The sequence below is a fragment of the Stenotrophomonas testudinis genome (genome assembly GCF_024499815.1).
Classification (GTDB): Bacteria; Pseudomonadota; Gammaproteobacteria; order Xanthomonadales; family Xanthomonadaceae; genus Stenotrophomonas.
Genome location: NZ_JAMOKY010000005.1, coordinates 55,223 through 112,893, shown reverse-complemented (window position 1 = coordinate 112,893; position 57,671 = coordinate 55,223). Strand labels below are relative to the sequence as shown.

34 protein-coding genes and 1 pseudogene (2 of these 35 running past the window's edge) are annotated in these 57,671 nt (G+C 68.0%); 24 read left to right on the top strand and 11 right to left on the bottom strand.

The genetic code is table 11. The features are described 5' to 3' along the window. The 8 genes from NQ204_RS05180 to NQ204_RS05145 all read left to right on the top strand — a co-directional run. Positions 1-756, top strand: partial view of a M20 family metallopeptidase gene (locus tag NQ204_RS05180; RefSeq protein ID WP_256643271.1) — the 3' portion only. Its footprint begins 564 nt before the window's first position; the window shows 756 of its 1,320 coding nt (coding positions 565-1,320); its start codon lies off the left edge, out of view; the stop codon is at positions 754-756. A 553-nt stretch (positions 757-1,309) separates the two neighbouring features. Further along, complete coding sequence (gene queF / locus NQ204_RS05175) at positions 1,310-2,128, top strand: NADPH-dependent 7-cyano-7-deazaguanine reductase QueF (RefSeq protein WP_256643270.1); 819 nt, start codon at positions 1,310-1,312, stop codon at positions 2,126-2,128. A gap of 170 nt (positions 2,129-2,298) precedes the next feature. Continuing rightward, positions 2,299-2,592: a LysM peptidoglycan-binding domain-containing protein gene (locus NQ204_RS05170; protein WP_164073538.1), complete on the top strand. Its 294-nt coding sequence runs from the start codon at positions 2,299-2,301 to the stop codon at positions 2,590-2,592. A gap of 59 nt (positions 2,593-2,651) precedes the next feature. Then, on the top strand, positions 2,652-3,161 hold the full coding sequence (locus NQ204_RS05165) for a hypothetical protein (protein ID WP_256643269.1): 510 nt from the start codon (positions 2,652-2,654) through the stop codon (positions 3,159-3,161). Between the two features lie 32 nt (positions 3,162-3,193). Further along, entirely contained in the window at positions 3,194-3,355 is a 162-nt protein-coding gene (locus NQ204_RS05160) for a hypothetical protein (RefSeq protein WP_256643268.1), read from the top strand. A 130-nt stretch (positions 3,356-3,485) separates the two neighbouring features. Next, positions 3,486-5,708 (top strand): NADP-dependent isocitrate dehydrogenase, encoded by a 2,223-nt coding sequence (locus NQ204_RS05155; RefSeq protein WP_256643267.1) that lies wholly within the window; start codon positions 3,486-3,488, stop codon positions 5,706-5,708. A gap of 266 nt (positions 5,709-5,974) precedes the next feature. Beyond that, the gene (gene aceK, locus NQ204_RS05150) at positions 5,975-7,705 is read left to right on the top strand and encodes a bifunctional isocitrate dehydrogenase kinase/phosphatase (RefSeq protein ID WP_256643266.1); all 1,731 of its coding nucleotides are present in this window, start codon (positions 5,975-5,977) and stop codon (positions 7,703-7,705) included. 72 nt (positions 7,706-7,777) lie between these two features. Further along, on the top strand, positions 7,778-8,650 hold the full coding sequence (locus tag NQ204_RS05145) for an energy transducer TonB (RefSeq protein ID WP_256643265.1): 873 nt from the start codon (positions 7,778-7,780) through the stop codon (positions 8,648-8,650). Between the two features lie 48 nt (positions 8,651-8,698). Here NQ204_RS05145 and NQ204_RS05140 read toward each other — a convergent pair whose 3' ends face one another. The 5 genes from NQ204_RS05140 to NQ204_RS05120 form a co-directional block, all read right to left on the bottom strand. Continuing rightward, the gene (locus NQ204_RS05140; protein ID WP_116864497.1) at positions 8,699-10,273 is read right to left on the bottom strand and encodes a sensor domain-containing diguanylate cyclase; all 1,575 of its coding nucleotides are present in this window, start codon (positions 10,271-10,273) and stop codon (positions 8,699-8,701) included. A 107-nt stretch (positions 10,274-10,380) separates the two neighbouring features. Continuing rightward, positions 10,381-11,397: a cupin-like domain-containing protein gene (locus tag NQ204_RS05135; protein ID WP_256643264.1), complete on the bottom strand. Its 1,017-nt coding sequence runs from the start codon at positions 11,395-11,397 to the stop codon at positions 10,381-10,383. An 87-nt stretch (positions 11,398-11,484) separates the two neighbouring features. Beyond that, complete coding sequence (locus NQ204_RS05130) at positions 11,485-14,475, bottom strand: TonB-dependent receptor (protein ID WP_116864495.1); 2,991 nt, start codon at positions 14,473-14,475, stop codon at positions 11,485-11,487. Positions 14,476-14,575: 100 nt separating this feature from the next. Beyond that, entirely contained in the window at positions 14,576-14,845 is a 270-nt protein-coding gene (locus NQ204_RS05125) for a hypothetical protein (RefSeq protein ID WP_256643263.1), read from the bottom strand. 194 nt (positions 14,846-15,039) lie between these two features. Beyond that, positions 15,040-16,047: a LacI family DNA-binding transcriptional regulator gene (locus NQ204_RS05120; RefSeq protein ID WP_116864494.1), complete on the bottom strand. Its 1,008-nt coding sequence runs from the start codon at positions 16,045-16,047 to the stop codon at positions 15,040-15,042. 341 nt (positions 16,048-16,388) lie between these two features. On the opposite strand from NQ204_RS05120, the gene NQ204_RS05115 reads away from it, so the two are divergent. After that, on the top strand, positions 16,389-18,920 hold the full coding sequence (locus NQ204_RS05115) for a glycoside hydrolase family 3 protein (protein ID WP_256643262.1): 2,532 nt from the start codon (positions 16,389-16,391) through the stop codon (positions 18,918-18,920). A 149-nt stretch (positions 18,921-19,069) separates the two neighbouring features. Here the strand turns inward: NQ204_RS05115 and rho are convergent, their stop codons facing one another. Further along, on the bottom strand, positions 19,070-20,821 hold the full coding sequence (gene rho / locus NQ204_RS05110; RefSeq protein ID WP_256643261.1) for a transcription termination factor Rho: 1,752 nt from the start codon (positions 20,819-20,821) through the stop codon (positions 19,070-19,072). A 227-nt stretch (positions 20,822-21,048) separates the two neighbouring features. Beyond that, the gene (gene trxA, locus NQ204_RS05105) at positions 21,049-21,378 is read right to left on the bottom strand and encodes a thioredoxin (RefSeq protein ID WP_025878607.1); all 330 of its coding nucleotides are present in this window, start codon (positions 21,376-21,378) and stop codon (positions 21,049-21,051) included. Between the two features lie 523 nt (positions 21,379-21,901). Here trxA and rhlB point away from each other — a divergent pair. The 5 genes from rhlB to ung all read left to right on the top strand — a co-directional run bounded on the left by rhlB (position 21,902) and on the right by ung (position 26,994). Beyond that, positions 21,902-23,629, top strand: a complete 1,728-nt coding sequence (gene rhlB / locus NQ204_RS05100) for an ATP-dependent RNA helicase RhlB (protein ID WP_256643260.1) — start codon at positions 21,902-21,904, stop codon at positions 23,627-23,629. 153 nt (positions 23,630-23,782) lie between these two features. Further along, positions 23,783-24,469, top strand: coding sequence for a cell division ATP-binding protein FtsE (gene ftsE, locus NQ204_RS05095; protein WP_079223801.1), 687 nt, complete (start codon positions 23,783-23,785; stop codon positions 24,467-24,469). 3 nt (positions 24,470-24,472) lie between these two features. After that, positions 24,473-25,420, top strand: a complete 948-nt coding sequence (gene ftsX / locus NQ204_RS05090) for a permease-like cell division protein FtsX (protein ID WP_108770204.1) — start codon at positions 24,473-24,475, stop codon at positions 25,418-25,420. A gap of 7 nt (positions 25,421-25,427) precedes the next feature. Continuing rightward, on the top strand, positions 25,428-26,270 hold the full coding sequence (locus NQ204_RS05085) for a response regulator (RefSeq protein ID WP_108770203.1): 843 nt from the start codon (positions 25,428-25,430) through the stop codon (positions 26,268-26,270). Between the two features lie 10 nt (positions 26,271-26,280). Next, positions 26,281-26,994 carry a uracil-DNA glycosylase gene (gene ung, locus NQ204_RS05080; RefSeq protein ID WP_256643259.1) on the top strand — a complete coding sequence of 238 codons (714 nt, stop codon included), beginning with the start codon at positions 26,281-26,283 and terminating at the stop codon, positions 26,992-26,994. A gap of 18 nt (positions 26,995-27,012) precedes the next feature. On the opposite strand, the gene NQ204_RS05075 is transcribed toward ung, so the two are convergent. Beyond that, a complete protein-coding gene (locus NQ204_RS05075) occupies positions 27,013-27,366 on the bottom strand; it encodes a helix-turn-helix domain-containing protein (RefSeq protein WP_256643258.1) in 354 nt (117 codons plus the stop codon). 323 nt (positions 27,367-27,689) lie between these two features. On the opposite strand from NQ204_RS05075, the gene NQ204_RS05070 reads away from it, so the two are divergent. From NQ204_RS05070 to NQ204_RS05045, 7 genes and pseudogenes are all read left to right on the top strand, one after another. Then, positions 27,690-29,846 carry a hypothetical protein gene (locus tag NQ204_RS05070; RefSeq protein ID WP_256643257.1) on the top strand — a complete coding sequence of 719 codons (2,157 nt, stop codon included), beginning with the start codon at positions 27,690-27,692 and terminating at the stop codon, positions 29,844-29,846. A gap of 109 nt (positions 29,847-29,955) precedes the next feature. Beyond that, positions 29,956-45,012 (top strand): Ig-like domain-containing protein, encoded by a 15,057-nt coding sequence (locus NQ204_RS05065; protein ID WP_256643256.1) that lies wholly within the window; start codon positions 29,956-29,958, stop codon positions 45,010-45,012. 1 nt (position 45,013) lies between these two features. Next, a complete protein-coding gene (locus NQ204_RS05060; protein WP_243402647.1) occupies positions 45,014-48,712 on the top strand; it encodes a TonB-dependent receptor in 3,699 nt (1,232 codons plus the stop codon). Positions 48,713-48,997: 285 nt separating this feature from the next. Further along, positions 48,998-49,873 (top strand): RNA polymerase sigma factor RpoH, encoded by an 876-nt coding sequence (gene rpoH / locus NQ204_RS05055; protein WP_256643255.1) that lies wholly within the window; start codon positions 48,998-49,000, stop codon positions 49,871-49,873. A 166-nt stretch (positions 49,874-50,039) separates the two neighbouring features. After that, positions 50,040-50,126: pseudogene (locus NQ204_RS19620) on the top strand (type II toxin-antitoxin system RelE/ParE family toxin); the annotation flags it as partial. Positions 50,127-50,154: 28 nt separating this feature from the next. Continuing rightward, on the top strand, positions 50,155-50,307 hold the full coding sequence (locus NQ204_RS05050; protein WP_256643298.1) for a hypothetical protein: 153 nt from the start codon (positions 50,155-50,157) through the stop codon (positions 50,305-50,307). Continuing rightward, entirely contained in the window at positions 50,291-50,623 is a 333-nt protein-coding gene (locus tag NQ204_RS05045) for a helix-turn-helix domain-containing protein (RefSeq protein ID WP_116862887.1), read from the top strand. Before NQ204_RS05050 ends, NQ204_RS05045 begins: the two co-directional genes overlap by 17 nt. Before the next feature lie 118 nt (positions 50,624-50,741). Here NQ204_RS05045 and purD read toward each other — a convergent pair whose 3' ends face one another. The 3 genes from purD to purH are packed head-to-tail and all read right to left on the bottom strand — an operon-like array spanning position 50,742 to position 54,550. Further along, positions 50,742-52,025 carry a phosphoribosylamine--glycine ligase gene (gene purD / locus NQ204_RS05040; protein WP_256643254.1) on the bottom strand — a complete coding sequence of 428 codons (1,284 nt, stop codon included), beginning with the start codon at positions 52,023-52,025 and terminating at the stop codon, positions 50,742-50,744. 58 nt (positions 52,026-52,083) lie between these two features. After that, entirely contained in the window at positions 52,084-52,950 is an 867-nt protein-coding gene (locus NQ204_RS05035) for a hypothetical protein (protein WP_256643253.1), read from the bottom strand. 16 nt (positions 52,951-52,966) lie between these two features. Then, positions 52,967-54,550 (bottom strand): bifunctional phosphoribosylaminoimidazolecarboxamide formyltransferase/IMP cyclohydrolase, encoded by a 1,584-nt coding sequence (gene purH / locus NQ204_RS05030; RefSeq protein ID WP_256643252.1) that lies wholly within the window; start codon positions 54,548-54,550, stop codon positions 52,967-52,969. A 181-nt stretch (positions 54,551-54,731) separates the two neighbouring features. Here purH and NQ204_RS05025 point away from each other — a divergent pair, with 181 nt between their 5' ends. The 3 genes in view from NQ204_RS05025 to NQ204_RS05015 are tightly spaced (at most 34 nt apart) and all read left to right on the top strand, a layout consistent with a single transcriptional unit that may run on beyond the window. Continuing rightward, positions 54,732-55,349 carry a CDP-alcohol phosphatidyltransferase family protein gene (locus NQ204_RS05025; RefSeq protein ID WP_256643251.1) on the top strand — a complete coding sequence of 206 codons (618 nt, stop codon included), beginning with the start codon at positions 54,732-54,734 and terminating at the stop codon, positions 55,347-55,349. Between the two features lie 34 nt (positions 55,350-55,383). Next, complete coding sequence (locus NQ204_RS05020; protein WP_256643250.1) at positions 55,384-57,135, top strand: bifunctional alpha/beta hydrolase/class I SAM-dependent methyltransferase; 1,752 nt, start codon at positions 55,384-55,386, stop codon at positions 57,133-57,135. Beyond that, a protein-coding gene (locus tag NQ204_RS05015; RefSeq protein ID WP_256643249.1) for a phosphatase PAP2/dual specificity phosphatase family protein crosses the window boundary here: on the top strand, positions 57,135-57,671 show its start. 798 nt of this gene lie beyond the right edge of the window; only the first 537 of its 1,335 coding nucleotides appear in the window; it begins with the start codon at positions 57,135-57,137; the stop codon falls past the right edge of the window. Before NQ204_RS05020 ends, NQ204_RS05015 begins: the two co-directional genes overlap by 1 nt.

Sequence of the window (57,671 nt, the reverse complement as noted above, 5' to 3'; positions counted from 1 at the left end):
TTTGCTGACTTCAAGCCGGAGGCGGTGTTCGGCCTGCATGTGTTCTCCAGCGTGCAGGCGGGCCAGATCGCGGTGCGTGGCGGCCCGTTGATGGCGGCGTCGGATCGTTTCGGCATCAAGGTGATCGGCCGCCAGACCCATGGCTCGGCACCGTGGAACGGCGTGGACCCGATCGTGGCCACCGCCGACCTGATCGGCACCGCGCAGACCATCGTCAGCCGCCGCACCAACCTGTCCAAGCAGCCGGCGGTGGTGACCTTCGGCGCGATCAACGGTGGCATCCGCTACAACATCATTCCCGATGAAGTGGAGATGGTCGGCACCATCCGCACCTTTGACGAGGGCATGCGCCAGCAGATCTTCGCCGACCTGCGCAACGTGGCCGAGCACACCGCGGCCGCGCACGGTGCCAAGGCGGTGACCGACATCTACGAGTCGGAAGGCAACCCGGCGACGGTGAACGACCCGGCGCTGACCGCGAAGATGCTGCCGAGCCTGCAGGCGGTGGTGGGCAAGGACAATGTGTACGAGCCGCCGCTGCAGATGGGTGCGGAGGATTTCTCGCTGTACGCGAAGGAAGTGCCGGGCATGTTCTTCTTCGTCGGTTCGACCAGCGTGGGCATCGACCCGGCGACGGCGCCGGCGAATCATTCGCCGAAGTTCCTGCTGGATGAGAAGGCGCTGGATGTCGGGTTCCGGGCGTTGATGCAGGTGAGCCTGGATTACCTGCACGATGCCGGCACGCCCGCGGGGTGAGAGGTCTTGGCAGGGCTTGCAGCCCTGCACCCGCTTGAATCAACGTCAACATCAACGTCAAAAGCGGGCATTCCGTGGGATGGCGGGGTGGGTCCGGTGGCAGGGGACGCTGCAAGTACGTCCATGTAAGCTCGGTCGCCGCATCCATGCGGCTCACGCCCCTGCCACCGGACCCGCCCCGCCTTCGACAGTTTCCTGCGGCTGTCGGAACGACATTCTGCTTCTGGTGGGTGTCGACCTTGGTCGACACGGCAGGCGTCAGGAAGGTCTGAAGGATCGGTTTTTGATCTTGATTTTCTGATCTTTCCCGTGGCGGCGCCCGCGTGCAAGGAACTGTCAGGGGCCGGGTGGGCAGGCGGGGCGGGGGTGTCCGCGGCATGGATGCCGCGGCCAAGCCCCCATGGACGGGTTTACGGCGTCCCCCGACCCGCCTGCCCACCTGGCCAAGCCGATAGACCGCCTTTCGCGATCATCCCAATACAACCACCACGGAGGGGCTCGGCCGTTGGCCGACCCGGCCGAAGGCCCACCCCCGCGCGATACAATGCGCACCATGAACACCCCCCAGGACTCCAGCCTCGGTCGCGAGGTCAGTTACCCGTCGCAGTACGATCCCGGCCTGCTGTTTCCCATCCCCCGCATCGGCGCCCGCGCTGAGATCGGCCTCGATGACGCCGCGCTGCCGTTCGTCGGCCACGACCGCTGGCACGCCTTCGAACTGAGCTGGCTCGACCCGCGCGGCAAGCCGCAGGTGGCCGTGGCCACCGTGCAGGTGCCGTGCACCTCGCCGCGGCTGATCGAATCGAAGTCGTTCAAGCTGTACCTGAACTCCCTCAACAGCACCCGCATCGACAGCGCCGAGGCACTGCGCGAGCGCCTGGTGGCGGACCTGTCGGCCTGCGCGGGTGCGCCGGTGCAGGTGCAGTTCGGCCTGCCGCCGCTGGTCGAGTCGCCGCTGGGCGAATCGATCGATGGGCTGGACGTGGAGATCGACTGCTACGGCCCGCCGCAGGCGGATTACCTCGCCGCCGATGCCGGCCAGGTGGTGGAGGAGACCCTGGTCTCGTCCCTGCTGAAATCCAACTGCCCGGTTACCGGCCAGCCGGACTGGGCCACGGTCAGCGTCCGCTACCGCGGCCCGAAGATCGACCGCGCCGGCCTGCTGCGCTATCTGGTCAGCTACCGCGAGCATGCCGAGTTCCACGAGCAGTGCGTGGAGCGCATCTTCAGCGAGGTGTCCGCGCGCTGCCTGCCGCAGTGGCTGGAAGTGGAAGCGCGCTACACCCGCCGCGGTGGCCTGGACATCAATCCCTGGCGCGCCAGCCACGGCATCGCCGGCCCGGCCGCGACCTTCCGCGAGCTTCGCCAGTAACCGCCGCAGGCGGTCATGGGTAGCGCCGGGCCACGCCCGGCGAGCGCAGCGGGCATCCGCCACCCCGATTGTTCAGCCGCGCACCCTCGCGGCTTCACATCTGCACCATCCCCATTTAACAACCTCCATGTCACGGTGCCATCCACATAGTCATGCAGACGGGAGTGTGGATGAGCACCGAGAAGAAAGCCGATTTCTCCGGCGTCACTGCCAGCGTCGACAGCACCGCCCAGGAAGTTCCAAAGGCGGACTTCTCCGGCGTCAGCGCTTCGGTGGACAGTACTGCTGAGGTAGTCGGGGGCGATACCTACACTGTGCAAAAGGGCGATTCGCTGTCGAAGATCGCCAAGCAGCACCTGGGTGACGCCAATGCCTGGAAGACGATCTTCGAGGCCAACCGCGATGTCCTCGACGACCCGGACAAGATTTTCCCGGGGCAGACCCTGAAGCTACCGCAGAAGTAAGGGCACAGTGCGTTGAATCGCGCCAAGCCCGTCCAACAACCCCTGTGAGGAACACCCGAATGATCAAGACCAATCCGCTCCAGACCGCCCTGATCGCCGTCCTGCTGGGCAGCGTCGCTCTCGTCGGTTGCAAGAAGAAAGAAGAGTCCACTGACAACAATGCTGCCCCTGCAGCCACCGCTCCGGCAGAGTCTGCGCCGGCGCCGATGACCGGCGCGCCGCCGCCGATGACGGAAGCTGCATCGGTCAACGTCTCTTCTGTCACTGTCGGCAAGACCGCCGCCGCCGACAAGTCGGTCGCGACCTCAGCGCTGTTTGGCAAGAAGGACGACATTATTGTTTCGGTCAAGACTGACGGGGCAGCCAGCAACGCGACAGTGGGTGTCAAGCTGACCTACCAGGACGGGCAGGTGGCGGGCGAAGAAAGTGCCACGCTGAATACCAGCGGTGCGGAAACCACCAACGTTACCTTCAAGAACGCCAATGGCTGGCCGGCCGGCAAGTACCGCGCCGAAGTCATGGTTGATGGCAAGGCGGCAGGAACGCCGCAGGAGTTCGAGGTCAAGTAAGTCCCGCCGACTCTCTCCCGGTTGGACTCACGATGGACGCAGCCGCGAGGCTGCGTCTTTTTTGTTGTGCGCTTTGCCGCGCGCTGCATCCACGCATGGCCGACATGGTTGCATCCGATACCACGCGGCTGGATCACAGCGTTGCCGTGGTGCAGTACCGCGGCGTATGGCATGGCTTTGCCCCGCGCGGCTGAAAACGCGACAATGCAGGGGTTTCCCCATCGCGCGCCCCCCTGACGGCGACGGGGAAAGTGACACGGTTGCACGTGGCACGGCGCCTGCGCCGGCCTTCCCCTGAGAACTGCTACAGAGTCCAAGTCCCCCATGTCCAAGATCCTCTACACGCTGACCGACGAAGCACCGTTCCTGGCTACCCAGTCGCTGCTGCCGATCGTCGACGCCTACACCGCCACCGCCGGTATCGTGGTGGAAACCCGTGACATCTCGCTGTCCGGCCGCATCCTGTCGCAGTTCCCGGAACTGCTCAGCGACGCGCAGAAGGTCAGCGACGACCTGGCCGAGCTGGGCCAGTTGGCGACCACCCCGGACGCCAACATCATCAAGCTGCCGAACATCTCCGCCTCGGTGCCGCAGCTGAAGGCCGCCATCAAGGAACTGCAGGACCAGGGTTACCCGCTGCCGGCTTACCCGGAAACCCCGGCCGACGACCAGCAGCGCGACTACAAGGCGCGCTATGACAAGGTCAAGGGCAGCGCGGTGAACCCGGTGCTGCGCGAAGGCAACTCCGACCGCCGTGCACCGCTGTCGGTGAAGAACTACGCACGCAAGCACCCGCATCGCATGGGTGCCTGGGCTTCGGATTCGAAGTCGCACGTCGCGCACATGGCCGCCGGTGATTTCTACGGCAGCGAGAAGTCGGCCACCCTGGCCAACGCCGGTTCGCTGAAGATCACCTTCCATGGCAAGGATGGCAGCGCCGTCGTGCTGAAGGAAAAGACCGCGGTCAGGGCCGGCGAGATCGTCGATGCCGCGGTGATGAGCCGCAAGGCACTGGCTGCCTTCATCGGTGAGCAGATCGCCGATGCCAAGGCCCAGGGCGTGCTGTTCTCGCTGCACCTGAAGGCGACCATGATGAAGGTCTCCGACCCGATCATGTTCGGCGTGGCCGTCAACGAGTTCTACAAGGACGTGCTGGCCAAGCACGCCGACGTGCTGAAGCAGGCCGGTTTCGATGCCAACAACGGCATCGGTGACCTGGCCGCGCGCCTGCCGTCGCTGCCCGAGGCCACCCGCGCCGCGATCGAAGCCGACCTGGCCGCCGAGTACGCACAGCGTCCGGGCGTGGCCATGGTCAACTCGGACAAGGGCATCACCAACCTGCACGTGCCGAGCGACGTCATCGTCGACGCCTCGATGCCGGCGATGATCCGCGACTCCGGCAAGATGTGGAATGCCGAAGGCAAGCTGCAGGATACCAAGGCTGTCATCCCCGACCGCTGCTACGCCGGCGTGTACCAGGCCGTCATCGACGACTGCAAGGCGCATGGTGCGTTCAACCCGGCCACCATGGGCTCGGTGCCGAACGTCGGCCTGATGGCGCAGAAGGCCGAGGAATACGGCTCGCACGACAAGACCTTCCAGATCGCCGCCGACGGCGTGGTCGAGGTCACCGACGACGCAGGCACCGTGGTGTTCGAGCACGCGGTGGAAGCCGGTGACATCTGGCGCATGTGCCAGACCAAGGACGCGCCGATCCAGGACTGGGTCAAGCTGGCCGTCGAACGCGCCCGCCTCAGCAGCACCCCGGCCGTGTTCTGGCTGGATGCCGGCCGTGCCCACGACGCGCAGGTCATCGCCAAGGTCGAGCAGTACCTGAAGGACCACGACACCAACGGCCTGGACATCCGCATCCTGCCACCGGTGGAAGCGACCGCCTTCTCGCTGGACCGCATCCGCAAGGGTGAGGACACCATCTCGGTGACCGGCAACGTGCTGCGCGACTACCTGACCGATCTGTTCCCGATCATGGAACTGGGCACCAGCGCCAAGATGCTGTCGATCGTGCCGCTGATGGCCGGTGGCGGCCTGTTCGAGACCGGCGCCGGTGGTTCGGCCCCGAAGCACGTGCAGCAGTTCGTCGAAGAGGACTACCTGCGTTGGGATTCGCTGGGTGAATTCCTGGCTCTGGCCGCGTCGCTGGAACACCTGGGCAACCGCTACGACAACGCCGCAGCCCGCGTGCTGGCCAAGGCGCTGGACGAAGCCAACGGCCAGTTCCTGGACAACGACAAGTCGCCGTCGCGCAAGCTGGGTGGCATCGACAACCGCGGCAGCCACTTCTACATTGCGCTGTACTGGGCCCAGGCCCTGGCCGCGCAGGATGAAGACGCCGCACTGAAGGCCCGCTTCGCCCCGCTGGCCAAGGCACTGACCGACAACGAGCAGACCATCGTCGACGAGCTGGCCGCGGTGCAGGGCAAGGCCGTGGACATCGGCGGCTACTACCGCCCGGACGTGGCCAAGGCCAGCAAGGCCATGCGCCCGAGCGCGACCTTCAACACCGCCCTGGAGCAGCTGCGCGGCTGATCCATCGCCGCCTGCGTGTGACACCCTGAACCCGCGCTTCGGCGCGGGTTTCTTTTTGCCTGGGCGGGCTTCTGTAGAGCCGAGCCCATGCTCGGCTGCTTCTGCTCCCGCCCTTTCGTAGAGTCGAGCTTGCTCGACTTCTGCCGGAAGCAGCAGAGCAGGCTCGACACTACCGAAGCGCCGAGGCAGCCGAGCATGGGCTCGGCTCTACACAAGCTACCCCACGCCGGCGTATGGTGGATGCCCGTCTCCCTGCCGAGCCGTGCATGTCCCAGCCTGACATCGCCGTCGACCTGGCACCGCGCATCGCCGTGGCCATCCGCGATGGCTTCGAGGACTACCACGCGCGCTTCGCGGCGATCACTGCGCGGGCGCGGCTGCGCTTCGAGCAGCGCGACTGGGGCGCTGCACGGCAGGATGCGGTCGAGCGCATCGCCCTGTACGACATGTGCATCGCCGAACGGATGGACGCGTTGCGGCGCATGGCCGGCGATGCGATCGGCATGCGCGTGCTGTGGCTGCAGGTGCACGCGCACTACAGCGCGCTGCTGCAGGGGCTGATCGACGCCGAACTGTACAAGACCTTCTACAACACCCTGGCGCGGCGCCTGTTTGCCACCCGCGGGGTCGACCCGGCGCTGGAGTTCATCGCCTTCGACATCGAACCCTCCGATGCGATCACCCACCCGGTGGCACGTCACACCTACGCGGTGTCGCCCACGCGCCCGGTGGAGGCCCTGCAGCGGGTGCTGGCCGATTACCGCTTCGACGTGCCTTACGCACACCAGCTGCGCTGCGCGGCAGCCATCGCCATCCGCCTGCAGGATGACCTCGCCCACTGGGGCGATACGCCGGTGCGCAGCATCGAGCTGCTCGACACCGTGTTCTACCGCGAGCGCCGCGCCTATCTGGTCGGCCGCGTGTTCGGCGAACACCGTTTCTCGCCCTGCATCATCGCCCTGGTCAACGACGAGCACGGCCTGCGCGCCGATGCGGTGCTGACCCGCCGCCGCGATGTCGCCCACCTGTTCGGTGTCTCGCGCAGCTACTTCCAGGCCAACCTGGCGACCGTCGGGGATGCCGTGGTATTCCTGCGCAGCCTGCTGCCGGGCAAGCCGATCGACGAGATCTACACCGTGCTCGGCCGCGCCAAGCAGGGCAAGACGGAGCGCTACCGCACCTTCTTCCGCCACTTCAACGAACACCCGCACGAACAGCTGGTGCATGCCGAGGGCACGCCGGGCATGGTCATGGCGGTGTTCACTCTGCCCAGCTATCCGCTGGTGTTCAAGCTGATCCGCGACCGCTTCGCCTGGCCCAAGGCGATGTCGCGCCAGCAGGTGGAAGAGAAGTACGCGCTGGTGTTCAACCTGGACCGCGTCGGCCGCCTGCTCGATGCACAGCCCTACCGCCACCTGCGCTTTCCGCGCGCGCGCTTCGCCCCGGCGCTGCTGGACGAACTGCTGCAGCAGTGCACGCAGAGCGTGCGCGTGCAGGGCGACGAGGTCGAGATTGCCCTGTGCTACGTGCAGCGCCGCTTCCGCCCGTTGAACCTGTACCTGCGCGAGCAGGGCGCGCCGGGCGTACGCGCGGCGGTGCTGGACTACGCGCAGGCGATCACCGACATGGCCCGCAACAACATCTTCCCCGGCGACATGCTGCCGAAGAATTTTGGCGTGTCGCGCCATGGTCGCGCCGTGTTCTACGACTATGACGAGGTGTGCCTGGTCAGTGACTGCGTGTTCCGCGCCTGGCCGCAGCCGCGTACGCCGGAAGAGGAACTCGCCGACGAGCCATGGTTCCATGTCGGCCCGCGCGATGTGTTTCCCGAGCGATTCGGTCCGTTCATGGGCCTGCCGGCGCAGGAGCTGGCGGCGGTGCGTGAACACTATCGTCATCTGTTCGATCCCGCCTGGTGGCAGGGCCTGCAGGCCCGTTTCGCGAGCACCGACTACCCGGACACGCCGCCGTACGCCACCGACCATCGACTGGCGTGATCAGCCAGCCCGTAACGCATCGCAGGGCGACCTGATGTAGGCTTTGCAGCTCATACACAAGGAGTGAGTGTGATGCGATCTTCCCTTTTCCTGGCCCTGACCCTGGCCCTCGGTGGCGGCGCCGCGTACATCGGCACCGCCGATGCGCAGAGCGCGCGCGAGGTGCGCAAGCAGACCGAGGCCAGCATGACGCTCAGTGGCGTCATCGACATCGGCCGCGATGGCCAGGTCGAAGGCTTCCAGCTCGACCACCGCGAGAAGGTTGCCGAAGACGTGGCGGCGATGGTCGACGGCACGGTCAAAGCGTGGCGTTTCGAGCCGGTGCTGGTCGATGGCCAGCCGGTGCGTGCGCGCACCACCGTCCAGCTGCGCCTGCTGGCGGACAACATGGCCGGCAACACCATGCAGATCCGCGTGACCGACGCGAACTTCGACAAGGTCCGCGACGAGAGCAGCCTGGGCAGCGATGACATCCGCGCGCTGAACATGCGCCCGCCGGTGTACCCGGACAAGGCAGTCTCGATCCGCGGCCAGGGCGTGGTGCTGCTGCTGGTCAAGATCGGGCGTGATGGCAAGGTTGCCGACGTGGTTGCCGAACGGACCAATCTGACCTCGGTCGGTCCCGGCCGCACCATGGACATGCTGCGTGACGTGCTGGCCAAGGCCAGCGTCAAGACCGCGCGCACCTGGACCTTCAATCCGCCGACGACCGGCAAGGACAAGGACGCCGAGTTCTGGACCGTGCGGGTTCCCGTCCATTACGCCTTCGATTCGAAGAAGGAGCGCTACGGCCGCTGGTCGGCCTATATCCCGGGCCCGCGCCAGCAGGCCCCGTGGATCACCGGCGAAGACGACAAGGCTACCGGTACCGACCTCCTGCCCGAAGGCGGCGTCTACATGGTCGGCCGCAACGACGGTCCGCGCCTGCTGACTCCGCTGGGCTGACCGACGCGGCCACAGCGCCAGGCCGTGCCTGGCGCGCCCGCGCACGGATCAATCCGCGTGCGGGTAGACCACCACGCGGTTGCGGCCCTGTTCCTTGGCCAGGTACAGGGCCTTGTCGGCCAGCCGCAGCGCCTGTTCCACGTCGGCATGGAACGTGGGGAAATGGGCCACGCCCAGCGACACGGTGATGCTGCCGACCGGCGCAAACGGCTGCCCGGCAATCGCCTGGCGCAGGCGCTCGGCGGTCTGCTGCGCCGCCGCCACGCTGACGCCCGGCAGCAGCACCAGGAACTCCTCGCCACCGGCGCGGCACAGTACGTCGGTCTCGCGCGAATGGCGTCGCATCTGTTCGGCGATGTGGACGATGGCGGCATCGCCGACGTCATGGCCGTGGCCATCGTTGATGGCTTTGAAACGGTCGATGTCCAGCGCCACGATCGCAAACGGCTGCCCCTGCGCCTGCAGCAGTTCCAGCGCGTTCTGCAGGCCGCGGCGGTTCAGCAGCCCGGTCATCGGGTCCGTACGGCTGGCGCGGTTGAGCGTGCCGATGCGGTCCTGCAGCGCGTTGAAGCTGTACAGCACCGCCTGCTTCAGCTGCGCCACCTCGAAGTACCACGCACGGATGCCAGTGACATGGTTGATCGCGCTGCCGGTGTCTTCGCCTTCCTGCACGTTGCGCGCCAGCTGCCACAGCGGCATCGAGATGCGCCTGGCGAACCACCAGGTGATCAGCAGCGAGAGCAGGCCCAGCGGGATCGCGTTCCGGATGACCGAGGTCATCAACCGCGACAGCGGCTGCAGGGTCGCTTCGGTCGGGCGCTGGGCGATGATGCCCCAGCCGGTGGCCGGCACCGGCGCATAGCCGGACAGCTGTGCCACGCCATGGTTGTTGACCAGCTGCTGGCTGCCGGAGTGGCCGCGCATCACCGCCTTCACCGCCGGGTTGTCCAGCGCGTAGGTGCCCACTTCCTTCGGATTGTTGTGGTAGATGATGCGGCCGTTGTGGTCGACCACATACAGGTAGGAACCATCGCGGTAGTAGTGCTTGCCCAGCAGCGTGTGCAGCGCGCTGCGCTGGCGCAGGTACAGGGTGCCGCTGACGTAGCCCAGGTAGGTGCCCTGGCGGTCGAAGATGGGGTGCGACAGCGAGATCAGCAGCTTGCCCGTCGCCGACTGGTAGGGATCACTGACCAGCGGCTGGCGGCGTGTCAGCGCCTGGTTGTTGCCGAAGCTCTTCAGCACTTCGCCCTGCAGCTGCAGCGTCTGCGGCGAGGTGGCGATGACCAGGCCGCTGGCATTGACCACCAGCGACGAGTTGAAGCTGCTGGACTGCAGCTGCAGGCGGCTGGCTTCGTCCTGGGCGTGGACGGCATCCAGGCCGCTTTCGCCGAGGCGGGTGGCGGCGTAGGCCAGCTGCTGCTGGGCGGAGAGCAGGAAGGTCTGCGTCGTGTCGGCCAGCTTGCTGCTGTAGACGCGGTTGGCTTCCAGGGTGTTGCTCACCAGCTGGTCGCGCTGCACGCGGTAGCTGGCCAGCAGGGTGTTGCCGAGGGCAACGAGCGTACTCAGCAGGGCCAGGCCAAGAATCAGCTTGCCCAGGTTGAGGCGGTTGGAGATCGGTGGCATGCGGCGACTGCGCCCACTGCTGCGGCAGCGCAGCCGGGCACGAACGGTGGGGAAGCCGCCATTATGGACACATTCGCCTGCCCCGGGGAAAGTACGGTCACCCGGTGTCAGCGTTGCAGGCGTCGCCGCAGCGTATCGCGCACGCGCTCGGCGGCGGTCGCATCCAGCAGTGCCAGCACTCCCTGTGCATCCGGCGGTACATGCGCGGCTGTGTGCGCGCCGGCGTCGAAGACATAGTGGTCAAGCATCGCGCGCCAGTGCGCGCGCTGTTCCGGCGGCAGGTCGCGCAGGGCGAGGATGGCCAGCATCAGCGCGTTCATCGGTGAATCCATCCAGGCCGGCACCGGTCGCCACCAGCTGTTGACCAGCACGTTGAACGCTTCCAGGCCTTCCATGTGGTGCCACCACAGCGAGGGAATGAACACCGCGTCGCCGGGCTCCAGCTCGGCCACCTGGGCCTGCGCCCACGCCTGCGCAAAGCGCGGGAAGCGCTGCAGGTCCGGCGCATGGAAATCAACCAGGCTGATCGCCTGCCCGGCCGGGGTGAAATCCAGCGGCCCGACGTACAGGTTGTCGATCTGCTCCGGTGCGAACAGGGTGACCCGGCGGCGGCCGGCCGCCACGCAGGCCAGGTTGTCCGGCACGTCCTGGTGGGCGGCGATGCGCGAGCGGTTGCCGATCCAGATGCTGGCCAGCGGATCGGCCACGCCGAGCTCCAGCGGATTGGCCTGGCTGAAACCCGGCAGGAAGCTGTCCAGCGTGGTCGATGCCACATAGATGGTGGGCGGTGCTGGATCGCTGGCGTACTTCAGCAGCGTCGCCAGCACCACCTTCAGCGGAATCTGCTCGCGGCGGAAATTGAATCCGCTCATGTCCTCGTTATAGAACAACCGGCCCCGCGTGTCGGGCGCGGCGGTGGTCGCCGTCACCGGCATCTGCCCGTGGTCGAAGCGGGCCAGGTGGGCCACCGCCTCGGCGGCGGATCGGCGCGCGGCCATCACCAGCGGCCAGTGCGCCACCAGCCCACGGATCACCTTCGGCGTCGTCCAGGTGGGCAGCTGCACGTGCAGCTGCGCCGGGTCCAGACCGTGGATCTCTTCGATGGGGCGGGGCGGTGAAAGCATGCGCGGGCATCCGGAGCGGAGCGGTGGGGGGGCCGAGCCCGCCCCGTGGAGCCGAGCCCATGCCCGGCCCCACGGTACTGCAGTCGGTCAGAACTTGTAACGCACGCCGAACATGTAGCGCGGGCCGGTCTGGGTGGCGTAGCGCAGCATGTTGGTGTGGCGTGCGTAGGTGCGCATGGTCTCGTCGGTCAGGTTGATCGCTTCCAGGCTCAAAGTCAGTTGCTCGCTCACCGCGTAGCTGATGTTCAGATCCAGTTGGCCATAGGCGGCGGTGTAGTTCGGGTTCGGGCCCTGGCCACCGATGCCGTTGAGGAACTTGTCGCGCCAGTTGTAGGCCGCACGGATCTGCCACGCGTTCTTGTCGTAAAACGCCACCACGTTGGCCGAGTCGCTCAGGCCGATCATCGGGTACTGGTCACCCAGGCTGAGATTGTCGAAGGTCAGCCCGGACTTCACCTTGGTGTAGTTGGCCGCCACGCCGAAACCGGACTGGCCGAACAGGTGCTGTACCGCCACCTCCCAGCCGTCAAGATGGTCCGAGCGCTGGTTGGCCGGCAGAGTGATGTCGAACCCGGCAATCGGGTCGCCAGGCTGGCCGACGATACTGCCGGTCTGCTGGCCGGCCGAGTTGACGCCCGTGGAGGTCACGCCCGGATCGCCAGCGTGGTTGGTGAAGATGTAGTTCCGGATGCATACCGTGTCCGTGGTCACGCAGCCTGATGCCAGCGCCTCGTTCCAGTAGGCGCCACCGACCGGCGTATGCAGGCTGCCGGCGTCTTCGCGTGCGATGGTGTTGCTGATGAAGTTCTTGATGTTCTTGCGGAAGAAGCCCACCGACGCGTAGCTGGCCTCGCCGTAGTACCACTCCAGCGACAGATCGAAGTTGTCTGACAGCAACGGCTCCAGCGCCGGATTGCCGCGCGAGCCGGTGCCGCCCTGGGTACGCACGATGTTGTCCAGGCGCTGGCCACTTTCAATCTGGGTCCAGCCTGGGCGACCGAGGCTGCGGCTGTAGCTGCCGCGCAGAGCCAGCGACTCGCTGAAGTCCAGCTTCAGGTCGAGGTTGGGCAGCAGATAGTCGTACTTGCCTTTGCCGCCAACGAATGCGCCTTCGTCGGCATAGGTGATGTTGAATTCGTTGAGCGAGTTCCAGCTGATCGAGGTCGGCACCCTGACCAGCGCCAGCGATTCAACCTCGGTCTCCTCGTAGCGCACGCCGGCGGCGATGTGCAGCGGCGTGTTCCAATCGAACGTGGTGCGGTACTGCAGATAGGCGCTCTTGGAGGTCTCCTTCGTGCGGATATCCTCGGAGTACTCGGTCGGGGCCAGATAGCACGTGGGACAGGCTGGCTCCACTCCATTGGCGACCTGGGCTGCGCGGTCGCGCAGGCGGTCGAAGTCGAACACCAGGAACTGACCGGTCAGGCGGGGATCGTTGTGGCCGGAGAACGCCTTGAAGTACTTGCCCATGTCATCGGCGTACCAGATGCTGTCGTCGTAGTCTGCCGGTGTACCCACGCCGCCCCAGCTGTCGCGCTGTTCGATGGCGGCCGCCGAGCGGTTGTCGACCTGGGTGTGGCCCACACCGAAATCCAGTGCCGAGTAGTCGGCAAAACGGAACACGCCCTTTGCCTGGAACTGCTCCACCTCCGACTTGTTGTAGCTGTTCTGGAACACCGAACCGGTCACCAGGGCGTCCGATGCCTGCACGCCACCGGGTGGAAGGGCGATGTTGATGATGGGCAGCTCGCCGCTGTAATCGACGGTGGTCTTGCCGCGCACGTAGGCAGCTACGCCCAGCACACCGGCGGAGCCATAGGGGCCATCCGGCTGGGATTCAGCACTGGCACGGTGGTAGTCGAATGACAGGTCGAGCGCGTCGTTGACCTCCCAGTCCACGTTGAAACCCACCGCTTCCATGCTGTTCTTCGTGGCCAGCTTCATGCCACCCATGGCAACGTCGCCGTTGACCACGTCTTCGCTGTAGACGATCGGCGCAGCCACGGGGCCGTTGGTCCAGGTGCTGTCACCTGGGCCGTAGTTGAACCACACCGAAAGTTCGCTGCGCTGCTGCTGCACCTTGTTCTCCACGTAGGTGTAATCCAGCGTGGTGGTGACGTTGTCTACCGGCTTCCACTGCAACGTGGCCTGCCCGTTGGTGCGCTGGCGCTGCACCGCGTTGACGTTGTAGGCGGTGTTCTGCGGCCGGCCATAGATGTCGTTCGGACCCGGCCGGTTGCTGATGCGGTCCGAGTACCCCTGGCCCGGTTGCGGCAAGGCACGCCAGTCGGAAGTGTCATCGCCGCGCAGGGTGGCCCAGCCTTCGGCCACAGTGGCCTGGTTGAATCCCGAGTCACGCTCCTGGTGGCTGCCACTGAGGGCTATGCCGAAGCGGCCATCGGCATAGGTCTGGCTGAAGATGCCCGACAGCTCACCGGTGACGTTGGAGCCCTGCATCGTGCGTGGCACATTGTCGTTGGAGGTGTCGTGCACCGCCTTCATGCCCAGGCTGATGACCGGTGCCGCCTCCAGTGGGCGCATCGTCCTGATGTTGATCGTTGCACCAATACCGCCGGTCGGGTTGTCGGCGCGGGTGGTCTTGTAAACCTCCACCGCCGAGATCGATTCGGAGGCGATGTTGGCGAAGTCGAACGAGCGCGAGCCGCTCAAACCACCGCCACCGTTGCCGAGATTGGACGCCGGCATCTGCCGGCCGTTCAACAGCACCAGGTTGTAGTCGGGGCCGATGCCGCGCACGGTCACCTTCGAGCCTTCGCCGCTTGAAGTGCGGTCGATCGACACGCCGCTGATGCGCTGCAGCGATTCGGCGAGGTTGGTATCGGGGAACTTGCCGATGTCCTCGGCGACGATCCCATCGACCACGCCCTGGCTGTCGCGCTTGAGGTTCATCGACGACTGCAGGCTGCCGCGGATGCCGGTGACCTGCACCGTATCGAGCGTGGCCGGGTCGGGTGTCTCGCCGGCAGGTGCGTCCTGCGCCCAGGCCGGTGCAGCAAGCGCTGCGAGCAGCGCGGAAGTGAGCATCGTCTTGCGAGGTACTGCCTTGTACGTCTTCATGGAAGCTCCCTCCCCAGGGAATTCAGTGGTGTCGTTGCGGCGTTGTCTCGATCGCGGGTTACTGCATGTGGCCGGATTGGAGCGACGGTTGACAGCGTTGTCAACAAACTGCCATCAAGTGCACCTGATCGGCGCGGGGGTGGGTCGTCATGTAAACGTTGCCATGAATGCGCTCATGCTGATGAATTCCCTTTGTCTGCGGGATTTTCAGCGGTTTTGCAGGAATGACAGCGCTGCCAATGGATCTCTGGAAATGAGTTGTGCGGTGCAGAACAAAACTGCGCGGATGCCAATGTGCAGTGGTGGGACGCAGCAGTTGTTGTGCACTGACAGCGCTGGACAAACTGAGCAGCCAGCGGATGTCGTGCATGTCCGCTTGATGGCTTGAATCAATGACCGGGAGGACAGGTTCTGGACATGGCAACGACCGCCCGCGGACAACGCGTGTACGGTGCTGGGCACGCACAGACGCTTCATCGCGTACGGCGAAGCGGCGGCCGCCCGCGTGCGCCTGGATGCGAGGAAGACCGCAACGGACGCGTAGGTCCGCTGCGGCAGGGAGCGTCAGCGCCGGCGTGGTGCGGCGGTCGATTCGCGATCCAGCACCGCGTGCTCGACGGTGATCATGCGCCCGGCCGTCTCGGCGCGGATGTGCTCGATCAGCTGCTCGGTCGCCAGCCGGCCCATGTGCGCGGTCGGCTGGCGCACCGTGGTCAGCGCCGGATAGATGTGGCCGGCGATCGGCGTGTCGTCGAAGCCGCACACCGAAAGGTCGCGCGGCACGCGCAGGCCACGCTCGCCCGCCACGCGGTACACCGCGGCCGCCATGTCGTCGTTGGCGGCGAAGATCGCCGTCGGCGGGTCATCCAGGTCAAGCAGGGTGTTGGCGGCGTCAACGCCGGACTCGAACGAGAACTGGCCGCTGACCACCAGTTCCGGGTCGTAGGCGATGCCCGCCTCGCGCAGCGCCTGGCGGTAACCGGCGTGGCGCCACTGGCAGGCACCGTGCGCGCGCGGGCCCTTGATGTGGCCGATGCGGCGATGTCCCTGCGCGACGAGGTGGCCGATCAGTTCGACCACGGCGGTGGTTTCATCCATGCGCACGCCGATGCGGCCTTCCGGGTGGCGTGGCGCGATGCAGGCGAAGGGGATGTCCTGTTCTTCCAGGTACGACAGCACCACCTCGTCGTCGGTCAGCGGCGGGATCAGTACCACGCCGTCCGGGCGCGAATTCTCGAACAGCGCGGCCAGGTCGGGCAGGGTGCGGCGGCCGGTGCCGACCGGGCCCAGGATCAGGTTGTAGTGCTGTGCATGGCAGGCCTCCAGCATGCCGCTCTGGATCTCCATCAGGTAGTTGCGCGAGGGATTGTTGTAGACCAGGGCCAGTGCATACGAGCGCTGCCCGGCCAGGCTGCGCGCCGACAGGTTGGGCTTGTAGCCCAGCCGTGCCACTGCCGCCAGCACGCGTTCGCGGGTCTGCTCGCGCACGTTCGGCTCGTGGTTGAGCACGCGCGACACGGTCTTGATCGAAACCCCTGCAACGGCGGCGACATCCTCGATTCGACTGCGCATGGTGCGATGGTTCCTCCTGGAAGGCGGCGGGCACGCGGCGATGGTAGTGCGTGCTGGCCCGGTCGGTGTTGCCGAAGCAGGCGGATGTTGCCACGTCATGAGGGGCGCTGGCACGTCCCGATTTCGTGTCGCGATGCAGCACCCACGCACTGCGCTGGCGTGTCGATGATGCGCCAGGCCCCGTGGTTGCGGGACGGCCGGCACGTTGCCCGCGTACAACGATTGACAGCAGCGGGGTCGCCTTATATGACAGCGCTGTCAGGAGCGGTGCGCAAGCGACCATGCCGGCGTGCGGTCGCAGTCACGCGCGCCAGGAACTTCATCCACGGAGGTAGAGCCCAGTGAATCGCCCCACCCAGACCCTTCTTGCCAGCTGCCTGCTGGCCGCCCTTGCCGCGCCCGTCGGCGCCGCACCGGCCAGCGCTGAACGCCTGCAGGACTGGCCGCGCGTGCACAGCGCGATCCCCACCGACGCGCAGATCGAAAGCCGCGCGCGGCAGATTCTTTCGCAGATGACGCTGGCGCAGAAGATCGGGCAGATGACCCAGGCCGAGATCAAGACGATTACGCCCGAGCAGGTGCGCCGCTACTACGTCGGTTCGGTGCTCAACGGCGGCGGCTCGTGGCCGGGCATGGACAAGCACGCCAGCGTGCAGGACTGGCTGAAGCTGGCGGACGCCTACCATGCCGCCTCGCTGGCCACCGACGCGAAGGCGCCGGTGCCGGTGATCTGGGGCACCGATGCCGTGCATGGCCACAACAACGTGCTGGGCGCCACCCTGTTCCCGCACAACATCGGCCTGGGCGCGGCCGGTGATCCGGAGCTGATCGAGCGCATCGGCGAGGCCACCGCGCGTTCGGTGCGCGCCACCGGCATCGGCTGGGTGTTCGCACCCACCCTGGCCGTGGCCCACGACCCGCGCTGGGGCCGCACCTACGAAAGCTATTCGTCCGACCCGGCGGTGATCCGCAGCTTCGCCCATGCCTACGTCAAGGGCGCGCAGGGTGCTTTCAAGGATGACGGCAACGTGGTCACCACCGCCAAGCACTACCTTGGCGATGGCGCCACCGACAGCGGCCGCGACCAGGGCGAGGCGCTGGTCGACAAGGCGACGATGATCAACGTGCATGCGCAGGGCTACTACGGCGCGCTGGCCGAAGGCGCGCAGACGGTGATGGCCTCTTTCAACAGCTGGAACGATCGTGCCGCCGGCGTCGACTACGGCAAGATGCATGGCAGCAAGGCGCTGCTGACCGACGCACTGAAGGACAAGATGGGCTTCGACGGCTTCGTCGTCTCCGACTGGAACGGCATCGCCCAGGTGCCCGGCTGCCGCAACGACAGCTGCGCGCAGGCCATCAACGCCGGCATCGACATGGTGATGGTGCCCGACGACTGGAAGGCGTTCATCGACAACACCACCGCGCAGGTGCAGAAGGGTGAGATCCCGATGGCGCGTATCGATGATGCGGTGACGCGCATTCTGAGGGTGAAGCTGCGCGCCGGCCTGTTCGAGCACAAGCCGTCCGACAGCCGTTATGCCGGCGATGCCACCGCTGTGCAGCACCGCGAGCTGGCGCGCCGTGCAGTGCGCGAATCGCTGGTGCTGCTGAAGAACGACAACAAGGTGCTGCCGCTGCGCCGCGACGCGCGCGTGCTGGTGGTCGGCAAGGGTGCCGACAACATCGGTGACCAGTCCGGTGGCTGGTCGCTGACCTGGCAGGGCACCGAGAACAAGAACGCCGATTTCCCCAACGCCGATTCGGTGCTGGGCGCGCTGCGCGCCGAACTCGGCGCGGACAAGGTCAGCTTCAGCGCCGATGGCCAGGGCATCGACCCGAAGGCGTTCGACGTGGTGCTGGCGGTGATCGGCGAGACCCCGTATGCGGAAACCAACGGTGACATCCTCGCCTCGGACACCGTGAGCCACAGCCGTGCCTACCCGCAGGACCTGGCCGCGCTGAACGCCGCCGCTGCGACCGGCAAGCCGGTGGTCACGGTCTATATGTCCGGCCGCCCGATGTACACCAACGACCTGCTCAATCTGTCCAGCGCGTTCGTGGCCGCCTGGCTGCCGGGCACCGAAGGCAAGGGCGTGACCGACGTGCTGGTGGCCGGCAAGGGTGGCAAGCCCGTGCATGATTTCCGCGGCCGCCTCAGCTTCCCGTGGCCGGGCGTGCCGTGCCCGGCACCGATCGACCAGCCCGATGCGAAGAAGCCGTCGCTGTTCGCGCTCGGCTATGGCCTGAGCTACGCCAAGGGCGGCAAGGTCGCCAGGCTTGACGAAGCCGACCCGGACAGCTGCGGCGAAGTGACCGTGCTGCCGATCTTCAACCGTGCCGACACGCCGCCGTTCGCGCTGCATGTGGCGGCCGCGGGTGCGACCCAGCCGCTTGGCAGCGACCTCAACGCCACCCTGCGCTGGCCCACCGCCAAGCCGGTGGTGCAGGTGCGCACCGTGCAGGTGAACACCCAGCAGGACGCCAAGGAGGTGACCTGGCTGGCCCCGGCACAGCTGATCGCACGCAGCACCTCGCGCCGCAATCTCGGCGCGCTGGCGCGCAGCAACGGTGCGCTGCAGTTCGACGTGCAGCTGGTGAAGCGCCCGGCCTCGCCGGTGAAGGTGACCATGCAGTGCGGCAGTGGCTGCGAGGGCGGGGTGGACATCGCCCCCCTCCTGGGCAAGCTGTCGCCCGGGCAGAAGCAGACGGTGACCGTGCCGCTGGCGTGCTTCGCCAAGCAGGACGTGGCCCTGGGCGCGGTGGAAGCGCCGTTCGTGGTGACCGCGGACACGCCGTTCGCGGCGGCCTTCACCCAGGTCAAGCTGACCGCCAACACGGCCAACGCCGAGGGCGCGGTGGCCTGCCCGTGATGTGGCGGGGCGCGTCCGGGCGAGCATCCACGCGTGGCGTGGATCTACCGGTAGCGTCGGGCCATGCCCGGCGAACGCAGTAGACCCACGCCATGCGTGGATGAGCCATCCCGAAGGCAAAAAAAGCCCCGCAGTGCGGGGCTTTTCTCTTATCGCTTCATCGAACCGAAGAACTCGTCGTTGGACTTGGTGTTCTTCATCTTGTCCAGCAGGAACTCCATCGCGGCCATTTCATCCATCGGATGCAGCAGCTTGCGCAGGATCCAGATCTTCTGCAGCAGTTCCGGTTCGATCAGCAGGTCTTCGCGGCGGGTGCCCGAACGGTTGATGTCGATGGCCGGGAACACGCGCTTTTCAGCGATGCGACGGCTCAGGTGCACTTCGCTGTTGCCGGTGCCCTTGAACTCTTCGTAGATCACCTCGTCCATCTTCGAGCCAGTGTCGACCAGCGCGGTGGCGATGATGGTCAGGCTGCCGCCTTCTTCCACGTTGCGCGCGGCACCGAAGAAGCGCTTCGGGCGGTGCAGGGCGTTGGCGTCCACACCACCGGTCAGCACCTTGCCCGAGCTCGGCACCACGTTGTTGTAGGCGCGGGCCAGGCGGGTGATGGAGTCCAGCAGGATCACCACGTCCTTCTTGTGCTCGACCAGGCGCTTGGCGCGCTCGATGACCATTTCGGCCACCTGCACGTGGCGCGCGGCCGGCTCGTCGAAGGTCGAGCTGATGACCTCGCCGCGCACGGTGCGCTGCATTTCGGTCACTTCTTCCGGGCGCTCGTCGATCAGCAGCACGATCAGATGCACGTCCGGGTGGTTGGTGGTGATGGCCGTGGCCACCTGCTGCATCATCATCGTTTTACCGGCCTTCGGCTGGGAAACGATGAGCGAGCGCTGGCCCTTGCCCTGCGGCGCCATCAGGTCGAGGATGCGGCCGGTGATGTCTTCCGACGAACCGTTGCCGCGCTCCAGGGTGAAGCGGCGACGCGGGAACAGCGGGGTCAGGTTCTCGAACAGCACCTTGTTCTTCGACGCTTCGATCGGCTCACCGTTGATGGTGTCGACGATGTTCAGTGCGAAGTAGCGCTCGCCGTCCTTCGGGAAGCGGATGCGGCCGGAGATGTGGTCGCCGGTGCGCAGGTTGAAACGGCGGATCTGGCTGGGCGAGATGTAGGTGTCGTCCGGGCCGGCCAGGTAGCTGGCCTCGGCCGCGCGCAGGAAGCCGAAGCCGTCTGGCAGGATTTCCAGCACGCCGTCGGCGGCGACGCCGTCACCGTGGCGGGTCAGCACCTTCAGCAGGGCGAAGATGACGTCCTGCTTGCGGGCGCGGGCGACGCCTTCGGAGATCTGCAGCTGCTCGGCGATTTCCAGCAGCTTCTGCGCCGGCATGCGCTTGAGGTCGCTCAGCGAGTAGACCGGGAAGCCTTCCGGCACGTTGGCGTGCGGGCGCGGCAAGGGCTGCTGCTCGCCGCCGTCCTGCGGCATGCCGTCATCGCGGCCACGGCCACCACGGTCGCGGTCGCGGCGGTTGCGGAAGCGGTCGCGGCGGTTGCCCTGGCCCTGCTGGCCGTTCTGGCCCCCCTGGTTGTAGGGGTTGTTGTTCTGGCCCTGGCCCTGGTTCTGGCCACCGCCCTGGTGGTTCTGCTGGCGCTGGCCGGATTCGCGGCCTTCGCCACCTTCACCGCCGCCGGAGGCGGGGGCTTCAGCGGCAGGCGCGCTCGGCGCGGGGGCGGCTGCGGCCGGTGCCGGCGTTTCGGATGCGGCTGCCAGCGGCAGTGTCGGCTGCGCGGGGGCAGCGCTGGTTTCGGCGGCGGCCGGAGCGGCTGCCTTGCTCACGCGGGGCTTGCGCACGCGCTTTTCGGCGGGCGCATCGGCGCTGCCGGTTTCGGGAGTGTTATCGGACAAGAGCGTTATTCCTCGCTTGAAGGTGCGAGCGCCCGGCTGGGGCGGCGAACGTTGGGAATGGGTCTGGAAGAAACTGCGTCCAGAGGGTGCGGCACGCGAACGCGGCCGGATATGCCGACACTATCATCGGCCAGCGGCGCCGTGCAAGGGTCACCGGGAACTGCATTCATGTGGGCGCGGGGCGCCCAGCGGCAGCCGCGGTCAGCGGCTGCCGTGGAACAGCAGGATCAGGCCAGGGCCTTGTCCAGCAGGCCGGCCAGCTGGGCCTTGCCCACCGCACCGATCTGCTCGCCGACCTTTTCGCCGTCCTTGAAGACGACCAGGTACGGGATCGAACGCACGTGGTACTTGGCGGCCAGCGCACGGTTGTTGTCGACGTTGACCTTGGCGATCTTGGCGCGGCCCTGGTAGGCGTCGGCCAGTTCGTCCAGCGCGGGGGCGATCATCTTGCAGGGGCCACACCACTCGGCCCAGAAATCGACCAGCACCGGTTCCTTGGAATTCAGCACGGCGCTATCAAAGTCGGCATCGCCGACGTGTACAACCTTGTCGCTCATCTTGGTTTCTCGTCTTGGATTGCACCCGGCCAGGCCGGAGGTGGGTGAACTGGGCCATGCCCGGTGGCGCGACCCTCGTCGTTGCCTCGCGGCGGTCTGCCGCGGTGCGTTCGGCGGGATGCCCGGACGCTCACGGCCGGCAGTGTACCCCTATCGCGCGGCGGGGACAGTTGCTGGCTGGAACCCAGCGTATCGTGATCGTGTCCCAGCCCGGTATGTGCCGGATTTCACTGTCTTCGAGAACATGGGGGTGGCACCGGGGCGGGGCCAGTGGCCCTGGCGGGGCCGTTCAAGTGGCGTGCGGCTGGGTGAAGGGCGGGTGGGATCCTGGCGTCTCCCGGTCCGGTGAGACAGGTGGTTCCGGTTTGCCGGCCCGAGTGCGTTAAACTGGGACATTGTGCGGCGCACGGACCGGGTGGTCCCAGCCTGCCAACCCGCCGCAGGGGACGCAGTTTGCGACGGTTCCCCTAGACGCTGAAGTGCCAGCCGCCCCGTGGGCCGGCGGCCATACCAAGACGGACACATGAGCGACAAACCGCTGACCGATTTGACCTTTTCCTCCTTCGATCTGCATCCGGCCCTGCAGGCTGGTCTTGAAGGAGCCGGATTCACCCGCTGCACCCCGATCCAGGCGCTGACCCTGCCGGTCGCGCTGCCCGGCGGCGATGTGGCCGGCCAGGCGCAGACCGGCACCGGCAAGACGCTGGCCTTCCTGGTTGCTGTCGTGAACCGCCTGCTGACGCGTCCGGCGCTGGCCGACCGCAAGCCGGAAGATCCGCGCGCGCTGATCCTGGCCCCGACCCGCGAACTGGCCATCCAGATCCACAAGGATGCGGTGAAGTTCGGTTCCGATCTGGGCCTGCGTTTCGCCCTGGTCTACGGCGGAGTTGATTACGACAAGCAGCGCGAGCTGCTGCAGCAGGGCGTGGACGTCATCATCGCCACCCCGGGCCGCCTGATCGACTACGTGAAGCAGCACAAGGTGGTCTCGCTCCACGCCTGCGAGATCTGCGTGCTGGACGAAGCCGACCGCATGTTCGATCTGGGCTTCATCAAGGATATCCGCTTCCTGCTGCGCCGCATGCCGGAGCGCACCACCCGCCAGACCCTGCTGTTCAGCGCCACCCTCAGCCACCGCGTGCTGGAGCTGGCCTACGAGCACATGAACGAGCCGCAGAAGCTGGTGGTCGAAGCCGAGACCATCACTGCCGCGCGCGTGCGCCAGCGCATCTACTTCCCGGCCGATGACGAGAAGATTCCGCTGCTGCTGGGCCTGCTGTCGCGCAGCGAAGGCGCGCGCACCATGGTCTTCGTCAACACCAAGGTGTTCGTCGAGCGCGTGGCGCGTTCGCTGGAAAAGGCCGGCTACCGCGTCGGCGTGCTGTCCGGCGACGTGCCGCAGAAGAAGCGCGAGAGCCTGCTCAACCGCTTCCAGAAGGGCCAGCTGGAAATCCTGGTGGCCACCGACGTGGCCGCCCGCGGCCTGCACATCGACGGCATCAAGTACGTCTACAACTACGACCTGCCGTTCGACGCCGAAGACTACGTGCACCGCATCGGCCGTACCGCGCGCCTGGGCGAAGAGGGTGATGCGATCAGCTTCGCCTGCGAGCGCTACGCGATGGGCCTGCCGGACATCGAGGCGTACATCGAGCAGAAGATTCCGTCCGAGCCGGTCACGAAGGAACTGATGACCCCGCTGCCGCGCCCGGAACGCCCGGCCCCGGCCGAAGGCGAGGAAGGCGACGACAATGAAAGCGTCGGCCAGATCTTCCGCGAAGCGCGCGAAGCCCGCGCCGCCGAGGAAGAGCGTCGTGGCGGTGGCCGCAGTGGCGGCCGTTCCGGCAGCGGCGGTGGTGGCCGTGGTGGCCGTGGTGGTCGCGACGGTGAGCGCAGCGGCGAACGCCGCCCGCGTGGCCCGCGCAAGCCGCGCGTGGAAGGCGAACAGGCTGCTGCCGCGCCGGTTGCCGGTGCCGACGGCGCCGCTGCCCAGGCCCCGCGCCCGCCGCGTGCCGAAGGCGCGCCGGAAGGTGCCGCCGATGGCGAGCACAAGACGCGCAAGCGTCGTCGTCGTCGCCACGGCCGTCCGGTCGAAGGTGCCGAGGGCGCGCAGAACACCGCCGGCAATGGCGCCAGCCCGGTCACCCCGGTGCAGGTGGTGGCCAAGCCGGTGCGTACGGCCGCCGACACCGGTGATTCGTTCCTGACCCGCATCGGCCGCAAGATCCGCCGGATGCTGTCGGGCAGCTGATCGGCGCTGCCGATCAGTGGGTAGCACCCGACCGTTGGTCGGGTGGCTTCAAGGGCGTGCCGACCAGCGGTCGGCACCCACCGGACCGGAAGGTTTTCGCCAGGCATGGCCCGGCGCTACCGATCCGTCGCGCGGCTCCTGCATAATCGTGGCATGAGTGTCCTGCGCTTCGACAATGTCAGCAAACAGTACGCCGGTGGCCACGAAGCTCTGACCGATGTCAGCTTCGAGGTCGCCCCCGGCGAAATGCTGTTCGTCACCGGCCATTCCGGGGCGGGCAAAAGCACCCTGCTCAAGTTGATCCACCTGGACGAGCGGCCCAGCCGCGGCGCCGTGGTGTTCGACGAGCGCAACCTGCTGAAGGTGCGCGGCGGTGACATCCCGCGCCACCGGCGCGCGGTCGGCGCGGTCTACCAGGACCACCGCCTGCTGATGGACCGCTCCATCGCCGAGAACGTGGCCCTGCCGCTGATCCTGCGCGGCACCCGCCGCGGCGACATCGCCAAGCGCGTGCGCTCGGTGCTGGAACGCATGGGCCTGGGCCACCGCGAAAAGGCGCTGCCCTCGCAGCTGTCGGCCGGTGAGCAGCAGCGCGTGGGCATCGCCCGCGCGATCGTGGGCGAACCCAAGCTGCTGGTGGCCGATGAGCCGACCGGCAACCTCGACCCGACCCTGGCGGCGGAGATCATGGCCCTGTTCGCCGAGCTGCCTTCGCGCGGTACCAGCGTGCTGGTGGTCAGCCATGACCTGCCGCTGCTGCGCCGCATGCGCAAGCGCGTGCTGATCCTCGACCATGGCCGGCTGGCGGACGACATCTCGCCGCAGGACCTGGCGGAGTAACGCATGGGCAAGAATGAAAACAGCGAAGCCGCCGCACCGTCGCGCCTGGGCGTCTGGTTCCACCACCACGCGCACAGCGTGGTGTTCAGCCTCGGCCGCGCCTGCCGCAAGCCTTGGGCGACCCTGCTGACGGTGATGGTCATGGCGCTGGCGCTGGCCCTGCCGCTGGGCCTGTCCATCGCTTTGGACAACCTCAAGCAGTTCGCCGGCAGCGTGCAGCAGTCGCGCGACATCAATGTGTTCCTGAAGGCCGACGTCGATGGCCCGGGTGCGCTGCGCCTGGCCGGCGAGCTGCGCGACCGCCAGGACGTGGCCAACGTGACCGTGCGCACGCCCGAACAGGGCCTGCAGGAACTGCGCGATGCCGGCCTCGGCGAGGCCATCGACGCACTCAACGACAACCCGCTGCCGTCGCTGCTGGTGGTCACCCCCGGCCAGGGCCAGGATGACGCGCGCCTGGCGCGCGCGCTGGAAAGCCTGCCCGGTGCCGACCTGGTGCAGCACGATGCCCTGTGGCGGCAGCGCCTGGATGCCTGGCTGGCCTTCGGTGCGCGCTTGGTGCAGGTGCTGTCCGCGCTGCTTGGCGCCGGTGCAGCACTGGTGGTGGGCAATACCGTGCGCCTGGACATCCAGGCCCGCCGCGAGGAAATCGGCGTGCTGCAGCTGCTGGGCGCCAGCGATGGCTTCATCCGCCGCCCGTTCCTGTACCTGGGCGCCTGGTACGGCCTGGGCGCCGGTGCGGTCGCGCTGGCCCTGATCGGCGTGGCCGGCACCGCCCTGCGCGCGCCGCTGGCCGATCTGTCGCGCAGCTACGGCAGCCCGTTCGTGCTGCATGGCCTGGACCTGCTGCACGGCAGCCTGGTGCTGCTGGGCACGCTGCTGCTGGGCTGGCTGGGTGCCTGGCTGGTGACCGGCCACTTCCTCCGCCAGACCCGCCCCACCGACACCTGAGACTGGCATGCGACCGCAAGCGTTGAAGCACCTTGAGGGGCCCGCGACGCGGGTGATGGTGGTCGATGGTTCCAAGCTGGTGCGCAAGCTGATCGCTGACGTGCTGCAGCGTGACCTGCCGGGCGTTGAAGTCATCGGCTGCGACAGCATCGAGGAAGCGCAGCAGGTGCTGGCACAGGGTCCGGTGGATCTGGTGACCACCTCGCTGACCCTGCGCGATGGTGACGGCCTGGCGCTGGCCAAGAGCGTGCGCGAAGCCGCCGGCCAGGCCTACGTGCCGGTCATCGTGGTTTCCGGCGATGCGCAGCAGCACCTGGAACAGCGCCGCTTCACCGAGTATGTCACCGATTATTTCGACAAGGCGCTGGGCCACGAGGCACTGGCGACCTTCATCCGCGGCTACGTGCAGCCGCAGACCATTCCCGGCGCCACCATCCTGTATGTCGAGGACAGCCGGGTGGTGGCCGAAGCAACCAAGCGCATGCTCGAGCGTCAGCAGCTGAACGTGCTGCACGTGGTCAGCGCCGAGGAAGCCTTCACCCTGCTCACCGCCGAATCGCTGGGCCGCAGCCGCCACCGCATCGACCTGGTGCTGACCGACGTCACCCTGAAGGGTGAGCTGAGCGGCCGCGACGTGGTGCAGCGCGTGCGCGTGGATTTCGGCTACGGCAAGCGCCGCCTGCCGGTGCTGGTGATGACCGGCGATGGCAACCCGCACAACCAGACCGGGCTGCTGCAGGCCGGTGCCAACGATCTGGTGCTCAAGCCGATCGAGGAGCGCCTGCTGGTGACCAAGGTACTGTTCCAGCTGCGGCTGGCGCGTTTGAACGATGGACCCCTGTTGCGATAGAAGTGGCGCGATGATGGATGACGTAGTGGATACCCCGACGATCCAGCTGGAACCGAGTTGGAAGCAGCACGTCGGTGATTACCTGTTGCAGCCGCAGATGCGCGAGCTGTCCGCCTTCCTGCGCCAGCGCAAGGCCGCCGGCGCGGCCGTGTTCCCGCCGGGCCCGCAGATCTTCGCTGCGTTCGACGCCACGCCGTTCGAGCAGGTGAAGGTGGTGATCCTCGGCCAGGACCCGTACCACGGCCGCGGCCAGGCCCATGGCCTGAGCTTCTCGGTGGCCCCGGGCGTACCGGTGCCGCCGTCGCTGCTGAACATCTACAAGGAAATCGAAGGCGACCTCGGCATCGCCCGGCCCGATCACGGTTGCCTGGTGCCCTGGGCCCAGCGCGGCGTGCTGCTGCTCAACGCCGTGCTGACCGTGGAGGAGGGCCAGGCCGGTGCCCACCAGGGGCGCGGCTGGGAAGGTTTCACCGACCATGTGGTGGACGTGCTCAACCGCGAGCGCGACGGCCTGGTGTTCATGCTCTGGGGCGCATACGCGCAGAAGAAGGGCAAGGTGATCGACACCCGTCGCCACCGCGTGCTGAAGTCGCCGCACCCCTCGCCGTTGTCGGCGCACCGCGGCTTCCTCGGCTGCCACCACTTTTCGATGGCCAACGAGTACCTGCAGCGCCAGGGCAAGGCACCGATCGACTGGTCACTGCCGCCGCGCGCCGCACTCTGACTGCACGGGGGCGAGGCGTTACTCGGTCAGCATTTCGATGATGGCGTGGGCGACCTGGCGCTTGCGTGGCGGCAACCGCCGCAGCAGGGTCAGGATCGCGTTTTCCTGCGGGCTGCGTGCCGCCTCCACCACCGCGTTTTCCGGTGGCACCAGTTCGCCATCCTCGGGACGCCCGGGGCCACGACCGGTGGCCAGCCACTCAAAGTGGACCTGCGTCACAATCGCGAGTTTCGACAGATGTTGCACGCTGGGAACGGTGCCGCCCTCACGTTCCCACTGGGCTACGGCGCTGCGGCGGACCGCGCAATGCAACGCCAACTGCGTCTGAGAAAGGCCAGCCGTTAGTCGGGCCCGCCGGATTCTGTCGCACATCGACTGCATTTTTCACCCCCTCTCCATGTTAGGTAAGCGCTGCTTCCCTGACAGCAATACTTTTTCTGCGAGTACAGAATTGCTGTCCCTGTCTGCATTCCAAGAGGTCTGCGCGTCGTTCCTGCGCGCCAGCAAGCGCCTCTTCCCCCCGATTTCACGCCGTCTTGTTTGACGGCCTTTCGTTGCCTCGCGTTAATCGCACCGAACACGAAATGAACGCAGCCCCACGCAGGGAGCGACACCGGCGGAGCGATTACTCCAGGACGACGCGCTGATCACGTCGCCACGGCGTGCCTCTGCCAAAAATCGGCGGAGAACGATGCATGGTTAATGTGAAGGGCGTGAAAGCATCGTCATTGCGCTGGCAGGCGCTGGTGATGCTGGTGGTCCTGGCGGTGCTTTCCTGCCTAGGCCGCGCACAGGCCCAGTCCGCCTGCACCGCGGGAGCCTGCGTCAGCGCAGGGCCGCGCCTGGTCTCCATCGATTCCACCCAGAGTCCGCTCCTCAACCTGCTGTTCAGCGCGCTGCTGCCGGGCACCAGCCTCACTCTCAGCGTCGCCGACTGGAACAGCCTGGCGGGCGCCAACGTCAATCTGAATGCACTGCTGACCCAGCTCAATGGCGGCGCCACCGTCAGCGACCCCAGCCAGGTGCTGAACACCAACATCAGTCTGGGCCAGTTGCGCGCGGCGATGGTGCAGGTTCTGCAGGCCGACGGCCAGACCGCCGCGGCCAACGTGCTGAACGCGCTGCCGCTGGGTGTGGCCGGAACCTCCGGCAGCATCCGACTGGCCGACATCCTGCAGGTCGCGCTGCCGACCGGTTCGCTGGTCACGGTGCGCCTGAACGTGCTCGACCTGCTGACCGGCGGCGTGCAGCTCTACAACTTCCGCAACGTGCTGACCACGCCGACGCCGATCACGGTGAACACCGCGGCACTGGGTCTGAACGGCGTGGCCAACGTGCGCCTGTGGGCGCAGGTGGTCGAACCGCCCAGCTACAACTGCGGCACGGTGGGCGCGGCATTCCACAGCGCGGCCATCCGCATCAAGCTGGACCTGGACCTGGTGCAGGGCCTGAACACCGGCACCCTCACTGCCGCGCTGAATGGCCTGAATCTGCTCGGTGTCTCGCTGTCCAACACCAGCGTCAGTGCCGACGTGCTGCACCTGCAGGTCTACGCCGACGTCGCACGCGCCGAAGGTTCGATCTCGGCGGTGAACCTGGTCGGCAACGCGGTGACGCTGCAGGCGCGCCCGGGCCTGGTCAACCTGTATGTCGGCCAGATCAGCGACGCGACCTTCTTCAACCGCAGTACGGTGCTGACCGACACCGCCCTCACCGCCGCTACGCTGACCAACCTGAGCGTGAAGGTCCGGGTGAGTGCTACCGTGCTGGGTGCGCTCGTCCCGGTGGCCGACATCACCATTCCCATCGCGGTAAGCATCCGCGGTTACGCCACCGCGACACCGGGACTGCAGAGCGCCAGCTTCACCGGGCCCTATCCACAGACACGGACGCTCACCGCCGGTACGGTCAGCGCGGCCACGCTGGTCTCCACGCTGGTCAACTCTCTCAACATCCAGCTCACTAGCGGCAATCCACAGGTGACCCTGCTGGGCTCGTTGCCGCTGCCGTTGCCCGTGGCCGACCTGGTCAACGGCATCGTCAATGCGCTGCTGACGCCGGTACGCACGCAGGTCAATGCAGTGGTGACGCCGGTACTGACCGCGGTGCTTGGCGGCGTGGTCGACAATATTCTGGGCCTGCTCGGCATCCGTATCGGCCAGGCGGTATTCACCGTGGAAGGTGTGACCCAGGCCTGCGCCGCCACCCTGCAGCTGGTGAAGGACCTGCAGCCGACCAGCGATACCGGCCGCTTCAACCTGTCCATCACCTACAACGGCAGCACGGTGGGCGCGGCCAGCAACGTCGGCAACAACGGTGCCACGGCGGCGATCGTCACCGTACCCGGTGGCAGCTATGCACTGGCCGAAGCGGCGGCAGCCGGTACCACGCTGACCCGCTATGCCAGCACCTGGCAGTGCACCGACCAGAACAACACCGTGGTCTCGTCCGGCAGCGGCGGCAGTTTCACCCTGCAGGCGCCGGCGATGACCGCCACCGCCACCACCCTGGTGTGCCGCATCACCAACCGGACGCGGCAGGCCGATCTGTCGATCACCAAGAGTGATGGCAGCGGCACCTACACGCCGGGTGGCACGGCGACCTACACGCTGCAGGTGGTCAACAACGGGCCCGATGCGGTGACCAATGCGACGGTCACCGACACCCTGCCCAACGGCACCACCCTGCGTGGCGCCTGGACCTGCAGCGCGACCAGCGGCAGCACCTGCGCGGCGGCCAGCGGCGGCGCGGTGGGCGGCAATGCAGTGAACGTGGGCGTGAACCTGGTCAACGGTGGCCAGGCAACGATCAGCGTGCCAGTGAGCTTCAGCAACAACCCGGGCGCCTACTAGCGCGCGGTGCGGTGCAGTGCGCGCGGGGAATGCCCTGCGCGGGGGAAGGACAGGACCACCGATGCCGGATGCCTGCAGCAGGCGACGGCGTGCATTCGAGGACGGACGCATGGCAGCAGTGGGCAGGCAGGGCAGGGCAGGCAGGGCATCGGCCGGCATCGCGCATGCCATGGCCGTGCTGGCGTTGCTGCTGCCGCCGCCGCTGCTGGCGCAGAGTTACCCGAATCCGCTGAACAACACCGCTACGGTGACCGCACCGACCGATGTGGCCGACCCGACGCCGGGCAACAACAGCGCCACCGATACCAACGCACTGGCGCTGCAGGCGCAGCTGAGCGTGAGCAAGAGCCTGGTCAGCGCCAGCCCCGTGGCTGCAGGCGGCCCGGTGCAGTACCGCATCCAGGTGAACAATGCAGGGCCGTCGGCGGCCAGTGGCGTCGGCGTGGTCGATACGGTGTCCTCGCTGCTGACCAACGTGACCTGGACCTGCCAGGCGACCACGGCTGCGTCGTCCTGTGCGCAGCCCAGTGGCAGCGGCAATGCGGTGAACGTGCTGGTCAACGTGGGCGTGGGCGACAGCGTGGTGCTGCTGGTGAACGGCACGGCGCCGGTCGCGACCCCGGCCACGGTGCCGGCCAACAGCGTGTCGCTGGTGCTGCCGTCGGGCACCACCGACCCGACCCCGGGCGACAACACCGCCACCACCCCGGCCGTGCCGGTGCAGGCCAATGCGCTGGTCGCGGCCAACGACAGCTTCACCACGCCGATTTCCTCAACCACCGGCGGCAGCACGCCGACTGTGCTGGGCAACGACACCCTGAACGGCCAGCCGGTGGTCGGCGGCAACCTGATCATTTCGCTGCAGAACGCGCCGGCGGGCTTCACCATCAACAGCGCCGGCGTCATCGCGGTGCCCGCCGGTGCGGCGGCAGGCGCGACCTCGATCGGCTACCAGATCTGCGAAAACGCCTCGCCGACCAACTGCGCTATCGCCACGGCGAACCTGGTCATCGCACCCACGGCGGTGGACGACAGCATCAACGCGCAGGCGGGTGCCACGACAGTTGCCGCCAACCTGGCCGACAACGACAACGCACCGGCCGGCGCCACCTACAGCGCGTCGGGTACGCCGGTTGCGGGCGCCACCATCAGCAGCACCGGCACGCTGACCTACGCACCCGCGGGCGGCATCACCCAGCCGGCATCGATCGCCTACCAGGTCTGCCTGCCTGCGCCCCATGGCAGCGTCTGCTCGATCGCCACGGCATCGGTGCTGGTCAACGCCAACGTGCTTGTGGCCAACGACGATACCTTCGCCACGCCGCTGCCGCCGGGTGCGGGCGGCACCACGCCCAGCGTGTTGGTCAACGACACCTTCGCCGGCAACACGGTGCCGCAGGCCGGCGTGACGCTGAGCCTGGTCGGCGCGCCCAGCGGCTTCTCGATCAACCCCGACGGTACCATCGTCGTGCCGGCGACTGCGGCAGCCGGTCCGCTGTCGTTGTTGTACCGGTTCTGCGACAACGCCGCGCCGACCAACTGCGCGACGGCCACCGCCAACCTGGTGGTCAGCCCCGATGCGGTGAACGATACGGTGAGCACCCCGGGCGGTGGTCGACCGGTAACCGGCACCCTGGCCGGCAACGACAACTTCGCCAGCGGCTCGGTCTTCACTCTGGGCACCCAGGCCACCCGCGGCACGGCCGTGGTCAACGCCGATGGCACCTTTACCTACACCCCGGCCAACGCCAATACCGGGCCGGATACCTTCACCTACCAGCTGTGCCTGCCGGCACCGAACGGCAGCGTCTGCGATACCGCAACGGTGACTGTGAGCGTGGGCGCCAACCAGCTGGCGGCGGCCGACGATCTGTTTGCAACGCCTTTGCAGCCGGGGACCACCACCGCCATCAGCCTGCTCGGCAACGACACCCTCAACGGCACGGCGGTGACACCGGCGGGCGTCAGCCTGGCACTGAACGGCGCACCGGCCAGCATCACCGCCAACGCCGCTGGCCAGCTGCAGGTGGCGGCCGGCGCGGCGTCGGGTGCCTTCAACTTCACGTACCAGATCTGCGAACTGCCAGGCGCAACCAACTGCGCCACCGCCAACGTGCAGCTGGTCATCGCCCCGGATGCGGTGGACGACAGCTTTGCCGCGACCGCGGGTGTCGCGCTGGGCGGCAGCGTGGCCGGCAATGACAACGTGCCGGCGGGTTCGCAGTTCAGCCTGCTGGCCGGTGCCGCCCACGGTACGGTCAGCGTCAATGCCGACGGCAGCTTCAGCTACACCGCGCAGGGCACGTACGCGGGTACGGACAGCTTCCGCTACCAGGTCTGCCTGCCGGCGCCCAATGGCGGCGTCTGCGATGCCGCCACGGTGACGGTGAACGTGGCCGTCGCCGCCGTCGTGGCCGGCAACGACGACTTCACTGCTGCGCCGGTGCCCGGCACCGGTGGCACCACGGCCAGCGTGCTGGCCAATGACACCCTCAACGGTGTGGCGATCGACCCGGCGCAGGCCACCTTGTCGCTGATCAACGCCCCGCCGGCCGGCTTCACGCTGGCGCCCACCGGCGAACTGCAGGTGCCGGCCGGTGCTGCCGCCGGCCCGCTGAGCCTGACCTACCAGCTGTGCCAGGCCGGCACCAGCAACTGCGCCACCGCCACCATCGCCGTGGTGATCGCGCCGCAGGCCGTGGCCGACAGCTTCACCACCCAGGTCGGGCGTCCGGTCAGCGGCAACGTGTCGGTGAACGATCGCGTCGCCGCCGGCAGTACCTACGCGGTCACCGGTACCGCGCCGCAGGGGCTGGCGTTCAACGCCGATGGCAGCTTCACCTACACCCCGCCGGCGCAGTTCACCGGTACCACGACCTTCAGCTACCAGGCCTGCCTGGCGGCGCCGTATACCACCGTCTGCAGCACGGCCACGGCAACCCTCAACGTCAATGCCGGTACCCTGGTCGCCAACGACGACGACTTCCGCGGCAGCCTGCTGAATCCCGCCACCGGTGGCACCACCATCAGCGTGCTGGCCAACGACACCATCAACGGTGCGATTCCGCCGGCACCGGCCGAAGTGATCCTGAGCCTTCTGGGTGCGCCCAGCGGCTACGTGCTCAATCCCAACGGCACCCTCTCGGTGCCCGGTGGCGCGGCCGCGGGTGCGGTCAACTTCGGTTACCGCATGTGCGAGGCCGCGCTGCCGACCAACTGCGATGACGGTGCGGTGCAGCTGCTGCTGGCGCCGGTGCCGGTGAACGACAACGTCAGCACTGCGGTGGGCGTGCCGGTCAGCGGCAATGTCGCCAGCAATGACAACGTCCCGGCCGGTGCCACCTTCAGCGTCACCGGTACCGCACCGGCGGGCCTGGTGCTGGCTGCCAACGGCGCGTTTACCTACACGCCGCCGGCCGGCACCCAGGGCATCGTCACCTTCGCCTACCAGGCCTGCCTGCCGGCGCCGAACGGCACGGTGTGCGCGGGCGCGACGGTCACCCTCAACGTCAACGCCGGCACCCTGGTCGCCGGTGATGATGACTTCCGTGCCACGCCGATCGGTGCCGGTGGTGGCAGCACGTTGTCGGTGCTGCTCAATGACAGCCTCAACGGTACCCAGCCGCCGGCATCGGCCGATGTGCTGCTGAGCCTGGTCGGTGCGCCGTCGGGCTTCACCCTGGATGCCAATGGCGTACTGAACGTCGATGCGGGCGTGCCGTCCGGGGCGCTTACGCTGACCTACCAGCTGTGCGAGACCGCGCTGCCGAGCAACTGCGATTCGGCGCAGATCCGCCTGGTGGTCGCGCCCACGGCCGTGGCCGATGTGTTCTCCACGCCGGCCGGGCAGCTGCTCTCGGGCAGCGTGGCCAGCAATGACAATGCGCCGGTGGGCGCGGTGTTCACCGTGTCCGGTACCGCACCGGATGGCCTGCAGCTGGGCCGCGACGGCACCTTCCAGTACACCCCGCCGGCCGGTTTGACCGGGCCGGTCAGCTTCAGCTACCAGGCCTGCCTGCCGGCGCCGGACAGCGCGCTGTGCAGCACGGCCGGCGCGACCATCAACGTCAACGCCGGCACCCTGATGGCGATGGACGACGACTTCAGTGCGACGCCGCTGGCGCCGGGCGCGAGCAGCAGCACCAGCGTGCTGGTCAACGACAGTCTCAATGGCAGCGTGCCGCCGCCGGCCGGCAGCGTCACCCTGACCCTGGTCGGTGCCCCGTCGGGCTATGCGCTCACCACCGCGGGCCTGCTGCAGGTGCCCGCCAGCGCCGCCGCCGGTGCCACGGTGCTGAACTACCAGATCTGCGAAACCGCCGCGCCCAGCAACTGCGCCAGTGCCAGCATCCGCCTGGTGGTGACGCCGTCGGCGCAGAACGACAGCTATTCCACCGCCGCCGGCCAGCCGTTGAACGGCAGCGTCGGTGACAACGACAACGTGCCGGCCGGTGCCGTGTTCACCGTCGTCGGCGCCACGCCGGCCGGCCTGAGCTTCGGCGGTGGTGGCAGCTTCACCTACCTGCCGCCGGTCAACGTGGTCAGTCCGGTCACCTTCACCTACCAGGCCTGCCTGCCGGCGCCGAACACCGCGCTGTGCGCCACCGCCACGGCCAGCATCAACATCACCGTCGGCAGCCTGGCCGCCAATGACGACAACTTCAGCGCTGCGCCGATCAATCCGGTCACCGGTGGCAGTACGCCGTCGGTGCTGCTCAACGATGCGTTGAATGGCAGCACCCCGCCGGCCGCCGCAGATGTACTGCTGAGCCTGACCGGTGCACCAGCCGGCATCAGCCTCAACCCGGATGGCACGGTGGCGGTTGCCGCGGGCGTGCCGGCGGGCGGCCGGACGCTGACCTACCAGCTATGTGAAGCGGCGGCGCCGGGCAACTGCGCCAACGCCACGCTGCGCCTGGTGGTGGCACCGTCGGCCATCGACGATGCCCTGTCCACCCCGGCCGGCGTGGCGCTGACCAGTTCGGTGGCAGGCAACGACAACGTCGGCAGCGGTGCGCAGTTCAGCGTGGTCGGTACCGCACCGGCCGGGTTGTCGTTCAATGCCGATGGCCGCTTCGTCTACACCCCGGCAGCCGGCTTCAGTGGCGCGGTCACCTTCAGCTACCAGGTGTGCCTGGCGGCGCCCGACAACGGCATCTGCGCCCAGGCCATGGCCACCCTCAACGTCAACAGCGGCACCCTGGTCGCGGTGGATGACACCATCACCGCACCGGTCGCCGCCGGCAGTAGCACGTCCAGCGTGCTGGGCAACGACACGCTCAACGGTACGACGCCGGCCGCGACCGACGTGGTGCTCAGCCTGGTCGGTGCGCCGTCCGGTTTCTCGATCGCCGCCGATGGCACGATCGCCGTGGCCGCCGGCACGGCCGCGGGTGCGCTCTCGCTGACCTACCAGGTCTGCGAAGCCGCTGCCACGACCAACTGCGCCACCGCCAACGTGGCCCTGGTGGTCGCACCGGCACCGGCCAACGATGCGTTTGCCGTGCAGGCGGGCCTGTCGGTCACCGCCAACGTGGCGACCAACGACGGCATGCCGGTAGGCTCGATCTTCACCCTGCAGGGCACGCCGCCGGCCGGCGTCACCTTCAACGCCGATGGCAGCTTCACCTATGCGCCGCCGGCCGGTACCATCAGCCCGACCAGCTTCGTCTACCAGGCCTGCCTGCCTGCGCCGAACACCACCGTGTGCGGGACCGCCACGGTGACGTTGAACATCAACAACGGTGCACTGCTGGCCAACAACGACAGCTTCGGTGCGATCGCGCCGGGGGGCACCACGGCCAGCGTGCTGGGCAATGACACCCTCAATGGCGTCAGTCCGCCGGCTCCGGCCAACGTGGCGCTGTCGCTGGTGGGTGCACCGGCTGGCTTCAGCATCAACCCCAGCGGCACCGTGTCGGTGCCGGCTGATGCGGCCAGTGGCGCCACCACGCTCACCTACCAGGTGTGCGAGACGGCGGCAGCCAATAACTGCGCCACCGCCAGCATCGCCCTGGTGGTGCGGCCGACGCCGGTGAACGACACCCTCAGCGTGCAGGCTGGCCAGGCCAACACCGGCAATGTTGCCGGCAATGACGCGATGCCCGCCGGTTCCACCTGGAACGTGCCGTCGCCGCCGCAGGGCCTGGTGTTCAACGCCAATGGCAGCTTCACCTATACGCCGCCGGCCGGCACCCTCGGCCCGGTCACCTTCAGCTACCAGGCCTGCCTGCCCGCGCCGGATGCCGCGGTGTGCGGCACCGCCACCGTCACGCTCACCATCGCGGTCAGTGCCATCGTCGCCAACGACGATGCCTTCGCCGCGCCGCTGACCGCCGGCTCGGTCACGCCCAGCGTGCTGGCCAATGACGTCCTCAACGGCGTCACCCCGCCGCCGTCGGCCGCCGTGCAGCTGCTGCTGGTGGCACCGCCGGCCGGCTTCGTCATCAACAACGATGGCAGCGTGCAGATTCCGGCCAGTGCCGTGGCCGGTGCCACCACGCTGACCTACCAGCTGTGCGAGACCGCGTCGCCGACCAACTGCGCCACTGCGGCCATCACCTTCGTGGTGACCCCGGCGCCGCAGGCCGATGCCTTCGCCGTGCAGGCCGGTGCCAGCCTGACCGGTGCCAGCGTGGCAACCAACGACAACCTGCCGGCCGGCTCCAGCTGGGCAGTGCAGGGCACCCCACCGGCCGGGCTGGCGTTCAACGCCGATGGCAGCTTCAGCTACACGCCTCCGGTGGGCACCACCGGTGCGGTCACCTTCACCTACCAGGCCTGCCTGCCATCACCCAACACCGCGGTGTGCGGTACCGCCACGGCCACCCTCAACGTCAACACCGGCACCCTGGTTGCAGCGGACGACAGCTTCAGCGGCATCGCGGCCGGGGGCACCACCGCCAGCGTGCTGGCCAACGACAGCCTCAACGGCACCACGCCGCCGGCACCGGCCAGCGTGCAGCTCAGCCTGGTCGGCGCCCCGGCCGGATTCGCCATCAACCCCGACGGCACCATCGTGGTGCCCGGTGGCGTGCTCTCCGGCGCGACCACGCTGACCTACCAGATCTGCGAAACCGCCGTGCCCAGCAACTGCGATACCGCCACCGTGGCCCTGGTCATCGCGCCGTCGCCGCAGGCCGATGCGTATTCGCTGCAGGCCGCAGGCACGATCAGCAACGGCAACGTGGCCGCCAACGACAACCTGCCGACCGGTTCGCAGTTCTCGGTGCAGGGCACCGTGCCCAACGGCCTGGACTTCAACACCGATGGCAGCTTCACCTACACCGCGCCGGCCAATACGCCCAGCCCGGTGACCTTCACCTACCAGGCCTGCCTGCCCGCGCCGGATGCAGCGCTGTGCGGTACGGCTACGGTGACGCTCAACATCAACAACGGCAACCTGATTGCGGTCGATGACAGCTTCACCATCGCGCCGGGCGGCAGCGCTGCGACCAGCGTGCTGGGCAACGATTCGCTCAACAGCGTCTCGCCGCCTGCCGCCGGAACGGTGCTGGTCAGCCTGGTCGGCGCTCCGGCCGGTTTCGTGCTCGCTGCCGATGGCGTGCTGACCGTGCCTGCCGGCATCGTGTCCGGCCCGCTGATCCTGACCTACCAGGCCTGCGAAGCAGCGGTGACCGGCAACTGCGACACCGCCAGCATCGCGCTGGTGGTCCTGCCGGCACCGCAGGCCGATGTGTTCAGCGTGCAGGCCGGGCAGGTGCTGTCGGCCAGCGTGGCCGGCAACGACAAGATGCCGGCCGGTTCCAGCTGGACCGTGCAGGGCGCCCCGCCGGCCGGCCTGGTGTTCAACACCGATGGCAGCTTCAGCTACACGCCGCCGACCGGCGTCACCGGCGCGGTCACCTTCCTCTACCAGGTCTGCCTGGCGGCACCGAATGCCACGGACTGCGCCACCGCGCAGGCTACGCTGAACGTCAGCAACGGCACCCTGCTGGCCGGTGACGACACGCTGGCCGGCATCGCCCCGGGCGGTACCTCCGCTGCCAGCGTGCTGGCCAACGACTCGCTCAACGGCGTCAGCCCGCCGGCGCCGGGCGACGTGGTGCTGAGCCTGGTCGGTGCACCGGCCGCGTTCACCCTCAACCCGAACGGCACCATCACCGCCGGCAGCGGTGCGATGTCCGGCCCGACCACGCTGACCTACCAGATCTGCGAAGCGGTGGCGCCGGGCAACTGCGCCACTGCCAGCGTGACCGTGGTGGTCAACCCGGCGCCGCAGGACGATGCCGCCGCCGTGCAGGTGGGGCAGAGCCTCAGCGCCACCGTGGCCGGCAACGACAACATGCCGGCCGGTTCCAGCTGGAGCCTGCCGGGCACGCCGCCGGCCGGTTTCAGCTTCAACACCGATGGCAGCTACACCTATGCGCCACCGGCCGGAACCAGCGGTCCGGTGGTGATGGCCTACCAGGTCTGCCTGCCGGCGCCCAATGCCAACCTGTGTGGCACCGCCACGCTCACCCTCAACATCAACAACGGCGCGCTGGTCGCTGCTGATGACATCCTGACCGGTGTCGCCGCCGGCACCACCTCCAGCGCCAGCGTGCTGGCCAACGACTCGCTCAATGGCAACTCGCCGCCGGCCGGTTCCTCGGTGGTGCTGAGCCTGGTCGGCGCGCCGGCCGGTTACGCGATCACCGCGCAGGGCACGATCAGCGTGCCGTCCACCGCGGTCTCCGGTCCGGTCACCCTGACCTACCAGATCTGCGAAGCCGCAGCGGCCAACAACTGCGATACCGCCAGCGTCACCGTGGTGGTCAGCCCGTCGCCGCAGCCGGATGCCTTCGCCGTGCAGGTCGGGCAGACGCTGTCGGCCAGCGTGGCCGGCAACGACAACGTGCCGCCGGGCGCGCTGTACAACGTGCAGGGCACCGCGCCGGATGGCCTGGTGATGACCGCCACCGGCGCCTTCACCTACACGCCGCCGCCGGGCCGCCTGGGCGTGGTCACCTTCGACTACCAGGTCTGCCTGCCTGCGCCGAATGCGGCGGTCTGTGGCGTCACCACTGCCACGATCACCATCAACAACGGCACCCTGGTCGCCGGCGACGACAGCTTCAGCAACATCGCGCCGGGCAGCACCGTGGGCACCAGCCTGCTGGCCAACGATTCGCTCAACGGCGTGTCGCCGCCGGCGGCCGGTACGGTGACGCTGGCCCTGGTGGGTGCACCGGCCGGCTTCTCGATCAGCGCCGATGGCCTGATCACCGTGGGTACCGGCGTGCAGTCCGGTGCGACCACGCTGACCTACCGCATCTGCGAGGCGGCCTCGCCGGCCAACTGCGACACCGCCAGCGTGCTGGTCGTGATCAGCCCGGCGCCGCAGCCGGATGCCTTCGCCGTGCAGGCCGGGCAGACGCTGGCCAGCAGCGTCGCCGGCAACGACAACATGCCGGTGGGTTCGAGCTGGAGCGTGCAGGGCACGGCACCGGCCGGGCTGACCTTCAACACCGATGGCAGCTTCACCTATGCACCGCCGGCCGGCACCGCCGGTCCGATCACGGTGACCTACCAGGCCTGTCTGCCGGCCCCGAATGCGGCGCTGTGCGGCACCACCACCTTCACCCTCAACATCAACAACGGCGACCTGGTGGCTGGCGATGACGTCATCACCGGCGTGGTTGCCGGTGGCACGTCGGCGGCCAGCGTGCTGGCCAATGACCGCCTCAACGGCGCCAGCCCGGCCCCGGCGGCCGGGGTGCGGCTGTCGCTGGTGGGCGCGCCGGCCGGCTTCACCCTGAACCCGGATGGCACGATCACCGTCGGCAGCGGCGTGCTGGCCGGTTCCACCACGCTGACCTACCAGCTGTGTGAAGCGGCGGCGGCCAACAACTGCGACACCGCCAGCGTGACCATCGTGGTGACCCCGACGCCGCAGGCCGATGCCTTCTCGGTGCAGGCCGGGCAGCAGCTGGCCAATAGCGTGGCCGGCAACGACAGCATGCCGGCCGGTTCGAGCTGGAGCGTGCAGGGCACCGCGCCCACCGGCCTGGTGTTCAACGCCGATGGCAGCTTCACCTACACGCCGCCGGTCGGCACCCTCGGTGCGGTCAGCTTCACCTACCAGGCCTGCCTGCCGGCGCCAAACGGCAGCGTCTGCGGCACCGCCACGGTCACCCTCAACGTCAACACCGGCACCCTGGTGGCCGGCGATGACAGCTTCAGCAACATCGCCCCGGGCACGGCCACGCCCAGCGTGCTGGCCAACGATTCGCTCAACGGCGTGACGCCGCCGCCGGCCGCCTCGGTGTCGCTGAGCCTGGTGGGTGCGCCCACCGGCTTCGGCATCAACCCGGATGGCACGATCAGCGTCGGCAGCGGCGTGGTGTCGGGCAGCACGACGCTGACCTACCAGATCTGCGAAGTGGCGGCCTCCAGCAACTGCGCCACCGCCAGCGTCAACATGGTGGTGAGCCCGGCGCCGCAAGCCGATGCCTTCAGCGTGCAGGCGGGGCAGTCGGTGAACAACAACGTGGCCGGCAACGACAACATGTCGGCCGGTTCGACCTGGAGCGTGCAGGGTGCGACGCCGGCGGGCCTGCTGTTCAACAGCGATGGCAGCTTCAGCTACACGCCGCCGGCGGGCACCACCGGCCCGGTCAGCTTCACCTACCAGACCTGCCTGCCGGCACCGAACGCGGCGCTGTGTGGCACCGCCACGGTCACCCTCAACGTCAACAGCGGCACCCTGGTGGGCGGCAACGACAGCTTCACCGGCATCGCGCCGGGCGCTACCACGCCCAGCGTGCTGGCCAATGATTCGCTCAATGGCGTGTCGCCGCCGGCCGCTGGCAGCGTCACCGTCAGTCTGGTGGGTGCGCCGGCCGGCTTCACCATCGCTGCCGACGGCACGGTCAGCGTCGGCACCGGCGTCACCTCCGGCACCACCACGCTGACCTACCAGGTCTGCGAAGCGGCAGCCTCGAGCAACTGCGCCACCGCCACGGTCAACCTGGTGGTCAGCCCGGTACCGCAGGCCGATGCCTTCAGCGTGCAGGCCGGCCAGGTGCTGTCCAACACGGTGGCGGGCAACGACAACCTGCCCGCCGGCGCCAGCTTCAGCGTGCAGGGCGCGCCCCCGCCGGGCCTGGTGTTCAACACCGATGGCAGCTTCACCTATACGCCGCCGGCCGGTACCACCGGCGTGGTCGACTTCATCTACCAGGCCTGCCTGCCCGCACCGAATGCGGCGCTGTGCAACACCGCCACGGTCAGCTTCAACATCGGCACCGGCACCCTGCTGGCGGGCAACGACAGCTTCAGCGGCATCGCCCCGGGGGGTACCACGCCCAGCGTGCTGGCCAATGATGCGCTCAATGGCGTGTCGCCGCCGGCGGCCGGTACGGTCACCCTGGCCCTGGTCGGTGCACCGGCCGGCTTCGCGATCAATGCCGACGGCACGATCAGCATCGGCGGCGGTGTCACCTCGGGTGCCACCACGCTGACCTACCGCGTGTGCGAAGCGGCCGCGCCCAGCAACTGCGCCACCGCCACGGTGGCCGTGGTGGTCAGCCCCGTGCCGCAGGCGGATGCCTTCAGCGTGCAGGCCGGCCAGGTGCTGTCCAACTCGGTGGCCGGCAACGACAACCTGCCGGCCGGCTCCGGCTGGAGCGTGCAGGGCACCACGCCGCCGGGCCTGGTGTTCAACACCGATGGCAGCTTCACCTACACGCCGCCGGTGGGCACCACCGGAGCAGTCACCTTTACTTACCAGGCCTGCCTGCCGGCACCGGATGCGGCGCTGTGCGGCACCGCCACGGTCACCCTCAACGTCAACACCGGCACCCTGGTGGCCGGCGATGACAGCTTCACCGGCATCGCTCCGGGCGGCACCACGCCCAGCGTGCTAGGCAACGACTCCCTCAATGGCGTCACCCCGCCGCCGGCGAACACGGTGACCCTGGGCCTGGTCGGCGCACCGGCCGGCATCAGCATCAACCCCGATGGCACGATCAGCATCGGCAGCGGGGTGCCGTCCGGCCCGACCAGCATCACCTACCAGGTGTGCGAAGTGGCCGCGCCCAGCAACTGCGCCAACGCGTTGGTGAGCGTGGTGGTCAGCCCGGCGCCGCAGCCGGATGCCTTCAGCGTGCGTGCGGGCCAGGTGCTGTCGAACACGGTGGCCGGCAACGACAACATGCCGGCCGGTTCGACCTGGAGCGTGCAGGGCGCAACGCCGCCGGGCCTGGTGTTCAACGCCGATGGCAGCTTCACCTACACGCCACCGGCCGGCACCCTCGGCGCAGTCACCTTCACCTACCAGGTGTGCCTGCCGGCGCCCAATGCCGCGCAGTGCGGTACCGCGTCGGTCACCCTCAACGTCAACACCGGCACCCTGATGGCGGGCGATGACACCTTCAGCGGCATCGCCCCGGGCGGTACCACGCCCAGCGTGCTGGCCAACGATTCGCTCAACGGCGTCTCGCCGCCGGCGGCCGGTACCGTCGCCCTGACCCTGGTCGGCGCACCGGCCGGTTTCGGCATCAACCCGGATGGCACGATCAGCATCGGTACCGGTGTCACCTCCGGGCCGACCACGGTCACCTACCAGGTCTGCGAAGTGGCCGCGCCCGGCAACTGCGCCACCGCCAGCGTGACCGCGGTGGTCAGCCCCGCGCCGCAGCCGGATGCCTTCAGCGTGCAGGCCGGGCAGACCCTGGCCAACAGCGTGGCCGGCAACGACAACATGCCGGCGGGTTCGGTGTGGAGCGTGCAGGGCGCGACCCCGGCCGGCCTGCAGTTCAACGCCGATGGCAGCTTCACCTACACCCCGCCGGTGGGCACCAGCGGGCCGGTCAGCTTCACCTACCAGGTCTGCCTGCCGGCGCCGAACGCGGCCTTGTGCAGCACGGCCACCGTCACCTTCAACGTGGGCGGCGCGGCCAACGTGGTGCTGGCGGTCAACGATGACTTCAGCAGCACGCCGGTCGATCCGTCGGTGGGCGGCACCATCGCCCGCTCGGTGCTGGACAACGACAGCTTCAACACCGTCTCGCCGCCGCCGGTTGGCAGCGTGGTGGCCAGCCTGACCGGCAGCACGCCGGGCTACACCATGAACAACCAGGGCCAGATCATGGTGGCCCCGGGCGTGCAGGCCGGGCAGGTGCAGCTGGCCTACCAGCTGTGCGAGAACGGCGTGCCGACCAACTGCACCACCGCCATCGCCACCGTGCTGGTGCAGGGCCCGGTGGGCGCGCTGCTGGCGGTGGACGACACGGGTGGCCCGGTCGGGCCGGAAGGCCGCACCCGCCTGCTCAACGTGTTCGCCAACGACACCTTCAACAGTGCCGCGCTGGATCCGGCCCAGGTCAACTTCGTGCCGGTGGCCACCAACGCACTGACCTTCGGCACCGATGGCTGGGTGGACGTGGCCGCGGGCCTGGCGCCGGGCAGCTACAGCACCACCTACACGCTGTGCCTGGTCAGCCAGCCCACCGTCTGCGATGTGGGTACCGTCACCGTGACCGTCATCGCCGCCGAGCCGGGCGTGGTGGCCGAGGATGACCGGATCGACATGCCACAGAACGGCGTGGTGGACATCGACGTGCTCGGCAACGACCGCGTGGATGGCACGCCGGTGGATCCGGCCACGGTCACCGTCACCATCACCGCGCCGCCGCCGTACGGCGATGCCACGGTGCTGCCGAACAGGCGCATCCGCTTTGCGGTGCTGGCCAACTTCGCCGGTATCCAGAGTTTCGATTACCAGGTCTGCGATGTCGCCGATCCGTCGATGTGTGCCAGTGCATCGGTGACCATCGCGGTGGAGCCGAACGTGCTGACTCTGGCCGACGATGCGGTGACTGCGGAGACCAGTGGCCCGCTGCTGATCAACGTGCTGGCCAACGACAGCGCCCGCAGCGCGCCGCTGGACCCGGCCTCGCTGCAGGTGGCCGCCGCAGCCGCGCACGGCAGCGTGCAGTGCGCCAACGGGGTGTGCACCTACACCCCGGCCGCGGACTTCAGCGGTACCGACAGCTTCCGCTACCGCGTGTGCGACCTGAGCGTGCCGATCCCGCTGTGCGCCGAAGCCAGCGTGGCGGTGACGGTGGCCGGCCAGCAGGCCGTGCTGCGCCTGACCAAGGTGGCCGCCAAGCGCACGGCGCAGATCGGCGACCTGGTGCGCTATACCGTCACCATCGACAACGTGGGTGAGGTCGATGCCAACGGCGCCACGCTGCTGGATACGCTGCCGCCGGGCTTCACCTTCGTCAGCGGTGGCTTCGCGGTGCAGGATGCCGACAACGATGCACGCACCAGCGGCGTGCAGCCGCTGCGCATCGACGGCATCGACGTGCCGGTGGGCGAGCGCGCCACGGTGGTCTACTACCTGCGCGTCGGCGCGGGTACCGGCACCGGGGTGCACACCAACCGCATCACCGCCATCGACGGGCAGAACCGCAGCATCGCCAACGTGGCCACGGCCGACGTCGATGTCAGCGTCGATCCGCTGCTGGATGAAAGCCTGATCGTCGGCAGCGTGTTCGACGACCGCAACGGCAACGGCATCCAGGACGATGGCGAGCGCGGCATCCCCGGCGTGCGCGTGGCGGCGGTGGAAGGCCTGGTGATGGAAACCGATGCCTTCGGTCGCTACCACCTGGTCGGCATTCCGGGCGGCGAAGCACGCGGCCGCAACTTCATCCTCAAGGTCGATCCGTCGACGCTGCCGGCCGGTGCGCGCTTCACCACGCCCAACCCGCTGGTACGGCGCATCACTCCCGGACTGCCGGTGCGCTTCGATTTCGGCGTGCGCATGCCGGACGGTGCCCTGAGCAGCGAAAGCGCGCCCGCCGCCGTCGTGCCGCGTCCGGCCCGGGTGGAACTTGGCCAGGCACTGTTCGCCAGCGGCAGCGCCACGCTGGCAGCCGACCGCGCGGGCGTGCTGGACAAGGCCGCCCAGGCACTGGTGGCCCGCGGCGGGGGCCGCGTGCTGCTGGTCGCTGCGGCGGGCGAGGAGGCCCTGGCCGGGCAGCGTGCGCAGACGGTGCGCGATGCACTGGCCAGCCGCCTGCCGGCCGGGGTCGCGGCCGCCACACGCATCGAAGTGCACGGCAGCAATGGCCGCGTGCTGCAGCAGCTGGCGATCGAGCCGCCCGGCGGGGTGCTACCGCCGGCCGGTTCCCGCAGCGGGGAGGGGCGCTGAGATGAAGACCAACCACCGGAGTCCTGCCCTGATCGTGCGCGCCCTGCTTCCCCATGCGATGTCCTGCAGCGTGTTCGCCCTGCTGCTGGCCACTCCCCCGGTGCTGGCCCAGCAGAGCGTGCCGGTACCGGCCAACGATGTGCGCTGCGAGGGTGATACCTGCCGCAGCAATGACGGTGAGCTGCTGCGGATCGGTGATGACGCCGATGCGCCGCTGCTGCCCCTGCCAGGCCACAGTGATCCATCGGCCACCGGTAGTGTGCCGCTGGCACCGGCGGTCACCCCCGACGTGTCCGCGCGTGGCGGCCAGTTCATGGCCGAGCTGCCCAACGGCGGCGTGGTCTGGGCCACTGAAGATCCGAGCATGGTGCCGCCCAGCCTGAGCGTGCAGGCCGCGGCCACCGTGCCGTTCGAAAACGGCCGGGTGATCCGCCCGCTGCGCTTCCACAGCTACAACAACTACGCCTCCTTCATCGACAAGCTGGAAGTCACCCTGTACCGCGGCACCGACACCGACCTGGTGACCCCGCTGGCGCGCATCGAGCTGCCGTCCGACTACGTGGGCGATGCCGAATGGGATGGCAGCGTGCCGGAGCAGTTCAAGCTGCGCACCGGTGATGAACTGATCTACGTAGCGCGTGCGTACGGTGCCGGCGGTGCGTTCGATGAAACGCAGATCCAGCGCATCCAGCTGGTCACTCCGGCCGACTTCGACCGTGGCCTGCAGGTGACCCGCGACAACGTGCAGAAGACCCTGGGCCAGGCGCTGGACGGGGCCAACGCGCAGGACCTGCAGGTCAGCAACAGCATCTACGGGCAGAGCATGCTGCGCCTGCAGAACATTCCCATCCACGGCTCGCGCGTGCGCCTGTACGGCCGCAACCTGGAGCCGAACAGCCGCGTGCGCATCAACGGCCAGGATTTCCCGGTCGACCTGGAACAGAAGTTCGCCGCCGAGTTCCTCGAGCCGGTCGGCCAGCACCGCTATGACGTGCGGGTGGAATCGCGCGATGCACCGTCGGCGCAGCGCCAGCTGGACGTGGACGTGACCGGCCGCTACCTGTTCCTGGTCGCCATCGCCGATGTGACCCTGTCAAAGAACAGTGCCAGTGGCAACGTGCAGCCACTGGCCGCCGATGACCGCGACACCGATGGCTTCCTCAGCGAAGGCCGGCTGGCGTTCTACCTGAAGGGCAAGATGCGCGGCAAGTATCTGGTGACCGCGCAGGCCGACACCCAGGACCGCGAGCTGAAGTACCTGTTCCGCGATTTCAGCCGCGCCGATGCGCAGGATGTGTTCCGTCGCCTCGACCCGGACCTGTACTACCCGGTGTACGGCGACGATTCCACCACCTACCGCGACGTCGACACCCAGGGCCGCCTGTACCTGCGCGTGGACTGGGACCAGAGCCAGGCCCTGTGGGGCAACTTCGCCACCGGCATCACCGGCACCGAGTACGGCCAGTACGTGCGTTCGCTGTACGGCGGCGCGTTGAACTGGCGCTCGCTGTCGGCCACGCCGCTGGGTGAAGCGCGTTCGCAGCTGAAGGTGTTCGGGTCGGAAGCGCAGTCGGCGCCGGGCCACAGCGAATTCCTCGGCACCGGCGGCAGCCTGTACTACCTGCGTCATACCGACCTGCTGCCGGGCTCGGAACAGGTGGTGCTGGAAGTGCGCGACCGCACCACCGGCCGCACCGAAACCCGCGCCACCCTGCAGGAAGGCGTGGACTACGAGATCGACGATCTGCAGGGCCGGCTGATCCTGACCCGGCCGCTGGCGCAGCTGACCCGCGAGAACGTGCGCAGCATCACCCGCGACATGCCGCTGGACGGCTACGACCAGCTGCTGCTGGTGGACTACGAATACGTGCCGCTGGGCTTCAGCAGCAACGACGTGACCTACGGCGCGCGCGGCCGCCAGTGGATCGGCGACCACGTGGCGGTGGGTGGCACCTGGGTGGAAGAAAACCGCAGCGGCGAGAACTACAGCCTGAAGGGCGCTGACCTGACCCTGCAGGCCGGCCGCGGCACCTACCTCAAGATGGAGCAGACCCGCACCGATGCGACTGCGGCGCCGGTGTTCTATTCGGACAACGGCGGCCTCAGCTTCATCCGCCGCAATCCGTATGAAGGCCGCCGTTCGGGCAAGGCCTCGGCAGTGGAAGCGCGCGCCAACCTGCGCGAGCTCGGCTGGACCACCCAGGACTGGAGCCTGGGCGCGTGGTGGCGCGACGTCGACGCTGGCTTCTCGGTGGCACGCCAGGACACCGGCCTGCCGATCCAGGAATACGGCGCGGAGTTCCTCGGCTACCTCACCGATGATTTCAGCCTGTACGGCCGCCACACCCGCACCGAGCAGGGCGAACTGGCGCTGGAGCAGAGCCAGCTGACCGCCGAATGGCGGCTGGGCAACGATGGCCAGCTGACCGGCGAACTGCGCCGGGTGCGCGAGGAGCAGGAGCTGCAGGATGTCTCCGCACTGCTGGCGGCGATCGGTTACCGCCAGCGCTTCGGCTCCTCGTGGGAGCTGTACGGCACCGGCCAGGTGACCCTGGACGATGACGGCGGTGCCTACGAGAAGAACGATCTGCTGACCCTGGGCGCGCGCTACCTGTTCGGCGACCGCAGCAGCGTCGGTGCCGAACTGAGCAGCGGCAGCCGCGGCCACGGCGGCAAGGTCGATGCCGAGTACCGCATGGCGCCCGACCACAGCCTGTACGGCAGCTACAGCTACAGCACCGACCGCACCGGCACCGATCCGTTGTTCGACAGCGGCCTGCAGAGCGGCTGGACGGTCGGCCAGCGCTGGCGCCTGAGCAACCAGGTGAACGTCTACAACGAAAGCCAGTACCTGAAGGACCGCCGCCAGGACAGCGCGGGCCTGGTGCACACCTTCGGCATGGACTTCTACCCGGCACAGGGCTGGAACCTGGGCTTCACCCTGATGGACGGCGAGCTGGAATCCACCGTGGGCCGCATCAACCGCCGTGCGTACAGCGTCAGCGGCGGCCGCACCGATGCGGTGGCGCAATGGAGCAGCAAGCTGGAATACCGCCGCGACAGCGGCGCCGAGCAGCGCGAGCAGTGGGTGACCACCAACCGCCTGCTGTACAAGCTCAACGAAGACTGGCGCTTCGCCCTGCGCGCGAACTACGCCGACACCCAGGACCGGATCAATCCGGTGGCCGATGCCAAGCTGGTGGAAACCAATGTTGGCTTCGCCTGGCGCCCGCACGACAACACGCGCTGGGCCGGCTTCGGCAAGTTCACCTACCTCTATGACGTGGCGTCGCTGGGCCAGGAAGGCGGCAACCTGTACGACCAGCGTTCGCAGGTGCTGTCGCTGGAAGGCATCCGCCAGATCGGCGAGCGCTGGGAGATGGCGGCCAAGCTGGCCTCGCGCTGGGGCGACTACCGCACCGGCCGTGGCGAGGGCGCCTGGCTGGACAGCCGCGCCGACTTCGCCGCCCTGCAGCTGCGCTACCGCCTGTTCGCGGAGTGGGAAGGGCTTGCCGAGCACCGCTGGCTGAAGGTGCGCGACGGTGGCGTCCGCAAGGGCTGGCTGCTGGGTGTGGACCGGCGGGTGGGCGAGAACTTCAAGGTCGGCGTGGGCTACAACTTCACCGAGTTCAGCGACGACATGACCGAGCTGAAGTACGACCAGAAGGGCTTCTTCCTGAACATGGCCGGGTATTATTGAGGCCGCCCGAGGGCGGTCCTGCGGCCCTGGGCTGAACGACCGGCAACATCGCCGGGCTGAATGGGGTGGCGCCTTGGGATTTTGCGGCCCAAAACGACCATTCATGCACCTGATTCTCTTCAAGTGGTTGATTTTTAACGAATTCGACCACGGTCGAGCCCGCTCGCCATTGTCATCAATTCGCGATAGGGTAGGGATGTTGAATCGCCCAGTGTTCTGTTCACGGAACACTGGAACTTCCTCCCGCTTTAGCAGTCCAAAAGCCGGACTGCTAAGATGAGCCCTATGAGCCAGAATACCTCTACTGCCCTTGTGGCAAACAATCTCCCGATTCCCAGTGCGCTCGGTTCGCTGGACGCCTACATCGGTGCCGTGCACCAGATTCCGGTGCTGTCGGTCGATGACGAACAGGACCTGGCCCGTCGTTTCCGCGACGGTGACGATCTGGACGCCGCACGTGAGCTGGTGCATTCGCACCTGCGCTTCGTGGTGCACGTGGCCCGCGGTTACAACGGCTACGGCCTTGCGCTGGGCGACCTGATCCAGGAAGGCAACATCGGCCTGATGAAGGCGGTCAAGCGCTTCGACCCCGACATGGGCGTGCGCCTGGTGTCCTTCGCCGTGCATTGGATCCGTGCGGAAATGCACGAGTTCATCCTCAAGAACTGGCGCATCGTCAAGGTCGCCACGACCAAGGCGCAGCGCAAGCTGTTCTTCAACCTGCGCAAGTCGAAGACGCGGCTGGGCTGGATGAACGCGGCCGAAGTCAGCGCCGTCGCCAAGGACCTGAACGTGTCCGAGCGCGAGGTCTTGGAAATGGAATCGCGCCTGTCCGGTCGCGATATCGGTTTCGATGCGCCGACCGACGAGGACAACGATCATGCGCCGCCGTCGCCGGCTGCGTTCCTGGTGTCCAACGACGAAGATCCGTCGATGGCCTACGAGCGCGAGGACAGCGAAGACAACCAGATGCAGCTGCTGCGCGAAGGCCTGGCCGAGCTGGATGCCCGCTCGCGCGACATCATCCGCCGCCGCTGGCTGGATGCCGACAGCAAGGTGACGCTGCAGGAACTGGCCGATGAGTATGGCGTGTCCGCCGAGCGCATCCGCCAGGTCGAAGCGAACGCGCTGAAGAAGATGAAGGCGCTGTTCACCGCGTAAGCGGGAAGGCGTTGGAATGAAGAAAGGCCCGGCAATGCCGGGCCTTTTTGTTTGTGGGGCGTATCCACGCATGGCGTGGATTTGCTCTGAGGGCGGGACGGGGACTGTGCCGACCGCGTCATGCGCTGGATGCTGATGTTCACGCCGTACCACTCGGTGGCACGGCATGATCATGTCGCGCGTATTCCGTACTCGAGCTTTCAATCGCAGCATACGCAGGACCATGCTGTCCGACGCAGCCTTGTGCCGGGCGGTGATGGAAATGGAAGCGGGTCTGGTGGATGCAGATCCTGGCGGAGGCCTCTTCAAAAAATGTGGAACGAGATGCGCTGCAGTTGTACGCATCGGAATTTCTGAAAATGAGCGCGGCACAGTTGAAGCGTGCCGTGGAGTACGGGGATTTACAGGAGATCTGCCATGGCGAAGGCCCTTGAGCGAAGGCGCGCGAGAAGTGCGCTTCCTGAGGCGGTGCACGATGCTGCTGTGAGCCTGCACACGCATGGCTTCATCGACAAACGCCGGTTGAGCAGCTACGAGGCGCTCTGTCTTGAGCCTGTTCCCGACTACAGCAGTGCCCAGATCCGAGCGCTGCGTACCTCGCTGAGGCTCAGTCAGCCGGTCTTTGCAGGCGTTCTCAATACCAGCGTTTCCACCGTACGCAGCTGGGAACAAGGCGAGAAGAAGCCCAGCGGACCATCACTGAAGTTGCTCAACCTGATTGATCGGAAGGGGCTCGAAGCAGTCCTGTAAAGCAAAGGCCCGGTTATGCCGGGCCCTTGCTTTTCCGTGGTGTTCAATCCACGCCAAGCATGAACGACATCAGTGGTAGATCCACGCCATGCGTGGATGCCCTGATGCTGCGCCTGCCTCACCCCTCGCGTGCGATCGCGCGCCAGCCGATGTCGGTGCGGTGGAACTCGTTGGCCCACGTCACCTTGGCCACGCCGGCATACGCGTTGGTCTGCGCCTCGCGCACGCTGTCGCCCAGCGCGGCCACGCACAGCACGCGGCCGCCGGCGCTGAGCACCTGGCCCTGTGCATCCAGCGCGGTGCCGGCATGGAACACCTTGGCGTTGGCGGGCACGTCGTCCAGGCCGGAGATCACGTCGCCGGTGATCGGCGCTTCCGGATAAGGCTTGGCGGCCAGCACCACGCCCAGCGACGGGCGCGGATCCCACTGCGCGTCCACCTGGTCCAGACGACCATCGATGGCCGCCTCCACCAGGTCCACCAGGTCCGACTGCAGGCGCAGCACCACCGGCTGGGTTTCCGGGTCGCCGAAGCGCACGTTGAACTCGATCACCTTCGGCGCGCCGCTGGCATCGATCATCAGGCCGGCATAGAGGAAGCCGGTGAACGGGATGCCGTCGGCGATCATGCCCTGCACGGTCGGGTTCACCACCTCGCGCATCACCCGCGCGTGCACCTCGGGCGTCACCACTGGCGCGGGCGAGTAGGCGCCCATGCCACCGGTGTTCGGGCCGGTGTCGCCGTCGCCGACGCGCTTGTGGTCCTGCGAGGTGGCCATCGGCAGCGCGTGCACGCCGTCGACCATCGAAATGAAGCTGGCTTCCTCGCCATCAAGAAACTCCTCGATGACCACGCGCGCGCCGGCATCGCCGAAGGCGTTGCCCGAGAGCATGTCACGTACCGCATCCTCGGCCTCGGCCTGGTTCATCGCCACGATCACGCCCTTGCCGGCAGCCAGGCCATCGGCCTTGACTACGATCGGTGCACCCTTCTCGCGGACGTAGGCCAGCGCGGCGTCTACCTCGGTGTGCACGGCGTAGAACGCGGTGGGGATGTTGTGGCGGGCCAGGAAATCCTTGGCGTAGGCCTTGCTGCCTTCCAGCTGCGCGGCGGCGGCGGTCGGCCCGAAGATGCGCAGGCCGGCGGCGCGGAAGCGGTCGACCACGCCGGCCACCAGCGGCACTTCCGGGCCGACCACGGTCAGCGCCACGCCTTCGGCCTGGGCCAGCGCCAGCAGGCCGTCGATGTCGGTCACCTTCACCGCCACGTTGCGGCACTTGTCTTCGTTGGCGGTGCCGGCATTGCCGGGCGCCACGATCACTTCGGTGACACGGGAGGACTGGGCCAGCTTCCATGCCAGGGCGTGTTCGCGGCCGCCAGAGCCGATGACAAGTACGTTCATCACGAGATTCCAGATTGCGTGGGAAGGGAAGGGCGATGCCCCCGGCGGCGCGCGTGGTTCACTCGCAGCCCTCGCGTTGCAGCGCGTCGGGGAAGGAATAGGTCCAGGTCTTCGGATCCAGCCTGAAGCGGTGCGTGCGGCGCACGTTGCTGCCGCCACAGCTGCTGCCGGATTCCTCGATCAGCAGCGGCCAGATGCGCGCGCTGCGGTTGCTGTCGTCCATGCGCAGTTCGAAATCAAAGTCGAACATGCGGGTGCGGCAGTCTTCGGCCTGCTCGGCGTCGTCGCAGTCGTAGGCCGCGGTGTTGTCGATGTGGCTGCGCACGCTGCCGGCATCCACCAGACCGTTCGGGCCGGGCAGGATGAAGCTCTGCGTCTGCAGCGAATAGCCCTGGCCGTACCAGCCGCTGACGTTGCGGAAGCCGTAGAAATCGCTGCCGAAGCGCAGGATCTCGACGCTGCCCGGGCGGCCGCTGCTGCCATAGGTGCCGCCGGTCAGCTCGGCCGCCACCTCGAAGCCATCGCCAGACGGGCGCAGCACGTAGTAATCGATGGTGCCCGCATCGGCATGGCCGGCGTCGACCACTTCGCCGCACACCGCCAGCAGCTGCTGCCAGCTGTCACCGCTGACCACCGGCTGTTCGGCGCAGACCGCCCAGTCGACCGGGCGGGTGTCGCCGTCCTGCGTCCAGTTGCCGCGCCAGCCGTCGGACAGCTGCGCGTCCTTGCCGTAACGCGCGGTCAGGAAGGCCTGCAGACGCGCGGTGCGGCTGACATGCCCGGCCGCTGCGGTGCTGGCCGCTGGAAGCGCATCTGCCTGGGGGCCAGAGGCGGGTGCCGGCTGGGCGGCCGGCTTGCAGCCGGCCAGCAGGGCCGCGCCCATCAGAGCAGGCAGGACCAGGGGCTTGATCGAAACTGCGGACATCCGTGTCGCTCCAGGATCAGTGGCGGAAGTGGCGAACGCCGGTGAACACCATGGCCAGGCCATGTTCGTCGGCGGCGGCGATCACTTCAGCATCGCGCATCGAACCGCCCGGCTGGATGACGGCCTTGATGCCGGCGGCCGCTGCGGCGTCGATGCCATCGCGGAACGGGAAGAACGCATCGGAGGCCATCACCGAACCTTCCACCACCAGGTTCGCGTCGGCCGCCTTGATGCCGGCGATGCGCGCGGAATAGACGCGGCTCATCTGGCCGGCGCCGACGCCAATCGTGCGGTTGTCCTTGGCGTACACAATCGCGTTGGACTTCACGAACTTGGCCACGTTCCAGGCGAACAGCAGGTCGGTGAACTGCTTGTCGGTCGGCGCCAGCTTGCTGACCACCTTCAGTTCGTCGCGGGTCATGCCGCGGTTGTCCGACGACTGCAGCAGCAGGCCCGAGCCCACGCGCTTGCTGTCGAAGTTGTTCAGGCCATCACCGTGCGGGATGCGCAGCACGCGCACGTTGGCCTTCTTCAGCGCGTATTCCAGCGCGGCCGGCTCGTAGTCGGGGGCGATCAGCACTTCGACGAACTGGCGGTCGAGGATGACCTTCGCAGTGGCCGCATCGAGCAGCTTGTTGAAGGCGATGATGCCGCCGAAGGCGCTGGTCGGGTCGGTGGCGTAGGCCAGCTCGTAGGCATCGCCGTTGCCGGCACCGACGGCCACGCCGCACGGGTTGGCGTGCTTGACGATGACGCAGGCCGGCGCATCGAACTGGCGCACGCATTCCCACGCCGCATCGGCATCGGCCAGGTTGTTGTAGCTCAGTTCCTTGCCCTGCAGCTGCTGGAACGTGGCGAGGGTGCCCGGCACCGGGTACAGGTCGCGGTAGAACGCGCCGCTCTGGTGCGGGTTCTCGCCATAGCGCAGGTCCATCACCTTCACGAAAGTGGAATTCATCTGCGCCGGGTAGTCGGCACGCGCCGGCACGGCAGCATCGGTGGCGGTGACCGCCGACAGGTAGTTGCTGATGGCCGCGTCGTACTGGGCGACGCGGTTGAACGCGGCCACCGAGAAGGCGAAGCGGGTGCCCGCGCTCAGCTGGCCGTCGTTGGCGTCCAGCGAGGCCAGCAGTTCGGCGTACTGCGACGGGTCGGTGGCCACCGCCACGCGGGCGAAGTTCTTGGCCGCCGAGCGCAGCATGGCCGGGCCGCCGATGTCGATGTTCTCCACCGCGTCGGCCAGGGTGCAGTCGGCCTTGGCGGTGACCGATTCGAACGGGTACAGGTTCAGTACCAGCAGGTCGATGGCGCCGATGCCGTGCTCGGCCATCACCGCGTCATCCAGGCCCGAACGGCCCAGCAGGCCGCCGTGCACCATCGGGTGCAGGGTCTTGACCCGGCCGTCCATCATTTCCGGGAAACCGGTGACGTCGGCCACGTCCTTCACGGCCAGGCCCGCATCGCGGATCGCCTTGGCGGTGCCGCCGGTGGACAGCAGCTCGACGCCGCGGGCGGCCAGCGCGGTGGCCAGCTCGACCAGGCCGGTCTTGTCGGAAACGGAAAGGAGGGCCCGACGGACGGGCAACAGATCAGCAGTCATGGGGACAGGGCAATCGGCAGCGGAGCGGGGCCGATATTGTAGTTCGTGGGGGGCGGTGGCGGGCGCTGCCGGCGCGCTTTGCTGGCCCCGGCAGGGGAAAACGGCCTGCATCGGCATGCCGGGCTGAACACGCCATGGGGTAGGCTATGCCGGAACTGCCAGGGATCAGCGGGTTCAGATCGTGTCGATCTATGCATTGAAAGGACGTTTCCAGGACCTCTTGCGTCCGGCCGTGCGCGGGCTCTACCGCCTCGGCATCACCGCCAACATGGTGACCGTGGCTGCCGCCGTGGTCTCGCTGCTGGTGGCCGCCGCCGTATGGTGCTGCGCGCCCACGCAGCCGCTGCTATACCTGCTGCTGCCGCTGTGGATGCTGCTGCGCATGGCCCTCAACGCCGTGGACGGCATGCTGGCCCGCGAGTTCGGCCAGCAGTCGAAGCTGGGTGCCTACCTGAACGAGTTGTGCGATGTGATCGCCGACGCCGCGCTGTACCTCGCTCTGCTCAGCGTGCCCGGCGTGCGGCCGGAGGCGCTGTGGCTGCTGGCCTGGACCGCGGCGCTGAGCGAATACGCCGGCGTACTGGGGCTGATGGTCGGTGCCAGCCGCCGCTATGACGGCCCGATGGGCAAGAGCGACCGCGCCTTCGTGATCGGGGCGCTGGGCCTGCTGCTGGCGTTCGGGTGGGTTGGCGCGATGACGGTCACTGGCGTGGCTGCGGCCATGGCCGCACTGTGCGTGCTGACGATGATCAACCGCGTCCACCGCGGGCTGCAGGAAGCGGCGCTTCCGCCGCAGTAATCAAGTACATACCAAAAGACAATCTGGAGATTGCATGCGTCAGGCGCAGGAACGGGAATTCCACAGCTTCGACCAGGTACCGCTGTTCTACCGGTACTGGGCGAGCACCACGACCACCACGCCGGCCAAGGCCATCGTGCTGCTGCACCGCGGCCACGAACATTCCGGCCGGGTCACCCACCTGGTCGATGAGCTGGACCTGCCCGACACCGCGTTCTTCGCCTGGGATGCGCGCGGCAACGGCCGTTCGCCGGGTGCGCGCGGTGATGCACCGGGTTTCCCGGCGCTGGTGCGCGACCTGGACAGCTTCATCGCCCACATCGGTGCCGAGCACGGCATTGCGGTGGAGGACATCGTGGTGATCGCGCAGAGCGTGGGTGCCGTGGTGGCCGCCACCTGGGTGCACGACTACGCGCCGCGCCTGCGCGCGCTGGTCATGGCTTCGCCGGCGTTCAAGGTGAAGCTGTACGTGCCGTTCGCGCGCGCTGGCCTGACCCTGATGCAGAAGCTGCGCGGCAACTTCTTCGTCAACAGCTACGTCAAGCCGCAGTGGCTGACCCACGATCCGGCACGTGTGGAAAGCTACCGCACCGATCCGCTGATCACCCGGCCGATCTCGGTGCGCGTGCTGCTGGGCCTGTACGAGGCTGCCGACCGCATCGTGGCAGATGCGCAGGCGATCAGTGTGCCGGTGCAGCTGCTGGTATCCGGTTCGGATTTCGTGGTGCACCGTGGCCCGCAGGACCGCTTCTACGAGCGCCTGTCCAGCCCGATCAAGGAACGTGTGCACCTGCCGGGCTTCTTCCACGATACCCTCGGCGAACGTGACCGCGCACCGGCGCTGGCACGCATCCGCAGCTTCATCCAGGCACGCTTCGCCGAGCCGCTGCGCGAACTGTCGCGGCGCGATGCGCATCGCCATGGGCCGACCTTCGAAGAATCGGAAATACTGGCCTGGCCGCCGGAGCGCAACAGCCTGGCCGACCTGCGCTGGCGCGTGGTGCGTGGCGGCCTGCGCGTCGGCGGCACGCTCTCTGAAGGCATCGCCCTGGGCCTGCAGACAGGCTTCGATTCGGGCAGCACGCTGGACTACATCTACCGCGACGAAGCGCGCGGCAAGGGCCCGCTGGGGCGCATGGTCGACCGCAACTACCTCGACGCGATCGGCTGGCGCGGCATCCGCATCCGTGGCCAGCACCTGCAGGAACTGCTGCGTGACGCCGCCCAGCGCCTGCGCGGGCAGGGTACGCCGGTGCGCGTGCTGGACGTGGCCGCCGGCCACGGCCGCTACGTGCTGGAAGCACTGGGCCAGGGCGAACAGCGCGCCGAACGCATCGTGCTGCGTGATTTCAGCGATCTGAACGTGACCCAGGGCCAGGCGTTGATCGAGCGCCTCGGCGCGTCCGACATCGCCCGTTTCGAGCAGGGCGATGCGTTCGATCCGGTGCAGCTGGCGCAGGTCGACCCGGCGCCGACGCTGGCGGTGGTGTCGGGCCTGTACGAACTGTTCCCCGACAACGATGCGGTGCTGCGTTCGCTGCAGGGCATCGCCGCGACCGTGCCGGTGGGCGTCTACCTGGCCTATACCGGCCAGCCCTGGCACCCGCAGCTGGAATTCATCGCCCGCGCGCTGACCAGCCACCGCGGTGGTGCGGCGTGGGTGATGCGCCGTCGTACCCAGCAGGAAATGGATGAGCTGGTGCGCCTGGCTGGGTTCGAGAAGGTGGCGCAGCGCATCGACGAGTTCGGCATCTTCACCGTGTCGCTGGCGCGCCGGACCGCGTGATGGCGACGCTGGCCGCCACCCCGCTGGCCGTGGCAGGGCGCCCCTGGCGGCGCGCGCTGCTGTGGCTGGTGCTGCTGGGTCCGTTCTTCTTCGCCAGCTATGGCTTCGCCAATTGGATGGCCGGGCGCCACGCCACGCTGCCGGTGATGGCGTTCGCCTGGGAAGCGCACATTCCGTTCGTGCCGTGGACGATCGTGCCGTACTGGTCGATCGACCTGTTCTATGCGATCTCGTTCTTCCTGTGCCGGCAGCGCCTCGAGCTGGACCGGCACGCGCTGCGGCTGTTCAGTGCGCAGCTGATCGCGGTGGCCTGCTTCCTGCTGTGGCCGCTGCGCTTCAGCTTTGAACGGCCGGACATCGGCGGCGTGTTCGGCTGGCTGTTCGATGTGCTGCTGGGTTTCGACAAGCCGTTCAACCAGGCGCCGTCGCTGCACATCGTGCTGCTGATCGTGCTGTGGGTGAAGTACGCGCAGTACCTGCAGGGCGCGTGGCGCTGGCTGCTGCACGGCTGGGCGCTGCTGATCGGCGTTTCGGTG

Bases quoted from the DNA above. Each gene is read 5' to 3' on its own strand.
- queF (WP_256643270.1), top strand. From the start codon at position 1,310: ATGAACACCCCCCAGGACTCCAGCCTCGGTCGCGAGGTCAGTTACCCG.
- NQ204_RS05170 (WP_164073538.1), top strand. From the start codon at position 2,299: ATGAGCACCGAGAAGAAAGCCGATTTCTCCGGCGTCACTGCCAGCGTC.
- NQ204_RS05165 (WP_256643269.1), top strand. From the start codon at position 2,652: ATGATCAAGACCAATCCGCTCCAGACCGCCCTGATCGCCGTCCTGCTG.
- NQ204_RS05160 (WP_256643268.1), top strand. From the start codon at position 3,194: ATGGACGCAGCCGCGAGGCTGCGTCTTTTTTGTTGTGCGCTTTGCCGC.
- NQ204_RS05155 (WP_256643267.1), top strand. From the start codon at position 3,486: ATGTCCAAGATCCTCTACACGCTGACCGACGAAGCACCGTTCCTGGCT.
- aceK (WP_256643266.1), top strand. From the start codon at position 5,975: ATGTCCCAGCCTGACATCGCCGTCGACCTGGCACCGCGCATCGCCGTG.
- NQ204_RS05145 (WP_256643265.1), top strand. From the start codon at position 7,778: ATGCGATCTTCCCTTTTCCTGGCCCTGACCCTGGCCCTCGGTGGCGGC.
- NQ204_RS05140 (WP_116864497.1), bottom strand. From the start codon at position 10,273: ATGCCACCGATCTCCAACCGCCTCAACCTGGGCAAGCTGATTCTTGGC.
- NQ204_RS05135 (WP_256643264.1), bottom strand. From the start codon at position 11,397: ATGCTTTCACCGCCCCGCCCCATCGAAGAGATCCACGGTCTGGACCCG.
- NQ204_RS05130 (WP_116864495.1), bottom strand. From the start codon at position 14,475: ATGAAGACGTACAAGGCAGTACCTCGCAAGACGATGCTCACTTCCGCG.
- NQ204_RS05125 (WP_256643263.1), bottom strand. From the start codon at position 14,845: ATGCACGACATCCGCTGGCTGCTCAGTTTGTCCAGCGCTGTCAGTGCA.
- NQ204_RS05120 (WP_116864494.1), bottom strand. From the start codon at position 16,047: ATGCGCAGTCGAATCGAGGATGTCGCCGCCGTTGCAGGGGTTTCGATC.
- trxA (WP_025878607.1), bottom strand. From the start codon at position 21,378: ATGAGCGACAAGGTTGTACACGTCGGCGATGCCGACTTTGATAGCGCC.
- rhlB (WP_256643260.1), top strand. From the start codon at position 21,902: ATGAGCGACAAACCGCTGACCGATTTGACCTTTTCCTCCTTCGATCTG.
- ftsE (WP_079223801.1), top strand. From the start codon at position 23,783: ATGAGTGTCCTGCGCTTCGACAATGTCAGCAAACAGTACGCCGGTGGC.
- ftsX (WP_108770204.1), top strand. From the start codon at position 24,473: ATGGGCAAGAATGAAAACAGCGAAGCCGCCGCACCGTCGCGCCTGGGC.
- NQ204_RS05085 (WP_108770203.1), top strand. From the start codon at position 25,428: ATGCGACCGCAAGCGTTGAAGCACCTTGAGGGGCCCGCGACGCGGGTG.
- ung (WP_256643259.1), top strand. From the start codon at position 26,281: ATGATGGATGACGTAGTGGATACCCCGACGATCCAGCTGGAACCGAGT.
- NQ204_RS05075 (WP_256643258.1), bottom strand. From the start codon at position 27,366: ATGTGCGACAGAATCCGGCGGGCCCGACTAACGGCTGGCCTTTCTCAG.
- NQ204_RS05070 (WP_256643257.1), top strand. From the start codon at position 27,690: ATGGTTAATGTGAAGGGCGTGAAAGCATCGTCATTGCGCTGGCAGGCG.
- NQ204_RS05065 (WP_256643256.1), top strand. From the start codon at position 29,956: ATGGCAGCAGTGGGCAGGCAGGGCAGGGCAGGCAGGGCATCGGCCGGC.
- NQ204_RS05060 (WP_243402647.1), top strand. From the start codon at position 45,014: ATGAAGACCAACCACCGGAGTCCTGCCCTGATCGTGCGCGCCCTGCTT.
- rpoH (WP_256643255.1), top strand. From the start codon at position 48,998: ATGAGCCAGAATACCTCTACTGCCCTTGTGGCAAACAATCTCCCGATT.
- NQ204_RS05050 (WP_256643298.1), top strand. From the start codon at position 50,155: ATGCAGATCCTGGCGGAGGCCTCTTCAAAAAATGTGGAACGAGATGCG.
- NQ204_RS05045 (WP_116862887.1), top strand. From the start codon at position 50,291: ATGGCGAAGGCCCTTGAGCGAAGGCGCGCGAGAAGTGCGCTTCCTGAG.
- purD (WP_256643254.1), bottom strand. From the start codon at position 52,025: ATGAACGTACTTGTCATCGGCTCTGGCGGCCGCGAACACGCCCTGGCA.
- NQ204_RS05035 (WP_256643253.1), bottom strand. From the start codon at position 52,950: ATGTCCGCAGTTTCGATCAAGCCCCTGGTCCTGCCTGCTCTGATGGGC.
- purH (WP_256643252.1), bottom strand. From the start codon at position 54,550: ATGACTGCTGATCTGTTGCCCGTCCGTCGGGCCCTCCTTTCCGTTTCC.
- NQ204_RS05020 (WP_256643250.1), top strand. From the start codon at position 55,384: ATGCGTCAGGCGCAGGAACGGGAATTCCACAGCTTCGACCAGGTACCG.